Raw genomic sequence first — 50,197 nt, forward strand, 5'->3', positions numbered from 1 at the left:
GCCTCCAGTTCTTCATTGGACGCGATTTTCTCACCCTTCCATCCAACCACTTCCTGATTGGTAATCGTGATAAGTTCCGAAGGAATATGTATCTCATTAATCCATTCCTTGTAGGCATAATTGGTCAGCATACGGGTTTCTTGCTGCCGTTTGCGTTGGAATACGAATGAGACTTGTTCGTCTTTTCCGAGTGCCAGTGAATAGGAATAACCGAATATTGTATTTCCATCAAAATAATGGTATTCCATCTCTTTGCCATTGGCCATGATGGATGCTCCGCCTGTCAGTTTGATTTCTTTCAGGGGTACGTCTTTCTCTGGAGAGAAACGGGCGTAGGTCAGGGTAGGCTGTGAATCAGAAAAAGCTACCAGGTAGCTTTGATAAATAGCTACATTATCGGGTAGATTTTCTGAATTTTCTTCACTGCAAGATACAGTGAAGAAAATCAATAAGCCGTACATCATCCCATAAAGTAGTTGTTTCACTTTCATGAGTCGCGTATGTTTAAATAGATTTACGGCTGCAAAGGTAAAGTGAACAGATGGAAGTCAGGGAAAAATCTGATGTACACAAATAAAATTTAATCTATTGGGAATTAGATAGTTGATAATTTTTATGATGTACATAACACTTAAAATGCGGTGATAAACTCGTCAAAACTGCTGTTTTCGATGTGCATTTTCTCCTTCAGTCTCATTTTCCGGCGCGAGATACTTCCTTTGGCAATATGGTAAATTTCGGATAGTAACGACATGGGAAGATCCATCTTTACCAGACAGCAGAAACGAAGTTCCTCTTCCGTAAGTTGCGGGTAACACTCCTTCAGTCGTCTGGTAAATCCGTCGAAGCAAGTGTCTGTGTTTTGCTGAATAATGTCCCATTCCTCTTCCGTCAGGTGAAGTGCACCTTGCGAGTTCCTTTTCCGCAACAGAGAAGGAAGCGTGATGGCATTCAGTTGCCGGTAGTATGCTACGCTTTTATTCAGCCGGTCAATTTCCTGCTGTTTCAATTTTTCCTGTTCGTGGGCCAGTGCCACTTCCGCTTCTTTCCTTTTCAGTGTTTCTTCCATGCGCATCCACTGGGTAGCCTTTAGTTCTTCTGTCAGCTTTTGCTTGTGCACGCGGATGCGGTGAAGAAGTAAAAGCAGGATAAGAATCACCACGCCTAAGGTGACCGCAATCCGGTAGAAAACCAGCTTGTGGTGCGCTGCCTGCATCTCCGCTTTGTTGGCCCGTTCGCGTTGCAACTTGTATTCGTGCATATCTTGTATCTTTTCGATGACCATTTCCTTTCGTTCGGCACTCAGCGAGTCATGCGACAGAATGTATTTTCGCATGTAGATGTTTTCCTGTTTCTCATTCTGTTTCTTTCCGTACATTTCGAATAGACGACGGTAAGCTTCTGTGCGTTGTTTTAAGGAGGCATCAGGTAAAAAAGGCAGGATGTGATGCGTGGCCGAGTCAGCTTGCAGAAGAAAGGCAAAAATGTAGCCCTTCTGAAGGTGTAAGGCGGCAGTTTCCTTTCTCGGCAAATTTTGGCAGATGGCGTTGTTGATGTAATGGAAGGCACTGTCCGTCTGTCCTTGTTCCAAATAAATGCGGGAAAGGTAAAGTTCACTCTGTGCGATGGAGACCGGAGTGCCGGAAGGCATATAGGCAAGTGCTTTCTGAAAGAATTCTTTGGCTTTTTCCGGTTGATGCGGCAGGTAAAGCATGGCTTTCTCCTGCCATAAGTTTGCATATACGGACGAGTCGTTCAGACATTGAGCGATGTTTTCCGCAGCATCTAAGAAATGAGCTTCTTCCTGATTCTCTCCTTTAAAACGGCTGATGCGGGCCTGTTCAAGATAAATCCTGAACTGCAACAGGCTATCGGTATGAGTATTTATTTCTGTAGATTCAGGGGAAGGTGCTTCAGTTGGGGAGGTACACGAAAAAACGTATACTCCCACGGCAAGTATCCCTATAATGATGAAATATCGGAGTACAGACATAGGTTAGTCAGGTTAGTTTGGAGCGAAGATACTAAAAAACTGCCTTTAAATGTATATTTTCTGAATAAATAAAGAAAATTTGGGGCTTTTTAAGCACAGGGGAAAAACGTACTTACGTTTGATAGAAAACACAAGTGCGTTTGGATTCAAACGCAAGTACGTTTTACTTAAAACGCTTAGGCGTTTGAGTTGAAATGTACTTGCGTTTTTTGAGGTTTGAAGTGTACTGAAAATAGTTGTCAGTTTGAAGATTAATTCCTGACTAAGTTGACAAGTCAATATGTGAGGGATAGATTTAAATTTAGACAGAGTAAATTATATCATAATTTTATGCATTATCAGTAGATTTACACCCCCAATTATAAAACCAATAAATGCATAAAAAACTAATAATTGAAATGGTAATATATGGATGGTATTGTATATAGCCCAAATACAATATGGAAGACAGCATAAGGTTGTTACAATTGCAGGTATATATTTTTGCCAAATGATAAATTGCAATAAATGAATGAGGAGATGTAAGCTGAATGCCGCAAGACAACAATACCAGTAGATGATTTGCCCTGTATATATACTGATAGTACAACATGTGGACACAATGATAAATTCTTCAGCAACAATTATAGAAAATTTATGTGTATCAATCTTTGATGCTTTCTTTATTATTGGGTATAAATGGGGGAATCGTTGAGTTAATTTGATTTGATTATGATTTATCCATTTTTGTATCATGATTATTTCTTCAAACTCATGTATCATGAAAAAGATTGGAAAAAGGAATATTATAATTATGAAATCACTCATGTTGTCTGTTCTTATTAAATTCTATATTATTAATTCGTTTGCAAAAAGAAATCAAATATCTTTTTTAGCTAATCGTATATGATGGACATTTTTTATCGCAGCCAGTTATTAATTTTTTGTTTGTTTGCCTATGCAAGAAGTGAAAGTTATAGTATTAATAAAGTGTAATTTGTTTGATTCTCATGATGTTTAAAAGTTAGCTTGATAAAATACAAAAATATAAAAATATGGATAGGACTCATCATTAAAAGAATTCATTTTTCATTTGTTATTCTATTTCTTATTCTTTAGATTTGCCGTTATAGTGTAGAAACATAGTAAAACGAAATGGAACATTTGCAGGATAGGCTGTCCAAATGGCAGGTAATGGCTTTGTCTCGCGAGTTGCATCATGATGAGGCTGGCATCGGTAAGATGTGTGACCTTATGCTTTATGCGGAAGATGCACAGTCGGCATACAATGCGGCATGGATACTGTATTATTTATCAGCAGAAGACAAAAGACTTTATGTCTCTCCCTTTTATGATAAGATTGCAGACTGGGCAATGAAGCCTTGTTTGCATATACGTCGGGGACTTGTTCTATCTATTTTGATAGAGTTGTCTACGAAGCAGAACTTCAGGACAGGCTTGTTTGATTTTTGTCTTGCCCATGCTGTCGACAAAAAGGAATCGGACAGCAGCCGCTCGATGATGATAAAACTGGCTGCAAAGATGTGCCGGTTTGTTCCGGAGCTGGCAAATGAACTGGCGGCCTGTCTTGATATGCTGGAATACGAAATGACGCCAAGTATCGTAGCAGCCAGGAGAAATGCAATGAAAGTAGTCGAATCGCTGAGAAAGAAAAATGATGAAATGGAGTAAAGTAATAGGAGTATGGTGCTGTTTTATCCCACTGGCTATTTTAAATGGAGGACTTCGTGAATATGTATGGCATCGTTTCTTGTCTGAAAGCACAGCTTTGGCATTAAGCGGTGTATTACTTGCAGGATTAATTTATGTGGTAACATTTTTGCTTTTACCACCTATTAAAGACTTGACGAAAAAAGATTGTATTCTTGTAGGAGGATTATGGATGTGTCTTACGGTTTGTTTTGAATTTGGACTGGGATTGTCATCCGGTTCTTCTTGGAAAGAATTATGTCAAGCATATAATCCTATGACCGGAAATCTGTGGATATTGGTGCTATTGAGTACTTTGTGTTCACCGATGTTTGTATATAAGAACTTTAAAAAATAAGATATGACTGACAATCAAGAAAAATCATCTTTACGAAAAATCCCTAACGTAGGTTCACAGACTGAACAAGACCTGATAGCCATGGGGTATACCTCTATCGCATCACTGAAAGGAAAGAAAGCAGAGGATTTGTATGAGGAGGAATGCCGTTTGCGTGGGTGTACGATAGACCGATGCCAGCTTTATCTGTACCGGGCTTTAGAGTATTTTGTTCATACGGAAAACCCGGATAGAGAGAAATGTAAATGGTGGTATTGGAAAGATGATTATTTTTATCCCTCTCCGTGTGGAGCTAGGTGTGTGGACTGTGCGTCATTCCCAAAGGAATGCAATGGATGCAGAAAGATAAAAGGTAAGGTGTTCTGGCTTCAGTATACAGGCGATGCGGTATGTCCCATCTGGAAATGCTGTAAGGAACAAAAGCGGGAAAACTGTGGAGGATGTCCGGATTTACCTTGTGGTCGTTTTATGAAAGACCCTTCCATTTCGGATGAGGAAAATGAAGCTAATTTGAAAAAGATGATAGCTAATCTTGCAATGTATAAAAAATAAAATATACCGCACATAATTATGGAAACAGAAAGACTGATACTCAGACCGTGGCGTGAGGAAGATGCCCTTCCACTCTATAAATATGCCAAAAACCCGGCTGTAGGGCCGATTGCCGGTTGGCCACCGCACACGTCTGTAGAAAACAGCCGAGAGGTGATACGTGATATTCTTTCAGCACCGGAAACTTATGCGGTAGTGCTGAAAGAAACCAATGAACCTGTTGGCAGTGTGGGTATTATGTTTGGAGACAGCGTACACAGCGCCGACATGCAGGACGGAGATGCAGAAATTGGTTATTGGATTGGAGTTCCTTATTGGGGAAAGGGGCTGATTCCGGAAGCCGTCAATCGCCTGTTGAGGCGTTGTTTTGAGGAACTGGAAGTAAAACGAGTGTGGTGCGGTTATTATGACGGGAACACCAAATCCCGCCGAGTAATGGATAAATGTGGTTTCAAGTTTCATCATACGGAAGAGGGCAAACCTTCTCCATTGGGTGATGTGCGGACAGAACATTTTACTTTGTTGACAAAAGAAGAGTGGGAAAAAATGAATCATTGAAACTATGGATAGTGTGGTAGACTATATTATTCGTCCTTTGTATCCAGAGGAAATCCATTTGTTGAGGGATTTTCTTTATGAAGCGATTTTTATTCCTGAAGGAGTTGAACCTCTGCCAAGGGATGTGGTGGATTTGCCTGAGCTGAAGCTATATATTCAGGACTTTGGCAAGAAACAAGATGATTGCTGCTTGGTTGTCGAGTATGATGGTAAGGTGGTTGGGGCAGTGTGGACACGTATTATGAATGATTATGGTCATGTGGATGATGAAACTCCTTCACTTTCTATTTCTTTATATAAAGAATATCGGAATAAAGGGATGGGCAGACAGTTGATGAAGGAGATGATGAAACTGCTGGAAAGTAAAGGCTATCATCATGTTTCTCTTTCCGTTCAAAAGGCTAATTATGCTGTTCGTATGTATTTAAAACTTGGATTTACAATTATGAAGGAAACAGAGGAGGAATTTATTATGGTGAGAGATATAACGAAAGAAGCGAGTAATTATCAACGTTTTTTGTCTGGTGAGTATTGTAATAGATTGGATTCTGAGGTTTTGAATATGATTATACAGACAAGGTGATATTATCAATGCTTGATAATATCACCTTGTCAGAAGAAGAAAGAACTGCATTGTTTGTTCGCATGCTGGGCAAAGTCGGACAACATTCCAGTATTGGTCGAAATTTTACTTGTCAGTGTGGTAAACATATTTTTATTGGTGAAAAAACAATCATCAATGACAATTGTACGCTGATGGATGAAAACTATATTTACATTGGTAGTAAAGTTTTGATAGCTCCTCACGTACAGTTTTATACAGCCACTCATCCTGTGTGTTTTGAAGAGCGTTTTGTGGAGGACTGGAATGAAAACTCTGGAGAATTGTTTTTTAGAACGAAAGCCCTGCCTATTACGGTAGAAGATGAAGTATGGATTGGCGGTGGAAGTATTGTCCTTGCAGGAGTGACTATTGGTCGGGGAAGTGTAATAGGTGCGGGAAGTGTAGTTACAAAATCTATCCCAGCACATTGGGTTGCTGTGGGCAATCCGTGTAAAGTCATTAAATGGTTAAAGCCTAACTATAACATTCGTCCGCTTGAAGAAAAAGACATTCTGGAAATGCAGCACTTGTTCCGTTCTACTGTGCTTAATGTGAATTTAAGGGACTATACAAAAGAAGAGGTAGTAGACTGGGCTTCTTGTGGTGATGACGTATCCCACTGGAAGGACCTTTTGTCCCAAAATTATTATATTGGGGCCTTTGATGAACAAGGTAAGATGGCTGGTTTCTCTTCTATGAATAAAGAGGGGTATTTACATTCCATGTTTGTGCACAAGGATATGCAGGGCAGGGGAGTAGCTACCCTGTTGCTTTCGGAAGTGGAAAAGATGGGCAAAGCGTATGGAGTTGATGAAATTACCTCGGAGGTCAGTCTGACTGCAAAACCGTTCTTTGAACAAAAGGGCTACAAAGTAGTTAAGTCACAGAAGTGCAGAGCCAATCAGTTGGAACTGACAAATTTCGTCATGTGCAAGCAGATTCTTTGATTTATCAGACTACTTTTGTGGTTACAAGTGTGTTGAGCTTATTTCATGTTGAAGCTTTTCCAAGAACTGGGCAGCATGAGCTCCGTCCATTTGTGTATGATGAAACTGAAATGACACGGTCAGGTGTTTTCTGAAAAAACGTTTTTTGAATTTTCCCCATATCAGGAATGGATTATTGAAAATACCGCTGTACATGCCAACTGCACCGTCTATCTCGTAGTTCACGAGCGCAGAAGTACCAATAACCATGCTTTCCGTTAAATCGTGGTTCTGACAGGTTTCGGCCACTTGTTTGGTTAGCTGGAGGTAGTTGTGATTAAACTGATTCAGGTCTTCAGAAAAAGGTATGTCGCATGAGCTTACCTCTCCATTCTTGTTTGTTACAATTGTATTAACAGCGATTGTATCATATTGAATCAGCTTTTTGCCAACTGGAAGCATATAGAATTCCTTGATGCCGGAAGCTGCTTTACCAATGCACCAGCACATCAGCATGTTCAGTTTTAGTCCTTTCTTTTTACTGATTCTTACAAGATTAGTTACATCAAGTGTCTTGAAAAATGTGACCATTGGCATAGGGGCCTGCATCCACATTTTGTATGCGTATGCACGTGTCGTTAAGGCGGGGTTTATTTCTCTCATTTTTGTGTGTACTTTAAATTAGAGCACAAAAATAAAACAGGCCTTTGATTACGGATAGAATAAAAGAGACATTATATTGGAGTAGTAAATAAATCGGAATATGGCTCGCATATTTTTATCAGTGATAAGGGGGTATATCTGCTTAATTCCCTGAATTCTCTTATGAAATGCGATTGGTCTGAATAACCGCATTGATAGGCTATCTGGGTTTGACTGATATTTTCAGTCTGATTCTGCATAAGCTTAAGGGACTTCTGAAAACGTACGATTCGTGCATATTCTTTCGGATTCATCCCGACTGTCGTAAAAAATATGCGTTCAAATTGTTTCTTGCTCAGGCAGGCAATAGATGCCAGTTCTGAGATTGGAGTATTGGGAGTAGAATACATTTGATGAACGACTGCCGCAATCCGGTTTATATCCACTTCACGTTTTGTGGTAAAGTTGGTTCTTAGTTGTGAGAATAACCATTGTTCGATAAGACTTATACAGAGGTCATTATCGTCACAATCAAAAATTCTCGTCGCAAGACAATTTAATTTCTTGTTCTCCAGTCCATAACCGGAGACTTCCTGATTGTAGAATACAGAAATGGGAATATTAAGAAAAGCACTCATGGCATAAGGATGAAATACAACTACAATCATTTCGACACTATCTTCTGCACTGATATGGGATGAGAAATTCACCTGTCCACTAATAGTCAGTCGATCCTGCTTTGTGTTTAATTCCGGAATATATAAAGCTGATTTCTTATGAAATATGAGTTGGGGGCAACCGATTGGGAAGGTGTAAGTCTTTATCGGCTGATTACTTTCAAATATCCAATAATATCTGACGTAATCTTGTAATAATTGGCATGGCTTGTAAAATTTGAATCCCTCTGTCATTGCTTTTCGGTATTCAGTTAGACAATGTACAAAAATATTGAAGATATTTCGTTATTTTTGAATTTTGAAAATAATAATTAATCTTGAAAGATAATGAATTTGTAAGGTGCAAATTGAAACAACAAGAGATGGAAATACATAATTTACTGGATGCAAAATCAAGAGCCGAATTGCGTGAATGGCTCATGCAGAACCATAAAAAGGAAACGGAATGCTGGGTAGTGGTGAAGCGTGGAAGGCCTGTGGATGATGATACGTTCTGGTACATTGATGCTGTAGAAGAAGCGCTGTGCTTCGGCTGGATAGACAGCACTACAAAGAAAATGGCGGATGGCGTAACAGCCCAGAAGCTTTGCCCACGAAAGCCACGAAGTAATTGGTCGGAGCTCAACAAGGAAAGATGTCGCAGAATGGAACGGTTAGGGCTGATGAAAGATGCTGGAAGAGCCGTTCTGCCGGACATGTCACCGCAAGGTTTTACCATAGATAAGGATATATTGCAAAGATTACAATCCGATTCTGTAGTATGGAATAATTTCTGTCAGTTACCGGATTTATATAAACGGGTAAGAATTGATACCATTCAAATCAAGAGGAATCAGCCAAAACTTTTTGAAAGCCGCTTGAATAAGTTTATAGAGAATACACGAAAAGGGCTTCTCTATGGGGAATGGAATGATAATGGGAGATTATAAGAATACAGAAAGTATCAATCTGTCTCTATTTTCACTACCTTTGTGACATAGATACTAAAAATAAAGATTGTTCAACACTATGAAATGGTAAGTGTGCATAATAATAGTATTCTCAATAAAGGCTATTAATAATATATAGGCTTGTGATATTACTTGGACTACTTGCTGTTATCTATCTCAAAAACAAGAACTATTAAAAGTTTGAATTTTCTGACTTCGCGTCACCCTTTTAGAGTGATGCGAAGTCAGAAAACTATCTATCAACGTATTGTAAAATTAATGTTTTGATATGATGAGGTCAGGAATTGATTTTAGATTACATGGAATCCTTGTCGGAAAGTGTTGACGGATTAGATTTCATCTAATCCTCTTTAATACCGTATTGGGCACCGTAAAGCCGCAGTGCGTCATGAACCGCCTTTTCTCCGAATTGTTGTATCATATCTTCCAGGTCGTATTTCAGTGCTTTATCGTCATGAGGGGTGAGACACATGACGCGCGACTCCATGTCGCAGTAACCAGGCAGCCTGAGGAACATACCTTGCGTAGACTGGTTGTGCAGTGACCACGCCGTTATCGGATATCGGAACGAGGTCGCTTCGCAGAACATATAGGCCATATCCTTGACATTGGAGATGTCCCAGCGGTCGAGTGGCTGATTGAAGCTTTTCGCTTCGTTGAACATACAGTACATATTCTGTACGTTCGAGACATTCCAATCGTTCAGCGGCTGGTTGAAGCTCGAGGCTTTGGAGAACATCTCGCGCATATCTTGCACATTTGAGACGTCCCAGTCGTTCAGCGGCTGGTTGAAGCTCGACGCTTCGCAGAACATTTCACGCATGTTTTGTACGTTCGAGACATTCCAATCGCTCAGAGGTTGGTTAAATGCTGATGCGCGCACGAACATCTCTCTCATATTTGTGACGGCTGATACGTTCCATGCACCGACAGACTGGTTAAAGCTCTTTGCCATATCGAACATGTAGCACATGTCAGTAACGCTGGAGACATTCCACGAGTTCAGATTCTGATTGAAGGAGAAGGCACGGTAGAACATGTACTTCATACTGTGAACTTTTGAAACGTTCCAGCCATCGAGCGGCTGGTTGAAGTGCTCTGCGCAGGAGAACATGTTGCTCATGTCTGTTACGCTGACCACGTTCCATTTCCGTAAAGGCTGGTTAAAGCGTTCGGCTTCGTTGAACATGAAACTCATATCCGTAACAGATGACACGTCCCAGGCTTCAAGTGGCTTATTAAATCTGTGTGCTCCTTCGAACATGTGGGACATATCCCGTACGTTAGAGACATCCCAGCTGCTTATGTCGTGGTTGAAGTAGATTGCGCTGGCAAACATGTGCTTCATCGTTACTATATTTGATGTATCCCATGTCTCGATACCGGCGAAGTTACTGCGTTTAGACTTTCGGAAGAGGCCTTCCATGTCGGTTATCAGAGATGTGTCGATATTGGCGAGCGGCATTTTTGCACCCATGTCCAGAAGTTCTATCAGCTCGCGTTTGGAGCGGGGCTTGCACTTCACGTCTCCCACATTGGTGCGGACGGAACCTATCAGCTCCGGATGGGCCGCTTCAAGTTCGCGCATATATTCCGCGGTGTGTTCGCTGCCGTAGCGTGAGAGTTCCGTGTATACTTCCGCCGGGTGGAGCTTGTCCAGTTTTTCTTTCAGCCTTGCGCGGCAGTTCTTTTTGGTAGCAAGGTGGAAGCAAAGCGTCAACGTCTTGACGTCGGTGAATTTCGGAGCGTACAGGAACATATTGCTTATGTCGCAGAACCGCGGTATCAGCCACATATCGAGCGACTGGCTGAAACTGCGTGCGTTTTTAAACATACGTTCGGCATCTTCTACGCGGCTCACGTTCCAGCGGTCGAGCGGCTGATTGAAGCTTTTTGAACCGTCGAACATGCGTAACATATACCGCACGTTCGAGACGTCCCAATCATTCAGCGGCTGGTTGAAACAGACCGCCCCCTCAAACATCCCTTCCATCCTTATTACGTTCGATGTATCCCACATGCCGATATTCTGATTAAATTTGGTGCAGCCGGCGAACATCCACGCCATTTCACGGACTTCCGATGTATCCCATTTGTCGAGCGGCTGGTTAAACTTCTCGGCTTCGCAGAACATACATGAAATTTTTTGGACCTTTGAGACGTCCCAATCATTAAGCGGCTGATTAAAGCTGCTGCAGCAGCCGAACATCGACTCCATATTTGTTACGGACGATACGTCCCAATCCTCTAACGGCTGATTAAAATTGCTGCAGCCGCAAAAGATGCATTCCATGTTCGTTACGGACGAAACGTCCCAGTTTCCTATGGGATGGTTGAAATATTTCGCCCTGAGGAACATTCGCTCCATCGTAGTGACGTGCGATGTGTCCCACGTTTCCAGTCCGTCGAAGTCGGTACGTTTTGAATCGCAGAACAGCCAACTCATATCCGTTATTAGAGATGTATCGATGTCGCCGAGGCAAACAGTCTCATTGTTCACTAGCTCCCTCAGTTCTTTCAAACTGCCGGGTTTGTACAGTTTACTCATAATTATGTTCCATATATTTGTAAATACCAATAGAAAAGTACACCATTGGTTAACTGAACAGTGTACTCATAAAAAGATTTTTAAAGGAAGGAAAGAAAGCCGAATTAATCAACTGAATAAATTAAATTTGGGGTTTCTTAACTCAAAAGGATTGTCAGGCTATGATTGTGGAAAGATAAGCCTTTTCAGCTAACAATCCAAAAAGAAAACACAGAGGCCACGACCTTCACGGTCGCAGCCTCTTTCTCAAACAACCAATAAGAAATAAGAGATAATCCTTTAGGGGATGGATTATCTGATGAACAGCAGTTCTCTGTATTTGGGTAATGTCCACATCTGATCATCCACAATCAGTTCCAGCTTGTCGATGTGGTAGCGAATCTGTTCCAGCATCGGAGTAATCTTGTCGTGATATTCGATGGCTTTTGCACGTTCGTCTACAATCTTGTTGGCTACTTTTCGAGCTTCTACCATGGTATCTACGTGTTCCTTGATGTAAGAAGTGTGTTCTGCAATCTTACGGATGATGGCCATGTTTTCAGCAGACAGTTTTTCGGCCTCTTCTGTAGGGAAGATTTGCTTCATCTTGTAGACATTGTCAATCAGTTTGCTCTGGTATTCAATGGCTACCGGAACTACGTGGTTCATTACCAGGTCGCCCAAAACGCGGGCTTCAATCTGGATTTTCTTGGTATAGGTTTCCCATTTCACTTCGTTGCGTGCTTCGAGTTCCTTGCGGGTCATGACACCGGCAGATTCGAACATGCGTACGCTGTCTTCTGTCAGATACTGGTCGAAGATGACCGGACAGCTGGTTTCGCAATCCAGACCACGGCGTGCTGCTTCTTCTTTCCATTCGTCACTGTATCCGTTGCCGTCGAAGCGGATGGGTTTGCTAATCTTGATATATTTACGGATTACCTGAATGATGGCTGAAATCTTCGGTTCACCTTTCTCTATTAGTTCGTCTACTTCTTTCTTGAATTCGGTAAGCTGTTCAGCTACGGCTGTGTTCAGGGCAATCATGGCGCTGGCACAGTTGGCCTCAGAACCTACGGCACGGAATTCAAAACGGTTGCCGGTGAAGGCAAATGGTGAAGTACGGTTACGGTCGGTATTGTCAATCAACAGTTCCGGAATCTGAGGAATGTCGAGTTTCATACCGTGTTTACCTCCTAAGGCAATCAGTTCGTCGGTTGAACTGTCTTCCATGTGGTCAAGCACTTTGCTCAACTGGCTGCCTAAGAAGGAAGAGATGATGGCAGGAGGTGCTTCGTTGGCTCCCAGACGGTGTGCGTTGGTAGCGCTCATGATGGAAGCTTTCAGCAATCCGTTGTGGCGGTACACAGCCATCAGGGTGTTGACGATGAACGTGATGAAACGCAGGTTCTCTTCCGGAGTCTTTCCCGGAGCCATCAGCAGGGTACCGGTATCTGTACCAAGTGACCAGTTGTTGTGCTTACCGGAGCCATTGACACCCTTGAACGGTTTTTCGTGCAGCAGTACACGGAATCCGTGTGTGCGGGCTACTTTCCGCATCAATGACATGATGAGCATGTTATGGTCTACGGCCAGGTTACACTCCTCGAAAATCGGAGCCAATTCAAACTGGTTGGGAGCTACCTCGTTATGGCGTGTCTTCACCGGAATACCTAATTCGAGTGCCTGGATTTCAAGGTCTTTCATGAAAGCTGCCACACGGGTAGGAATAGCGCCGAAGTAATGGTCTTCCAACTGCTGGTTCTTAGAAGCTTCGTGTCCCATCAGCGTACGTCCTGTCAGCAACAGGTCCGGACGTGCGGCATACAAACCTTCGTCTACCAGGAAGTATTCCTGTTCCCATCCTAAGTAAGCCATCACTTTTTTCACACTCGGGTCGAAATAGTGGCAAACGTCTACTGCCGCTTTGTTGACTGCACGGAGGGCTTTCAGAAGCGGAGCCTTGTAGTCGAGTGATTCACCGGTATAAGCGATAAAGATGGTCGGAATGCACAAGGTGTCGTCTACTACGAACACAGGTGATGAAGGATCCCATGCGCTATATCCGCGAGCCTCGAAGGTGTTACGGATTCCGCCGTTCGGGAAAGATGAAGCATCCGGTTCCTGCTGTACAAGGAGTTTTCCGGAGAACTCTTCCATCATGCCACCTTTTCCGTCGTGTTCTACGAATGCATCGTGTTTCTCGGCTGTTCCTTCTGTCAGTGGCTGGAACCAGTGAGTATAATGGGTAGCACCCAGTTCGCTGGCCCATCGTTTCATACCTTCGGCTACGGCATCGGCTATCTGGCGGTCAAGAGCGGCGCCATTATCCATGGCATCAATCAATCGTGCAAATACCGTAGAAGGCAGGTATTTAAACATTTTTTCTCTGTTGAATACATATTTACCGAAGTATTCTCCCGGTCTTTTGTCAGGGGCAGGTACTTCCATGGGTTTAGCCTGGAAGGCCTTTTCTACTACTCTGAATCTTAATGTTGACATGTGACTGTAAATTTTTATTGGTTATTTAATAGTTAGTAGTGAATGTGCTATGTTAATGGTTGTAAGCCGATTCTCCATGTTCGTAAATATCCAGACCTTCTTCTTCAATTCTGGCAGGAACACGCAGGCCGTGAACTTTGTCGAGGACTTTGAAGATGATGTATCCCATCAATGCGGCCCATCCGCCGACGATGATTACACCAAAAATCTGTGCACCGAGGAATCCGAAGCCACCTCCGTAGAATGTGCCGCCTTCTACGGCAAACAGACCGGTAAGAATGGTTCCGAGGCTACCGCATACACCGTGTACGGAAGAGGCACCTACAGGGTCGTCAATTTTCAGGCGGTGTTCGATGAATTCTACAGCGAAAATCATGACGGTTCCGCAGATAGCTCCGATAAGAGCGGCTCCCATTGGTGATACCAGGTCGCATCCGGCTGTTACACCGACGAGTCCGGCAAGGATACCATTGAGTGTGAGAGAGAGTGACGGTTTACCATATTTAATCCAGCTTACAAGCAAGGCAAGGAATCCTCCGGTACAAGCTGCCAGGTTGGTGGTAAGGAACACGTGTGAGATGGCTGTCTGGTCACCGTATCCGGCTGCAGCAAGCTGTGAACCAGGGTTGAAACCGAACCATCCGAACCAAAGGATGAATACACCCAGGCAAGCCAGTGTCAGGTTGTGACCGGGGATGGCTTTTGATTTTCCGTCCTTTCCGTATTTGCCCAAACGCGGACCAAGAATGGCGGCGCCGACCAGTGCAATCCATCCACCTACAGAGTGAACTACAGTTGAACCGGCAAAGTCATGGAATGTATAACCGAACACAGACATCATGAATGAATCCGGATCTGCATTTGAAAGCCATCCTCCTCCCCAGGTCCAGTGACCGGAGACCGGATAGATCAATACACTGATGGCTATCGTGTAAGCCAGATACATGGAGAATTTGGTACGTTCGGCCATGGCACCTGACACAATAGTAGCAGAAGTGGCACAGAATACGGTCTGGAAGATTAGGAAGCCTTCAATAGGTAATCCGTTCTGAATGATATTGCTCATGGCATCCAAGTCAAAGAGATGTGGAGTACCGAATACATCTCCTATACCGAACATCAGTCCGAAACCGATAAACCAGAACAGAATGGAACCTACCATAAAGTCCACCAGGTTTTTCATCAGGATGTTGGCTGTGTTCTTGCTGCGGGTAAATCCGGCTTCTACCAGGGCAAAGCCCGGCTGCATGAAGAATACCAGCATGGCAGCCAGTAACATCCATACGGTGTTAAGTCCGGTAGATAATTCCGCTATCTTGTCAGCGTTGCTAACCTCTTCAGGTACAGAGGTCTGCGCTGTTGTAATCAATGGAAACAGAAGTAAGAATAAGGGTATGAGGATTTTGCGGTATGCTGCTGTGTGCACACCTTCTGTAAGTTGTTTCATAATTTTTACCTTTTAAGAATTAATACCTGAGTTGATTTTCCGGGATTATTTTTCCTGTTCCGCATTATAAAGCGAAATATCGCCACGTTCGCCTGTACGGATGCGAATGGAATCTTCTACGGGGATGATGAAAATGCGTCCGTCACCTATCTCACCGGTATAAGCGGCTTTCATGATGGCCTGTACGGTCTTTTCCACATTCTTTTCCCTCACTACGATGGAAATCAGGATTCGTTCGATGGAACTGGTATCATATACTACCCCACGATAAATACGACCTTCGCGGGTTTTTCCGACACCTCTTACTTCATAGTAGGAGAACCATTCGATGTCGGCGGCCAATAATGCCTCCTTTACTTCTTCGAATTTGGTTCTACGGATGATTGCCTCAATCTTTTTCATAATAAATTGTATTTGTATTTTGTATTGTTTGTTATCCTGTATAATCTTTTTTGCCTCTTGAAATCACTAATCCTATTGATGTTGTATTGTATTTGTATTGTAGTATATCTTTTGGGTTAGAAACTTATGCCAAACACAAAGTAGGCTCCTTCTGTAGCTGGATTCCAAATGGCCTGTGCAAATACGGGAAGCGAGTAGGAATCTGTGATTTTGATTTCCTTGCTGGCTCCGAGGCATATATTTGAAACTTCAAATCCGCTTGCCCCATTGTTGTAGAAACTGGTTTCCCATGGGGTAGCACCTATTTCTGCCGACCAGTCCAGACCACCTAACTTGAAGGGGGCTGCGATGCTGAAGTAGGAAGAATAAGCACGGTCACCGTTTGCTTTTACGCCATCAGCTCCTGCAAAGTTTGTATACCAGTTCACGGCTAAGGGACCGAAATCGTAACCTACTTGTGCTTCGAACACATGTGAAGTGTTGTGGGCACCATAGTGAAAATACTCAGGACCGCCATCAAACCAATAATCAGTGACAGATACGCTGAATCCTCCTGTACTGTATCCTAAAGTAAGGTCGAATTCCTTGGTATCTTCTTTATCCAGTCCTACAGAACCCCAGCCTGAAAGGGAGAAGCCTTTGTAGGATACGGAAGCAGAGGGTTGGATGCTCACATTTCCTAAATCCTGTCCACGCCAGATGTATCCGCTTACAAGGTCAGCTCCAATATCAGCTTCTACTTTGTCTTGTGCCATTGAAATGACTGGAATGCCTGTCATTAAAAGCAGTGCGATTCCGGTAAGTTGCATTCTTTTCATTGCTTTCGTGTTTTTAGTTAATGTTTAAAACTCTTTACTTTTAGTTGTAGTGTCTTTTTGTATTGTATTTAGTTGTATTGTCTTTCTTTTTGTTTTATCGATATGCAAATATACTTTCTTTTAGCTGTTCTTAAGCATAAAAAGGTGTGCTTTCTTCTTTTATATTTTCCGTAGTGCAAAATTACTTGTTTTTACCCTATTTTAGGTTTAAGTTTGAAATATTTTTCATTGATTTTTTGCGAATTTGTTTTTCCAGGAGAAAACTCTCAGAGAAAAAATATTCTTCTTTCGACGATGAAGAGGAGGAAGTTGGAAATACGGAGCTGTTTTTTCGTATTTTTGTAGGGTTTTAATTGAAAAAAGCATGTTTCCGAACGTATATTTGTTTAATCCGGATTATGATATGGCGATGGCCAATTTCACTCCTTATTATAAGTCTCCTGCAGAGATTATGCGTATGATTGCGGATTTATCTGTTCTTCCATGGTGGTTTGCTGAAGAAGGAAATTGTGTGAAGGTGGAGAATATGGCTCTTGTATCTCTTTTGCAGAAGCAGTTGAGAGAGGTGTGTGGAGGAAGCATGGAGGTTGAAAGAAGGCTCGATGAGTTATTGCCGCGTACTGCTTGGACGGCAGAATGGCCTTCAGGTCGTTATATCCCCTGGGGGTGGACACCTGCCTTGGTGCATCGGCTCAGACAAGAAGGAGTAGAAGAATGCTTTTTGCCTTCGGAGGAAACTGTCAGGCGTTTCCGTTTTCTCTCGTCTCGTCAGCGTTGTCTGGAGGTATTGCCTGAATTACTGAAGATAGACGGGACTTGCGGGGAGATGAAAGCCTGTGTATCTCTGTCTGAACTGGAAGCGTTTCTTCAGGAAAGAGGAGAATTGGTTTTGAAAGCTCCATGGTCGGGAAGTGGGAGAGGACTGCTGAAAGTATCTTCTGCCAGTTGGAATGCGCAACTGGCTGGGTGGGCCGCACGTATTCTGAGGGTACAGGGAGCTGTGATGGCGGAACCCATTTATGACAAAGTGGTTGATTTTGCGATGGAGTTTTATGTGGAGAAGCAGAATGGAGTCCGTTTTGCTGGTTATTCTTTGTTTGAAACAGATGCCCATGGAAATTACAAGCTTAATCTTTTGTTATCGAATACAGAAATTGAGAATCGGTTGGCAGCGTATGTATCTCGGGAGATTTTACATGAAGTAAGAACCTGTCTGCTTTCCGCACTTCAACAGCTGTTGAAGGATGATTATGAAGGGTATTTGGGAGTAGATATGATGATTTGTCGCGTTGCAGGAGGCTATGTGGTGCATCCGTGTGTGGAAATCAATCTTCGTTTGAATATGGGAGTGGTGTCTCGCCTGTTCTTTGATCGTTATGTCTCTCCTTCTTCTTCGGGGCAATATGTGGTGGAACATTATGCGGCTGAGGGGGAAGCTTTGAAAAATCATCACAGATGTTTATCTGCCTATCCGTTAAAGATTGCTCAAGATGGGCGTATCCTTCAAGGGTATTTGTCACTGACTCCGGTACAGGCAACCACGCATTATCAGGTGTATGTGGTGTTGAGTGATGCGGGGGTGTAAAGAGAATCATTCGCTTTTTAAAATAAAAAACAGACCGTTTTGATGCTTTCACATTCAAAACGGTCTGTTTTTATTTAGGATTCTTATTAATTCAACTAAGCATTAGAAGAAGAGGTAGCGCTGGTCTACAACTTTTGCTTTCTGATACAAGTCATTGATTAACTGGTTACCTGCAATACGTACAGCCATGTTAGTCAATGTAGTTTCTTCTTGTTTTGCATCAAACTTCTCGCTTCCTTTTTCTTTTGCGTATACCTGAATCATGTATACTCCACCATTACCCTTGATAGGTGCGCTTACCTTGTTGGCAGCTGTCTTAGCAGCTACAGCACCGATAACCGGTTCGCTGCTGCGTGTAACTGAAATGTAAGCAGGAGCACTGAATGTAACGTGTTTTACAGAATCACTTACAGCATCCTTCATTCCCTTCACCTGAGCAATGGAATTATACTTCTTCATTTCTTCCATAATCTTTTCAGCTTTCTTATCGCGGCGGATTTCAGCTCTCAGCATTTCAGCTACTGAGTTGATGTCGCGATAACCGGCTTCATGAATCTTGTCAAGAGCAACTACCATCAGATGGTCGTTTTCACCACATTCATACAGCGGAGAAACTTCACCTGGTTTCGCAGCAAAAATCCATTTCAGTGCTTCACGAGTAGAACGTACGCCACCTACATAGTGTTCTGCGCTTGAAAGGTCTGTGCGAGGCATCAGTGTATAACCGCTTTCTTCTGCATTCTTCACCATTGAGTCGATAGTAGTGTTCTGTGCTACAAACTGGCTGAATTTGTTGTATGCTGCATTGTAAGTTTCTTTGCTGAATTCTACTTCACGTTTAACGACAGCTACTTTGTATTTAGTCTGCATGCTTTTCTTGTTCATTACCTGCAGAATCAGGTTAGCTTGTCCCATGTTGAGGTTAGCCAGTTCGTTTACAGGCTGGTTCAGCAATGTGTTGATGAACTTGCTGTTGTCTGCATCCAGTTCAGAACCTTCCCAGCTCTGTGCGTTTACCCAAGTTGCTTCACCTGTCTGTCCGTAAATCTTAGCTACGGCTGCGAAGTCAGCACCACCTTTCAATGCATTGTAAATACTGTCGGCCAGTGTCTTTGTCTTTTCTTCAGTGTCAGCATATACCTGAATCTGACGGAACTGAATTGAGTCAGGAGAAGAAACTTTTGCAAGCAACTTGAATGCATTGAATGAATCGTCTGTCTGATTGTAGTAAGGACCGTATACTTCGTTTACATTTGTAGAGTCGAGGCGTGAAGCTACGTCTGCAGGAAATACGGATTTGCTTACCGGAACATCAGAGTAGTTTACTGAAGAACCTGTAGAACGAACGAAAGTTCCAAAATCAGCTGTTGTGCTAGCCAATTGGTTGCTGTACTCAGTTACTTCTTTTTCTACAGCCTTACGGTCTGCATCAGACGGAACTACTTTTACGTCGATGTAACGGATGTCGCGTGTTTCTACCAGCTGCTTGAACTGTTCTTTCTTTTCGTTGTAGCGGTCTTTGATTTCACTGTCAGAAACCTGAACTGTAGAATCATTGATAGAGCTGTAAGGAACACCAGCTAACAACAGGTCGCTCTGTTCTGTGCGTGAGTTGAATGCATCTTCAGCAGCTACAGGGTTAGAGATTAAAGATTTTGTTACCAGGTTCTGGTATTTTTCAGCCAAAGTGCTTTGTGCCAAAGTCTTTTCTACAAACTGCCAGAAAGCACCCATTTTCTGATAGTATTCTACATACTGTGCAGGCATTTGGCTTGCATTCAGGTTTGCATAATCTACCAGGAATTTCTTCAACATATCTTTATCGAACATACCAGTCTGGGGGTTGCGGAAAGGAGTCTGCATCAGCAGCGGGTGTGTGCCTTGGTCAATGATGCTCTGTATTTCAGCGTCTGTCACTTTCAAGCCTAATTTTTCTGCCTGTTCAGCAATCAGCTTGTTGTTGACATAACTTTGCCATACCTGATCTTTTACATTGTTCAACTGGTCTTCTGTCAGCGAATTCAATCCATTGGTCAGTTTGATGACTTCACTGAGTTCGTCCACCATTTTCTGATAATCTTGTGCACTGAGAACTTCCCCGTTCACTTCTCCTACGTCTTGTTTACCTTGGTGCGGCTGGAGTACTTTCCATGCGTCACCGGCAATAAATGCAAAAAGGGCAAGACCGATTACGATGACCAACAAAGGTCCTTTGCTTCGAATTTTTTGTAAAGTTGCCATTTAAAGTTATTATTTTTTTGTTTATTGTTTTTATAGTTCTGTTATTAGCGCACGAAGATACAAAAAATACTGTTTAGTCACTATTTTCTCTCAAAAAAATGCTTATTTCGTGGTAAACAGTTTGACCAATTCTATTTTATTGGCGCTTACTTTGATAATTTTGAAGGTAAAATTCTCAGTCTGAATGACGTCGTTTACTTTGGGTATGCTTTGACATTCATTCAGAATAAGTCCACCGATGGTCTGGTAGTTTTCGCTCTCAGGCAGATTCAGGCCAAAGGTTTCATTGGCTTTTTCTATATCTATTCTTCCGGAGAAGATGTATTCGTTTTCCGATATCTGCTTTGCGACGATGGATGTGGTATCATGTTCATCTTCAATGTCGCCTAAAATTTCTTCAATCAGATCTTCCAGTGCCACGATACCTGAAACGCCTCCAAACTCGTCTACTACTACAGCCAGTGATCGCTTTTGCTGTTTGAATATTCGCATCAGTTTGTGGGCAGCCATTGTTTCTGGCACAAAGGGAATGCTACGAATACCGTTTTGCCATTCGTTGTTGCTGCGGAACATTTCAGATGAATGAATGTATCCCACAATGTTGTCGATATTTTCTTTGTAAACGATTATCTTACTGATACCATTTTCAATAAATACCTTTTTAAGTTCAGTGAGCGGAGTATCAAAATCCACAGCTATGATTTCCGTTCGTGGAATCATGCAGTCACGTATTTTGACATTGGAGAAATCAAGTGCGTTGCGGAATATTTTGATTTCATTGTCAATTTCTTCTCCCTCTTTTCCTTCTTCGATACTACTTTGGATAAAGTAATCCAGATCGACTTTGGTAAATGCCTTTTCCCGGTCTTCTTTGTTTGTCTTTACCCCCACAAGATGAAGAATACCGCTTGAAAGCAGCGATGAAAAACGGCTGATGGGGTAGAGTATGATGTAGCATACAAATGTCGGTACGCTGAAAAATTTCAGAGTAGCGTTAGGATTAATCTTGAAGAGTGTTTTGGGAAGAAATTCTCCAGTGACAAGAATAATCAATGTGGAAATTACGGTTTCTATAGGAACAAGCAGTGCCTGATTTGAAATCACATCTGCAAGTATATAATGTTCAATAAGTTGAGCCATCAAGATACCATAGATGACCAATGCAATGTTGTTTCCTACCAACATGGTGGAAATGAAATTATTAGAGTGTCGGTAGAATACGGAAAGGATATAAGACGATACATTGTTCGTCTTTTCCATTTCAAAACGTAATTTGTTGGAAGATACAAAGGCGATTTCCATACCTGAAAAATAGGCTGAAAACACCATAGATATAAGTAGTTGGATGATAAGCTCCATACTAATAGTTTTATTTGGAAGTTTGTGTGCTGTCTGCCTGGACAGCATTGTCTTCAACGGTAAAGATTCCCGTGTTGTTATAGATTTGGTATTCGGTCATTTGCTGATTGGATTCGAAACCGTATCCAGTCAGTACCTTGTCAATTTGTTCGATACGGATAAATTTATCAGAATAGATTTTCTCTTTGTCCTGATCCCAGAACATTAGTTCCGTGTCGAATTTGTCGCCTCTTTGGCTTTGAATATGGACGTTTCCACGTAGCTCCCATAGTTTCTTGGGCTCGTAGTAATAAGCTGTGTCAGCTTTGATACTTGCATCTACATGGAAAAGACTGTCGAATTTCTCCAGATAGATTCCTTTTTCAAACGCCCAGAACGGAGGATTCCGGTGGCTGTAGATAAGCCATTCTGCTGTAATAATCTTGTATCTGATCATTCCTGAGTCAGATACGAGGGTAGTTACTCCTGTAGTACGCATGTCGGGAAGAGAGTCTCCTTCTTTTACGGCTGCAGCAGTAGGTTTTTCTTTGCTCCCGCATGCAGGAACAAAAAGAAACATAACAGTTGCCCATGTGGCAACTGTTATGTTGATAAATAATTTATATATGTGTTCTTTAAGTCTGATTGACATATACTTATCTGATGGTTGTTGTTTCACCAATCCATCCGCCGATTGTTACCGAGTTACCTTTCTTCAAACCAAGGAAGAAGAGGTCTTCATCTTTCGGAGTATGTCCGGCGTATGTATTGATCAGCTTCTGAGCTTCTTCTGCTACGCTAGGATCTACGCTCTTTGCACGCTGCAATTTATCGATGGCTGCAAAGTAAGTACATTTGTTCAAAGCTGCTTCGTCGCTCCAATTCGGGCTTGATGCATACATCTGTGCAATCAGGATATAAGCTTTTCCGTAGCTTCCGTTGAAAGAGATAGCTTTGTTTGCATATTGTTTAGCCTTGCTCAACTGTTTTTTGCTGAACAATACCACTGCTGCACTATATGCATAGTCTGCTTTCTTTTCTGCTTCCTGTTCCAGTTCGATAGCCTGGTCAAAGTACTGTACGCTCTTGTCCAAGTCACCTTTCTTGTAGTACATGTAAGCACATCCAGCGGCTGTTGCTGCTGTAGGTTCCATCGCATGTGCAGCTTCAGAAGCAACGAAATAAGCTTCTTCTTCTGTACATTTCAGCATCTGCATTACATTGATAACCTGCTTCAGGTAATCCAGATTTGTCTTGTTCTGGCTTACTTTCGGGCCATAGATAGCCTGCAAGTTTTCGCAGCTTGCAGCACCACTGTTGATGAAGTATGCATCTACGTTATCTTTTGCTGTTTTCAGCAGTTTTTTGTCTCTTTCTTTAGTAGCAGCTTTCAGAGCTTCATCTGCATAACCAGATGCTGTCAGGTAGTCTTGAATAAACTGTTCTTTATGAGTGTCATCACTCTTTAATTTACGAGCAGAGATATCCATCAAATCCTGGAACATGAAATAATCAGATGTAGCTTTTTCCAAATCAACGGCTTCTTTTACCATCTGGTATGCCTTGTTTACGTCAACATTAGCACCTGAGAAGATGATGTAATCGTGAGCTTTCATACCAAGGATAGAACCTTTTGTAGTAGGAGTTTTTACCAACTGGTTCAATCCGTCAAGGTATTTGATACGTTGGTCATGTACAGCCATCAATTCATCCAGATACTTTTTCTGCTGAGCAGCATCTTTAGAACTGGCAATTAAAGCACGCAAAATCTTAGCTCCGTTTGTATAAGTACTAACCTGAGCTAAAGGTGCTTCTGTAAATACAGCCATCCAAGGCTTGTATGCATCTGTAAAGTTGTCAGTCTTTACGTATTCACTGTAAATACTGATGTTCTGCAAACAACGGATACTGTCTTCTCCATGTCCGAAACGAGATCCGTCTTCTACACCTTTCTGAGCGAAAGCTGCTGTGGTACCCAAAGATAAAGCACACAGCATTGTAAACATTTTCATTTTCATCGTATGTAAGATTAGTTGTTCATTGTGTTTATTTTCATATTAATTTACTCTCCATTTCATGAACCAGTGTTCGTTGAATGTCAATCCAATTTTCAAGACAAATCGGTTTTCCGATAGCATGTCGCTTACAGAAGGATTGGCATGGATGTATTGTCCGGTAATACTTAATACGCTGTTTCGTTGGTATAGCTTTAACGGTAAACCTAATCCGACGCTGACACCATATTCTTTAGGACCGTCTATCATATTTTGTGACACTGGAATTTGGAGATTAGAGTTCGCATAATAGGCACCCGCTCTATAGCGTATACGGCTAAGATAGCTTCGTCCGAATTCTTTTGGTAAAAATTCAGCTCCGATGGCTACTTTAGAACGGTTTTGGTATAAATCTGTCCGATTGTTGTATTTTACTCCGCTCCATTTTTGCAGCGTATAATCCACTTCTACTGTCAGATTCTTTTTATGTTTCCAGGCTAAACCTCCTCCATATATATGAGGTATTCCGTAAGAGTCATCTATTTGTTGCTGGTTTACGACAGAATAATTAGTTCCGTTAGTAATCTGTGTCCCTTGGGTATCATGCCCGTTTAGGGTATGTCCTAAACTATAGGTAAGACCTAAAGTCAATTCATTTTGTTTGTTTATCGGCTGGGTATATTGAAGACCAAAGCTTGCATTATAACTGCTGATAGATACTGTATTGTAGGTTATGGTCTGGTCGCCACCGTTGCTGAGACTGGCTGTCGTCTGGTAATTGAGCTTACCATATAAATAACCGATATTAGCACCGATAGATAAATTATCCAGAATCTTGAATCCAACACCTCCAAAAATTTGCTGCAATCCTCCATCTCCGTAAAAATTATTGGATATGGTAACATCGCTGCTATTCTCTATTTCTTTTGAACGGGTAAAGTTATACCCCACTGTAGAAAAAGGAGTGTATCCAATCGTCATGCCCAGTCTAGGATGCAAGCGAAACTGCATTCCGATATAGTCGAAGCTGGAGTTCTTGGCATTGGCTTTGTATTTCCCTTCCTGAAAGTTGGAACTTTTTAAAGACATTCCGGCATCAAAAATAAAAGAAAGAGAATCGACAGCCGTATAAGAAGCTGGATTCATGGCATTTATATGCTCGGGTGTCCGGAGTGCATAACCTACTCCTCCCATTGCTGCATTGTTTGTAAAGCTCTGGTCGAACATGTCCCCAAGTCCATAACGTGTATAAGGTGAGTTAGTGCTTATTTGCGCACACACCACTGTAGAGCTAGCTAAAAGCCATGAACCAACAAGTATTTTCTTACTTAACATTATAATTCAATATTCTGTTTAAACCTTTCAATACTAAAAATCTATCTGCAAAGATGATACTTTTTAAATTTGTATCAAAAGAAAATTTATCTCCTCCAGTTAAAAAAACCAAAAGGTCGGGATATTTCTTTTGCAGCAGGGTGATGTAGCCAATGATTTCGAATTCTATTCCCCTGATGACTCCGGCACGGATTGCCGTCTCCGTGTCAAATCCAAATTCGGGTGTCTCGCCTTTTCTTTCAATTAAAGGAAGTTTATCGCAACAGGCGTTCAGTGTTTTAAAACGAGTGTATATTCCGGGTGAAATATTTCCTCCCCAGTAATTCCCTTCTGCATCTATAAACTCGTAGGTCAGTGCAGTTCCTGCATCTACTACCAGCAGATTTCTTCCGGGTGAAAGGTAGTTGGCACCCACTACGGCTGCCAGTCGGTCCATGCCCAAAGTTTCGGGCGTTTTGTATAAATTACGGATGGGAATAGGAGTCAGGTGGTTCAGCTCAATGATTTCAAATGGCACTCCCGCCAATTGGCGTCGTATGGTGTTACTGAGTGTGATAACCGATGCTATGATACCTCTTTCGATTGGATATTTGTTGCATAACATTGACAGCCAGTCCAGCGAATGATTGGACCCTCTTAAAACCTCCACCACTTTATCACCATCAAATACTGCCAGTTTTGCTACAGTATTACCAATATCAATTACTAGATTCACGTTTTCTTTCTTTGTTTCGCCTGCAAAGTAAGATAAAATTTTGGATATGCACATCAATAAAACTGATTATTTATTTCGCTCTTATGGTAGAATCCGTGTATTTTTGCATGCGAAAAAAAATATTATGAATTATTCAGATACTTCAGGATATACCGGTGTCTGGTGATATTTGTATTTGTTTATGAAAAAGAAGCTTGTTTTTCTGTGTTGGGTGGTCTTGATAAGTTGCCTTTTCTCTCCGGTAAGGGTTAGGGGAGAAATCTCGGATAATGTGGAAAAAATGCCGCAAACTGATAGCATTCAGTTCAGTTTGCTGACTTGTGCGCCGGGCAATGAAATCTATGCACTTTTTGGTCATACAGCTATTCGTTATCAGAATTTTTCCAGAGGCGTGGATTTGGTGTTTAATTATGGAATGTTTAGTTTCAATACGCCGCATTTTGTATATCGCTTTGTAAAAGGTGAAACAGACTACCAGTTAGGAATTACACCTTATCCTTATTTTGAATCGGAATATGCATTCAGGGGCTCTTCGGTTTATCAGCAGATCCTGAATTTGACATATTCGGAGAAAATGTCGTTGCTGAAATTGCTTCAGGACAATTATCTTCCGGAAAACAGAATTTATCGTTATAATTATTTCTATGATAATTGTACGACCCGTGCTCGTGATCAGATAGAAAAAAGCATTCAGGGACAAGTCGTGTATCCTTCCGTAAGTTGGCATAAAACTTTTAGAGGAATTGTGCATGAATTTACCAAAGGCTCTCCGTGGGATGAATTAGGTATAGATTTGTGTCTTGGAGCGGAAGCTGATAAGCCGATAGATATAAGGCAGCAAATGTTTGCTCCGTTTTATATGCGTTATTTTGCTCAGGATGCATACATTCAGACTCCAGACGGAGGCAGACGGCCTTTGGTCTTGCGTGAGGAAAAGATTGTGGATGCCGAATTGGAAGCAGAATCTTCCTGGGGAATAAGTCCGATGGTAACCGCTACTTTATTTTTGCTTTTGAATGTAATTATCGGATTCTTCCAGTGGAAGAAACAAACGATTTTCTGGGGATGGGATATCTTATTGTATGCAGCTCAAGGAATAGCTGGTTGTATTATTGCCTTCCTGTTTTTCGTCTCTTCTCATCCGACTGTAGGTTCAAACTGGTTGTTGGTTTTGTTTAATCCGTTGCCATTGTTTTACCTGCCTTTTATGATTTATCGTGAGTTAAAACATAAAAAAGACTTGTATCATACTTGTAATCTCGTGTATTTAACACTTTTTATAGTGCTATTCCCGTTTTTACCGCAAGATTTTAATTTAACAGTATTACCTTTGGCACTCGGTTTGCTGGTAAATGCTGCAAGCCATGTATTAGTATTGAATAAAAAGTAATGAAAGAACGTATACTGACATCTTTATTGACTGTATTTGTCATCTCTGGAATTCAGGCGCAGGCTCCTTCTCCAGTTCCAAAATTGGTGGTGGGGTTGACGATTGACCAGCTGAGGGCAGACTACATAGAAGCTTTTTCGGCATTGTATGGGGAGAGAGGATTTAAGCGCCTTTTAAAAGAAGGACGTATATATACCAATGCGGAATATGATTTTATCAATGTAGACCGTTCGTCTGCTACGGCTTCGATTTATACAGGTACTACACCTTATTATAATGGTATTCCTTCTAACCGCTGGATGGACCGTGGGTCTTTACGGATTATAAAATCGGTAGATGACCAGGATTTTATGGGGGTATATACATCGGAAAGCTCTTCTGCTAAGTTGTTGCGTTGTTCCACCTTGTCGGATGAATTGAAGGTAGCTACTCAGGGACGGGCTGAAGTTTATTCTATTGCACCGACTCGTGAAATGGCTATTTTGGCTGCCGGCCATGCAGCAAATGGTGCTTTCTGGTTGAATGATGAAACCGGGAAGTGGGCTGGTACGACTTATTATGGAGATTGCCCGTTGTGGGTAAGCAATTATAATGATAAGGAAGGACTTGATTTTCGTATCAATAATTTGGAGTGGCTTCCTTATTTGCCGGTAACTTCTTATCAGTATATCACTACTGAAACCAAGCAGCTTAGCTTTAAGCATAATTTCTCGGATGAACGTCTGGATAAATATAAAAAGTTTAAGACAAGTCCATATGTAAATGACGAGGTAAACCGTCTGGTAAATGCATGCTTAAGCAATACGCAAATCGGGCAGGATGCAGCTCCGGATTTGCTGACATTGTCTTATTATGCAGGAAATTATGATCACAAGCCCAATACGGAATATGCGATGGAAATACAGGACATGTATGTCCGTCTGGATAACAGCATTGGAGATTTGTTGGATTTGATAGACCGTAAGATCGGGCTTCGTAATATCTTATTCTTTATCACTTCTACGGGTTATACCGATCCGGAACCTGTGGATCCGGTTAAATACAAGATTCCAGGTGGAGAATTTCACATTAAACGTTGTGCAGCTTTACTGAACATGTATTTAATGGCTCTTTATGGACAAGGCCAATATGTGGAGACGTATTATGACCGACAAATTTATTTGAATCACAAACTGATAGAAGAGCGCAAGCTGAATTTGGTGGAAGTGATGACGCGTTCCTCTGAATTTGTGGTGCAAATGAGTGGGGTACAGAATGCTTATTCAGCACAGCGTTTGCTTTTGGGAGCTTGGACTCCGAAGATTGGAAAAATTCGAAATACATATAATCCAAATTGCTCGGGCGATATTTATGTAGAAGTAATGCCGGGATGGTCTGTGGTCAACGAATATTCTCAGAAGGTAGAAGTGGTTCGTGAAGCATATACTGCGGCTCCGCTTGTGTTTATGGGATTTGATGTTAAGCCTGAAAAGCTTTATTCTCCGGTAAAAATTACTTCAATTGTACCCACTTTAGCTCATTTCATGCGCATACGAGCGCCAAATGCTTGTTCGGAGGCTCCAATGATTAATATTCGTAAATAAATAGTATGCGAATAATTCACAATTTACCTATCTTTGTAGCGGTAGGATGAATAAAAAATTAATTAGTAAATAATAAAAAAGAAATATACAATGGGATTTAATGAATTTATAAGCAAGCTGTTCGGAAACAAGGCGTCTCGTGACATGAAGGAAATTCAGCCGTGGGTAGAAAAGGTAAAAGCCGTTTATCCGGAAATTTCCAAGTTGACGAACGATGAACTACGTGCGAAAACAGAAGAACTGAAGAAGTTTATCAAGGATTCAGCCGCAGAGGAAAATAAAAAGATTGAAGAGCTGAAAGCTACGATTGAATCTACTGACCTTGAAAAACGTGAGGCTATTTTCTCTCAAATTGATAAGTTGGAGAAAGAAGTCCTGGAAAAATACGAGAAAGCACTTAGTGAAGTGTTACCGACTGCTTTTTCTATTGTAAAAGATACGGCTCGCCGTTTGTCAGAAAATGAAGAATTGGAAGTAACTGCCAGCGATTTTGATCGTGAACTTGCTGCACAGGGACGTGACTTTGTTCGTATTGAAGGTGACAAGGCTATTTGGAAGAATCATTGGAATGCGGGTGGAAACGAAATGACCTGGAACATGGTACATTACGATGTGCAGTTGTTTGGTGGCGTGGTATTGCATCAAGGTAAGATTGCGGAAATGGCAACCGGTGAAGGTAAAACCTTGGTAGCAACACTTCCGGTGTTCCTGAATGCTTTAACTGGTAATGGCGTACACGTAGTAACTGTCAACGATTATTTGGCAAAGCGTGACTCTGAGTGGATGGGCCCGCTCTATATGTTCCATGGACTGAGTGTAGATTGTATTGACAAGCATCAGCCTAACTCTGAAGCTCGTCGTCGTGCGTATATGGCAGATATTACTTTTGGTACCAACAATGAATTCGGTTTCGATTATTTGCGTGATAATATGGCCGTTTCTCCGAAGGATTTGGTACAGCGTAAGCATAATTATGCCATTGTCGATGAGGTGGACTCTGTATTGATTGATGATGCACGTACTCCGTTGATTATTTCTGGTCCGGTGCCTAAAGGCGACCAGCAATTATTTGAAGTACTTCGTCCGTTGGTAGAACGTCTGGTAGAAGCACAGCGTAAACTGGCTACCCAGTATCTGGCCGATGCCAAACGTTTGATTGCTTCAGATAAGAAGGAAGATCAGGAAGCTGGTTTCCTTGCTCTTTTCCGTAGCCACAAAGCATTGCCTAAAAACAAACCGTTGATTAAGTTCCTGAGCGAACCGGGTATCAAGGCTGGTATGCTGAAGACGGAAGAAATCTATATGGAACAGAATAACAAGCGTATGCCGGAAGCGGTAGAACCTTTGTATTTTGTGATTGATGAAAAACTGAAGAGCGTAGATTTGACAGATAAAGGAGTAGACCTGATTACCGGTAACTCACAGGATCCTACCTTGTTCGTACTTCCTGATATTGCAGCTCAGTTGTCTGAACTTGAAAATCAGAAAGGGCTGTCTGATGAAGAACGTCTGGCTAAGAAAGATGAGTTGATGACCAATTACGCCATTAAAGCAGAACGCGTACACACCATTAATCAGCTGTTGAAGGCATACACCATGTTCGAAAAAGATACGGACTATGTGGTTATGGATGGTCAGGTAAAGATTGTCGACGAACAGACAGGACGTATCATGGATGGCCGTCGTTGGAGCGATGGTTTGCACCAGGCTGTAGAAGCCAAGGAAGGTGTGAAGGTAGAAGCTGCTACACAGACCTTTGCAACTATCACCTTACAGAACTACTTCCGTATGTACCATAAGTTGTCAGGTATGACCGGTACTGCAGAAACAGAAGCTGGAGAGTTCTGGGATATCTATAAGCTGGATGTAGTGGTGATTCCGACAAATCGTCCGATTGCCCGTATCGATATGAACGACCGCGTTTATAAAACGAAACGTGAGAAATATAAAGCTGTAATCGAAGAAATTGAGAAGATGGTACAGGCTGGTCGTCCGGTGCTGGTAGGTACTACTTCAGTAGAAATTTCAGAAATGTTGAGCAAGATGCTTACCTTGCGTAAGATCGAACATAATGTATTGAATGCAAAGTTACACCAGAAGGAAGCTGAAATTGTAGCGAAAGCAGGTCAGAGTTCTACGGTAACTATTGCTACGAACATGGCTGGTCGTGGTACCGATATTAAGCTGAGCGCAGAAGTGAAAGCTGCCGGTGGTTTGGCCATTATTGGTACAGAACGTCACGAATCACGTCGTGTAGACCGTCAGTTGCGTGGTCGTGCCGGACGTCAGGGAGACCCGGGTTCTTCTGTATTCTTCGTATCGTTGGAAGACGATTTGATGCGTCTGTTCTCATCCGACCGTATTGCTACTGTGATGGATAAGTTAGGATTCAAGGAGGGAGAAATGATTGAGCACAAGATGATTTCTAACTCCATTGAACGTGCGCAGAAGAAGGTGGAAGAAAACAACTTCGGTATCCGTAAACGTCTGTTGGAATACGATGACGTGATGAACAAGCAGCGTACAGTGGTTTACACCAAACGTCGTCATGCACTTATGGGAGAACGTATCGGAATGGATATTGTGGATATGATTTGGGAACGTTGTTACAATGCCGTACAGCAGCCGACTTATGATGATGCCAAGATGGAAATTCTTCAGGTACTGGCTATGGAAGCTCCGTTTACTGAAGAAGATTTCCGTTCCAAGAAGAAAGACGATCTGGCAGAGCAGACTTTTCAGGAAGCTATGGCATTGTTCAAACATAAGACTGAACGTATGGCTCAGATTGCTAATCCGGTTATCAAGCAGGTATATGAGGCTCAGGGACACATGTATGAGAATATCATGATACCTATTACCGATGGCAAGCGTATGTACAACATTTCAGTAAATTTGAAAGCTGCATACGAAAGCGAATCAAAAGAAATTGTGAAGTCGTTCGAAAAAGCTATCTTGTTGCATACAATTGACGATGCATGGAAAGAAAACTTGCGTGAACTGGATGAACTGAAACATTCTGTACAGAACGCAAGCTATGAGCAGAAAGATCCGCTGTTGATTTTCAAACTGGAATCTGTGAATCTGTTTGATAACATGGTCAACAAGATAAATAATAATACCATTTCTGTATTGATGCGTGGTCAGATACCGGTACAGGAACCGGAACAGGTGCGTGAAGCAGCTCCTGAACCTCAGGCTCCTCGTCAGCAGTATCGTGAAGAAAAGCAGGATTTGACTGACCCAGATCAGCGTGAAGCTGCAGGTCGCGATACTCGTGAACAGAAGCAAGAGCCTTATCGCGCAGAAAAGACAGTCGGTCGCAATGACCCATGTCCTTGTGGCAGCGGATTGAAATATAAGAACTGTCACGGTAAGAATGCTTGATTAGGCATTTGATTGAGATATTTGAGACACGGTTTTCACCGTTTGCAGATTTTTATTTCTTAATTTAGAATAATCTGTGAAAACGATGGAATCCGTGTCTTTTTTATTTATTATTTTTGTTTGCGAACAAAAAAGTAGTGAATTATGAAGAAATACATCGTGGCCGGAATCCTTTTTGCAGCTACCATGCTGGTTTCATGCGGAGGACTTCAGTCTTTTACATTTGATCAGTTATATCCTGCAGAAGTCACTTTTCCAGAACAAGTCCGCACGGTGGCAGTAGTAAATCATGCGCCTGCCATTCCTTCCCCTAAAAAGAATTTGCTGACATTGGGAAAATTAGATGGAGATGGAAAAGTGTTGTCAGAAACTCTGGCCGGAGGCCTGGCGGATAGTCGTTATTTTCAGCAGGTAGTTATTTCTGATTCAGCGATTACACAGGAGCTGACAGAAGGAGAAATTCTTCCTCAACCGGTAGTAGACAGCCTGGCTCAGGTACTTGGAGTAGACATGATTCTTTCCGTAGACAGAATCCAATTGCTGACTGGTAAGAAAGAGATTTATTATCCGGGCTTGATGGTTCCTTTTGCTGCTTTTGATTTGAAAATGCGTCCTGTGCTGCGTGCATATATTCCTTCTCGGGTAATGCCAGTCGTGACTATCAGCAAGGTAGATAGCTTGTTGTGGGATTTGAATCCCACATTGTCTGATCATGACGTGGTGAACGAAGCCTCTCAGCACACAGGTTTTACACTCGTAAATCAACTGGTGCCTCATTGGAAGAGTGTGGATCGCATTTATTTTGATGGAGGAAATCCGGATATGCGTGATGCGGCTGTTTCGTTGCGTGAAGGAGACTGGCAGGAAGCCGGTCGCTTGTGGAAGAACTTATACGACTCATTGAAGAAGGGAAAGTTAAAATCGCGTGCCGCCTTCAATATGGCTTTGGCTTGTGAGGTACAGGGAATGATGAGCGAAGCTGTTGACTGGATTGAGAAGTCAAAAAGCTGTGCTGCTAAAGGTTCGGAAGAAGAACGTGCTGCTCTCTTTTATTCTACAATTTTACAGGAGCGGGCTAAGGATTTTCAGTTGCTGAACCTCCAAATGGCGCGTTTTGGCAACAAATTCAATTAATAATATCTTGTTCGATTCATTTTTTTTGTACATTTGAGTACATAAAAAGAATATAGCCTATGAAAATGAGTGAACAATCACGTGCTTCAATAGTCTCGGCTCTGAAAACAGCCCTTTGCCGGTATACATCAGAAGGAGATGAAACGGTCGTTACAGATATTCATTTGCAACCCAACTCAGAAAGTGGTGAGCTGATTATTTTCGACGATGACGATCAGGAATTGTCGCGTACGATTATCAATGAGTGGGTAGAATATGAGAGTGATGACTTCTATACTGTAGTAGAACCGATTCTTCGTGCTGAGGTTGAGGCGCTGAAAGAGAGCGGAAAACTGGAGAAGCTTTGTCTGATGAAGCCTTACTCTTTTGTACTGGTAGACGAAGACAAAGAAACGGTAGCCGAATTGCTTCTTGTGGACGAAGATGATACCTTGCTACTGAATGATGAGCTGCTAAAAGGGCTGGATGAAGAACTGGATGCCTTTTTGAAGGATTTGCTGGAACGTTAAATTCCGATAGAATGGGAGAGCGAATCACATTCCGCCGCAATGAGGGGTTGCGAAGCATACATCCTCATTGGAGAGGGAATCCGACGGTGAATGGTAAGTTTTTTAACCGTCAGCATCGTTGGAAGCCAGGTGTAGGGAGTGTCCTGAAATGGCGTTTCTCTCCTAATCCTCAGCGGAAAGAAAAGCGTACAATCAAGTGGAATCCCAAAGTACATTATCTCACTTCCTTGGAGAAAGTGGTGGGTAATTCATTGATTTGGCTGGGGCATAACTCTTTTTTTCTTCAACTGGGTGGAAAGCGTTTGATGATTGATCCTGTATATGGAAGCATTCCGTTTGTCAAACGCCGAAGTCAATTTCCTGCCGATCCGTCTATCTTTCGTCAGATAGATTATCTGCTTATTAGTCATGATCATTTTGACCATCTGGATAAACCGAGTGTGGCACGTCTGGTAGCAGACAATCCTCAACTTAAACTTTTTTGTGGTTTGAACACGGGGGCTTTGATTAAAAGCTGGTTTCCTAATCTGAAAGTGATAGAGGCCGCATGGTATGAACAGTATGTCGACGGTGATTTCCGCTTGACTTTTTTACCTGCACAGCACTGGAGCAAGCGTGGTGTGAGCGATGGAGGAGAGCGCTTGTGGGGTTCCTTTATGATTCAGGGAGATGGGATTACCATTTACAATAGTGGAGATACCGGATATGCCCGGCATTTTGAAGAAATAGCCGGATTTTTCTTTCACATAGATTATTGCATGGTAGGAATCGGAGCTTACAAACCTCGCTGGTTTATGAAGCCGAATCATATATCTCCATATGATGCATTAACTGCTTCGGCCGATTTGCATGCAAAGGTTACAATTCCGATGCATTATGGCACTTTTGACCTTTCAGATGAACCCTTGTTCGATCCTCCTCATGTGTTTGCGGCAGAAGCCAAGAAGCGCGGTATGCCGGTCATTATTCCTGAGTTAGGAGAAATTATCAAGTTGCAGCCGATTCGATAGAGATTATATCGTCAAAAAAATAAAAAAGTCCGGAAATCTCATCTTCTGCATGTTGTCAGAAAATAGATTTCCGGACTTTCTATTGTCAATTGTTTTGTTTTCGAATTATAATAAATCCGCCGGTCATCGGCAGCGGGTTACTTCGTGTGAGCGTTTTCACTCAACATGACGTACCCCCAGATCATAGGATCTGCATTTGCAATCTTCTTGAAAATCTTTGTTACCTTTTTCATAACTGTTATCCTTTCATTTGCTTTTTGTTAGTACCTATTGTATCTTAATCTCTAGTTTAGTTATTGTTTTTCGAGGTGCTCTTCGCAGAGGACCTTTCAAATCTTTGTTACCTATTGTTGTTATCCTTAATCTTTTTATCCTTTCCTCCAGAACCCTTTCAGGTTCCTTCGTTCGTTTTATTACACTGCAAAGGTAATGCCTTTTTTTTGAAAAACATGTTTTAAAGCATATAATTTTATTTTTTCCTCTTTTTATTGACATAAATCAATGTATGAGGATAAGCTGACAATAGGCCTTGTCCCCTTGTCAGTAGTATCTGACAATTTGTCTTCTTTGGTATAAAATAAGGGCTGCCACAGTGTCATGTGACAGCCCTTGTGAATAAATATTTCTCGGCTAAAAACTTAACGCTTCAATGCCGCAATGCTTTCTTTCAATGCCGCAATTTTTGTTTCGGCATCAGCCTGTTTCTTGCGTTCCATTTCAATGACATTGGCCGGAGCCTTGCTGACAAACTTTTCGTTGCTCAGCTTTTTCATTACGCTTTGCAAGAATCCTTCCTGATATTTCAGGTCAGCTTCCAGTTTCTTCAGCTCTTCTTCTACGTTAATCAGGTTACCCAATGGTACGGCATATTCTGTAGTACCCACCATGAAGGCAGCAGCTCCTTCCGACTTGGTTTCTACCTGCTTGATTTCTGACAAGTTGCAGAGTTTGGCAATTACAGAACCAAAGCCGGCTACCGGATTTTCTCCAGTTACTTCAAGTGCCAAAGCTTCTTTCTGTGCAATGTTCTTCTGCAGGCGGATGGTACGGATGCCACTGATTACTTCTTTCACAGCTTCAAACTGTGCAATCAGTGTTTCGTTGTAAGGCATGTCTTTTACGAGTGTCTGTGTCATGATGCTTTCGCCCGGCTGACGGTCGTAAATGTGCTGCCACAACTCTTCTGTGATGAACGGCATGAACGGATGGAGCAGTTTCAGCAAGGTTTCAAAGAATGCTAATGTCTTTTCGTAGGTTACCTTGTCGATAGGCTGTCCGTATGCAGGTTTCACCATTTCCAGGTACCAGCTTGAGAATTCATCCCAGAACAACTTATACACAGCCATCAATGCTTCGCTCAGACGGTATTTACCGAAGAGGTCGTTTACTTCTTCTGCGGTCTTAGCCAGCATAGAGTCAAACCATTCAGTGGCCAGTTTGGCGTATTCCGGCTGTTTGATGTCGGCTACCTGCCAGCCTTTTACCAGACGGAAGGCATTCCATATCTTGTTGTTGAAGTTACGTCCTTGTTCGCAAAGTGCTTCATCGAAGAGAATATCGTTTCCGGCAGGAGCAGCCAGCATCATACCCATACGCACTCCGTCGGCACCGAACTGTTCAATCAGTTCCAGCGGGTCGGGTGAGTTACCGAGTGATTTTGACATCTTACGGCCAATCTTGTCGCGTACGATACCGGTGAAGTATACGTTGCGGAACGGCATGTCGCCCATGTATTCGTAGCCAGCCATAATCATACGTGCTACCCAGAAGAAAATGATGTCCGGTCCGGTTACCAGGTCGGCAGTCGGGTAGTAGTACTTGATTTCTTCGTTGCTCGGGTTATTGATACCGTCGAACAATGAAATCGGCCACAACCATGAAGAGAACCAGGTGTCGAGACAGTCATCCTCCTGACGCAAATCTTCCATCTTCAGGTTTGCATCTCCGGTTTTTTCCTTAGCCAGTTCCAATGCCTGTTCCGGAGTTTCAGCTACTACGAAACCACCTTTCGGCAAGTAGTAAGCCGGAATACGGTGTCCCCACCACAGCTGACGGCTGATACACCAGTCTTTAATGTTTTCCAGCCAGTTGCGGTATGTATTCTTATATTTGGCAGGGTAGAACTTCAACTCGTCGTTCATTACCGGCGGCAATGCCATATCAGCGAAATGCTGCATCTTGAGGAACCACTGCATAGACAGTTTCGGTTCGATGGCTACGTTGGTACGTTCAGAGAAACCTACCTTATTTGTATAAGCTTCTACCTTTTCCAGCAATCCTGCTGCATCCAGGTCTTTTTCAATCTGCGCACGTACGTCGAAACGATCCATACCTACATACAGTCCTGCAGCTTCACTCAGTGTACCGTTGTCATTGAAAATATCAATAGAAGGAAGGTTGTATTTTTCTCCCAGCATGTAGTCGTTCACGTCGTGTGCCGGAGTAACTTTCAAACAACCAGTACCGAATTCAATGTCTACATAGCTGTCTTCAATAACCGGAATCACACGTCCTACCAGCGGAACGATAACTTTCTTACCTTTCAGCCACTGGTTCTTCGGGTCTGCCGGGTTGATGCACATAGCTGTATCACCCATGATGGTTTCCGGACGAGTTGTAGCTACTACGGCATAACGGCGACCCTGTGCGTCGCGGTGTACGATTTCACCTTCAGCTCCGGTTTCACCGCTCATGTCGTCATCAGCTACGTAATAACGCAGGTAATACAGTTTGCTATGCTCTTCTTTGTAGATTACTTCTTCGTCAGACAGGGCAGTCAGTGCTTTCGGGTCCCAGTTTACCATACGTACGCCACGGTAAATCAGCCCCTTGTTATAAAGGTCCACGAATACCTTGATTACGCTCTTGCTACGGGTTTCGTCCATGGTGAAAGCCGTACGGTCCCAGTCGCATGATGCGCCCAGTTTGCGGAGCTGCTTCAGAATGATGCCTCCGTGTTCTTCTGTCCACGCCCATGCATGTTTCAAGAACTCTTCACGCGTAAGGTCTGTTTTCTTGATGCCTTGTTGAGCCAGACGGTTTACCACCTTTGCTTCAGTAGCGATGGATGCATGGTCTGTACCCGGTACCCAGCACGCATTCTTTCCCATCATGCGGGCACGTCTTACAAGAATATCCTGGATGGTATTGTTCAGCATGTGTCCCATGTGGAGCACTCCCGTCACGTTAGGGGGAGGAATGACGACGGTGTAAGGTTCACGTCCGTCGGGTTTAGAACTGAAAAGTTTGTGGTCCAGCCAATACTGGTACCATTTTCCCTCCACGTCAGCGGGATTGTACTTACTTGCTAATTCCATGGTTATAATATCTTTATTATTATGTTTATCGTATAATCGGCTGCAAAAATAATAAAACTACTTGGATTTTAGGGGGCTTTGCCCGAAAACTTCATTTGTTCTGGCCCGATAGTGTAAGTACAGGTATTTTTTCTTTACCTTTGCGCCAATAAATTATCAAATAATGCGCGTATGAAAAAGATAGCTTTACCTACAAGAAACGGTCTGATAGACGATCATTTCGGTCATTGTGAGTTTTACACCATTTTCACTGTCGATGAAGAAAACCGCATTGTACGCACACAAGTGCTTCCTTCTCCACAATGCTGTGGATGTAAGTCGGACATTGCTTCCAAATTGCAGGCAGACGGGGTGACTGTAATGCTGGCCGGAAATATGGGCGCAGGTGCGCTGGCAAAACTTTCAGCTTGTGGCATAGAAGTAATCAGAGGATGCCATGGCTCTGTGATGGAGGTGGCTGAGGCCTATCTGGCTGGAAAGATACAGGATTCTGGCGTAGGCTGCGATCATCATCATGAGGGCGGAGAACATCAATGCCCTAACCATTAAAGAGTATCTCCTTTATATATAAAGGGAAATGGAGCACAGTGTTTTATGTTTTCCTTACGCAAACCGTACGTTTCTCGTGGCGGAGCTATACGTTTCCCGTCCGGAAAACATAAGGTTTTGCGCAGGGAAACATAGAAAGTGTATAGTGACTTTAAAAACATTTTATGGGCGTATAAAAGATGAAAATACTGTGTTGAAGAAAGCGGGTAACGTGCATTCTTTCTTGTAAAATCTTTATATTTGCAAGAGATTATCAACTGCTTCTTTATGAATAAAATAATGAAAATATGTCTTGCAATCTGTCTGTGGGGAATGATTTTGCAAGGCAGTGCACAAACGCAGATTGCATTTATTTCAGATGCACATATTCAGGATGTGGACGGCCATGCCGAACGGGTGCGTTCTATGGAGGCACAGGTACAGTCCACCCGCTTGTTCAATGAAAATTATTATGTATTTTTAGCTGCTCTTGACGATGTAGCTCGCAGAGATATACGCTGGGTAGTGTTGCCGGGCGATTTGACGGATGACGGGCAATTTTTCAATCAGCAAAAAATAAAGGAACTGCTGAATTCGTATGCTGCAGCGAAGGGAATGCGTTTTTTTGTGACTACGGGTAATCACGATCCGGCTCTTCCGTTAGGGCTCGTGAAAAAGAATACACATTTTTTAGCCGCTGACGGAAGCCGTGTGACGCGTGAGGATTCGTGTGCCGGATATGTGTCACAGATGGAATGTTATGCCGATTTTGGCTTTTTCCCTCGGAAGGACGACTGTTATTGGGAAAGTCCTTTTACTTCTTATACGTATGACAAGTATGCTTACGAGGATGCTTGCCGTGAAAGTGTATTGGGCAAGCGGACCTACACATTGTGCGATTCGCTGACGGCTACGGATGCCAGCTACTTGGTAGAACCGGTAGACGGACTCTGGCTGCTGGCTATTGACGGGGGAGTTTATCTTCCAAAAGAAATGAAGGATGGAAAGTGGACCTATCAAGGTTCCAGTGCCGGATATAATCTTGTACTGAAACACAAACCGTTCCTGTTGCCTTGGGTGCGGAAGGTAGTAGAAGAAGCACGGAAACGCCATAAGACGTTGGTAGCATTTTCACATTATCCGTTGGTCGATTTCAATGACGGAGTGTCGGAATCTGTACGTCGGATGTGGGGAGACCGCTGCTTCGATTTGCACCGTGTGCCGGAGGCCGAAGTGAGTGAGGCTTTTCTGCAAGTTGGACTTCGTTTGCATTTTGCCGGACACATGCACGTGAATGATACTGGTATCTGGGAAGGAAAAGACGGGAAACACCTATATAATATACAGGTTCCTTCAATTGCAACCTATGTGCCGGCCTATAAGATTCTGACCATTGAAAGCGATGAGGTATTTCGGGTAGAAACGGTGATGCTGGACACGGTGCCAGGATTCGATAGCTTGTTTCCTTTGTATCGGGCGGAATACCAGTCGGACAGTTTGAGAGGACATTCACCTGTATGGAATAAGGAAATTCTTTCTGCCCGTACGTATGGAGAATTCTGTGATTATCAGTTTCGTGATTTGGTTCGCTTGCGATTCATACCGCGCGACCTTCCAGAATCTTGGCAGGCCTGCCTGGATTTTACTGGTGCCCGGATGCTAAAAGCCGTGTCGGGAGAAGATAAGTCGGATGATGCTGACTGGACTGACTGGTGTATGAAAGATTTGGTTCTGGATTTATATCGTCTGCGTTATGCAGAACGCCTGGCGTTGAAAGATATTCCGGAAACTCGTTTGGCGGCTTATCGTTATCTGTTTGACCGTGCGCGTATTTCTCCACTTCGTTCGGCAGAAGTGGAGATTGTGAACGGGCTGGGTACGCTTTTCCTTGCTTTTCTGAATGGAGAACCTTGTCAGAATTTTGTGATTGACCTGGAAAAAGATGCAATCACAGGCGATTAACTCCGTGAAGTGTACTATTTCCCTCTTAGTTTGCATTATTTTCCTCTTTAGGCTGGGTGTTTCTCCTTACTTTTGCCTAAAATGAGAATTAAATGTTTGCTTAAACTTTTGTTGAAACTATATTACTTATGTGGAACACAAAATCAATATGCTTGTTTCTACTGGGGTTCATTGGAGTAGGAACAGTGGAAGGACAAACTTCCGTAGATTCTTATGAGTATTCTTCTTATGTCGACCCTCGTATCGGTTCCGAGGGACTGGGACGTGTATTTATCGGACCGTCGTGCCCGTATGGCATGGTAAAGCCTTCGCCCGACTGTACGCCTTCGCCCAATAGCGGATGGTTGCCTATGCCGGAACGGGTGGATGGATTTGCTCAGGTGCATGTCAGTGGTACGGGGGGAGGTCCCAAGTATGGTAATGTGCTGGTCACTCCATTTGGAGATGGAATGGACTGGGTCAACCATTATGATTACCGTGAGTATGAAACCATTCGTTTGGGATATTATGACACGCAGTTTAAGCAGAACGGCATTCGTACGGAAATCACTACTGCCAATCGTGCTTCTTTCTATCGTTTTACTTATCCGGAAGATTCTTTGAAATCGCTGGCAGTGGATGCGGGTTTCTTCTTGGGAGAAAATCCGGTGCCGGATGCACGCGAGGCGCAGCAGTTTGTCGGTTCTGAAATTCAGATACTTTCCGACCATGAAGTAGCAGGCTATACACGTATTCGTGGCGGATGGAACAACGGAAAGGCTTATACGGTATATTTCTATGCGGAAACAGACCGCCCGTTTGTGCAGTCACTTACCTGGAAAGGTAACCGTATTACGGAGGCACAGTCGCAGTATGACTCTGCAGAAAAGACCGGTGCCTTGTTGCGTTTTGCGAAGAACGATAAAGTGGTGCAGTTGAAAGTGGGCATTTCTTTTTTGAGCATGCAGAAGGCAAAATTCAATGCACATTCCGAAATTCCTCACTGGTCATTTGAAAAGGTACATCAGGATTTGTTAGGACAGTGGGAGCAATTGTTTCAAAAGATAGAAATCGATCCGTCTACTCCGCTTGCAAAGAAACGCATGTTCTATACCGGACTGTATCATACCATGCTGATGCCGGTAGACCGTACGGGCGAGAATCCGCTGTGGAGTGATCCGGAACCTTATTATGACGATTTTTATGCCATTTGGGATACGTATCGCAGTTCTTCTCCGTTGATAACTTTGATTGACCCGAAACGGGAAGCTGACATTGTGCGTTCGCTGGTAAACATTTACAAACGTGACGGTTATATGCCCGATGCACGTAGCGGTAACAGTAACGGCCGTACGCAGGGTGGTTCGAATGCGGAGATTGTGATTGCCGATGCCTTTGTGAAAGGATTAAAAGGAATTGATTATGAACTGGCATTGGAAGCCATGCTGAAGGATGCTACGGTACCTCCCGGTGGAAATGAAGAGGCAGAAGGCCGGGGTGGACTGATTCCTTATCTGGAGTTAGGATACATACCTCATGGTATTGACCGTGCAGGTAACCGTACGGTAGAATATTCTTATTGTGATTATGCCATTGCGTTGGTAGCTAAAGGCTTGGGTAAAGAAGACCTGTATCAGCGTTATTTGAAGCAGTCGGAAAACTGGAAAAACTTGTGGCGTAGTGATTATGAGCATGAAGGGGCGAAAGGCTTTATCATGCCGCGCGACAAGGAAGGAAACTGGTTGGACTCTATTCCTTTCGGTCATTCTACTCGCATGCAGCCGAAGTTTAAATATACACCGGTCACCTTCGAAGGACCGTGGTACACTCCCTGGTGGGGCATGTTTTTCTATGAGGCCAGCTCTTGGGAATACTCGCTGAGCATTCCGCACGATGTGCCGGGGCTGATAGAGAAATGTGGCGGGGCGGCCGATTTTGAGAAACGACTGGATATTTTCTTTGACAAAGGTTTCTTCAATGTCAATAACGAACCGTCTTTCCTGACACCTTGTCTGTATCACTGGCTGGGTAAACCCTGGCGCTCAAGCGACCGTATCCGTGAGATTATTGCAAAGAACTACAACGACGGTCCGGTAGGTTTGCCGGGTAATGATGACTCAGGTGCCATGTCTTCCTGGCTGGCTTTCCACATGATAGGTTTGTATCCGAATGCCGGACAGGATTATTACCTGATTCATACACCGCTACTGGAGTCTACAACTTTCCATCTGGAAGGAGGAAAGGAATTTAAGGTAGTGGCCAAAGGACTTTCGGATAAAAACTGTTATATCCAGGGTGTGACATTGAATGGAAAAGACTATCCATATTCTGTTTTGCGTCACAAGGATATAATGGCCGGAGGTGAGCTGGTATTGAAAATGGGAAAGAAACCCGGAAACTGGGGAAAGGAACTGGGATTGGATAAATAAGATGCGTATGAAAAAAAGATATTTACTTGGATTTTTAACGGCATGCCTGTGGTGCACGGGCATGCTGTCCGCACAGACTGCCGTATCGGATACATTGAAGTTTGTGTTCAAGTTGCATGGCCAGACCCGCCGTTATCAGGTAGTTTTCTGTCAGCAAGGAGAGAATATACAGATGAATTGGGGGATTGAACGCAACCTGCGCTGGCAGTCGGGCAGTTACACCATGACACCGGAGGCCTTGAAAAACGGAAAACAGTTGTGCTTCCTGCAACCGGAGGACGGAAATCACTTGACGCTCTCATCTTTGGAAACAGCGTATGTGTTACCTCAGAATGCATTGCAGCAGTTGAAAGAAAAGGGAAGTATGGAGTTTAACCGGACGATGTATGACCGGGTAGCCGATGAATCGGAAAAGAATACCGGACGTCCGTTATTACATGTAGTGGACCGCCATGAAGGGGGTGAGATGTGGATATGGGACAATCCGTCTCTGCCCGTGGTGTGGCGTATGAAAAACAACCCGCTGGAAATAAACTGGCAGGTGGAAGTGAAATAGGATTTGCTTTTTTGTCGTACCTTTGCAGGGTAAAACAGAAAAATAGAAAATCATGCATACAAGAGAAGAAAAGATGGAAGCGTTCGGACGCCTGCTCGACGTGCTGGACGAGTTACGGGTGAAATGTCCGTGGGACCGTAAACAGACTAATGAAAGTTTGCGTCCGAACACGATTGAAGAAGTGTATGAACTCTGTGATGCCCTGATGAAGGACGACAAGAAAAATATTTGCAAGGAATTAGGCGACGTATTGCTACACGTGGTATTCTATGCCAAGATTGGCAGTGAAACGGGCGATTTCGACATCAAGGATGTGTGCGACAAGTTGTGCGACAAACTGATTTTCCGCCATCCGCATGTATTTGGCGAAGTGAAGGCGGATACGGCAGAAAAAGTTTCTGAAAACTGGGAGCAGATTAAGTTGAAGGAAAAAGACGGCAACAAGTCTGTATTAAGCGGGGTACCCGATGCCCTTCCTTCATTGATTAAAGCGTATCGCATTCAGGAAAAGGCCCGCAATGTAGGGTTTGACTGGGAAGAGCGTGAGCAAGTATGGAGCAAGGTAAAGGAAGAGATAGGCGAGTTTGAAGCTGAGGTCGGTCATATGGACAAAGAAAAGGCAGAGGCCGAATTTGGTGATGTAATGTTCAGCCTGATTAATGCGGCCCGCTTGTATAAAATCAATCCGGACAATGCACTGGAGCGAACAAACCAGAAGTTTATCCGTCGTTTTAATTACTTGGAAGCGCATACCATTAAGGAGGGGAAGAATCTGAAGGATATGTCGCTGGAAGAGATGGATGCCATCTGGAACGAAGCAAAGGCAAAAGGCTTGTAAAGAAATCGAGATAGCGCCTACAAAGTGTCATGTTTTTTGTGGAAACACAACTTTCTTGAAAATAATTCTCATGAAAAGGTAACACATGGGAAGAAATGTCTACCTTTGTGGGGCATAAACAACAATTTATTTTAGAAACAATGGTGAACAAAGCTATTATTACAGTGGTGGGTAAGGATACGGTAGGTATCATTGCTCAGGTGTGTACCTATCTGGCAGAAAATAAAGTGAATATTCTGGATATTTCGCAGACCATCGTGCAGGAGTATTTCACAATGATGATGATTGTGGATATGACCAAGCTGGAAAAACCTTTTGAACAGGTGGTGAGCGAACTGACGAATATCGGTTCAGGCATTGGGGTACAGATCAAATGCCAGCGTGAAGAAATCTTTGACAAAATGCATCGTATCTAATAAAAACGGGAAACGGTATGATTAATATAACTGAGGTTCTTGAAACCAACAAGATGATAGAACAGGAGAACCTGGATGTGCGTACCATTACCATGGGGATCAACCTGCTGGATTGTGCGGACAGTAACCTGGAGGTGCTTTGTCAGAATATATATAACAAGATTACCGGTCTGGCAAAGAATCTGGTGCAGACGGGTGAGGACATTTCCAAGGAATTTGGAATTCCTATCGTAAACAAGCGTATCTCGATTACGCCTATTGCATTGGTGGGAGGAACGGCTTGTAAGACTCCGGATGATTACGTGCTGATTGCCAAGACGCTGGATAAGGCTGCAGGAGAATTGGGCGTAAACTTTATCGGAGGATATTCGGCTATTGTGTCGAAAGGTATGAGCCGTAGCGATGAGTTACTGATTCGTTCTATTCCGAAGGCTTTGGCTTGTACGGAACGTATCTGTAGTTCAATAAATGTAGGCTCTACCAAGACCGGCATCAACATGGATGCAGTGAAATTGATGGGTGAAATCATTAAGGAAACGGCGGAAATGACGAAAGAACGTGACTCATTAGGTTGTGCCAAATTGGTGGTGCTTTGTAATGCTCCGGATGACAATCCGTTTATGGCCGGTGCTTTCCATGGCGTTTCAGAACCGGATGCCGTTATCAACGTGGGTGTCAGCGGTCCGGGTGTGGTGAAATATGCCCTGGAACAGATTCGTGGCAAAAGCTTTGAAGTGCTTTGTGAAACCATCAAGCGCACGGCGTTCAAGATTACGCGTGTGGGGCAGCTGGTGGCACAGGAAGCTTCTCGCCGTTTGAATGTGCCGTTTGGTATCATCGACCTTTCGTTGGCTCCAACTCCGGCAGTAGGTGACAGTGTGGCAGAGATTCTTCAGGAAATCGGATTGGAATATCCGGGTGCACCGGGAACAACGGCTGCCTTAGCCCTGTTGAACGACCAGGTGAAGAAGGGTGGTGTAATGGCTTCTTCTTACGTGGGCGGACTGAGTGGTGCGTTTATTCCGGTCAGTGAAGACCAGGGAATGATTGATGCGGTTGTGGCTGGGGCCTTGACCATTGAAAAACTGGAAGCCATGACGTGTGTATGCTCTGTAGGGCTGGATATGATTGCCATTCCGGGTAGTACTTCAGCAGCAACCATTTCAGGAATGATTGCCGATGAATCGGCCATTGGTATGGTTAACCAGAAAACGACGGCAGTGAGAATCATTCCGGTAGTAGGAAAGGAAGTGGGCGATACGGTAGAGTTTGGTGGATTGCTGGGCTATGCACCGGTAATGCCGGTCAACCGTTTCAGCTGTGAAGCTTTTGTGAACCGTGGTGGACGAATTCCTGCTCCGATTCACAGTTTCAAGAACTGATTTTACGGATACATAAATAAAAAAAGAGGGAGGCTTTGCCGGATTTGACAGTCGGTAAGCCTCCCTTTCTTTATAACCTTAATACGATGGTAATTGTTTTACTGTACCAACTACTATAACACCTCAAAGGGGAAAATTGTTTAAGGGGAGAGTCGAAAAAAGTGTTAGGACACTGACGGATTTGTGCTATCTTTGTGGCGGATTTATTTTGACCTGTATGACAGACTATTTGAATGAACTGAATGAAAGTCAGCGCGAGGCGGTATTGTACAACGAAGGTCCTTCGCTGGTGATTGCCGGAGCCGGTTCCGGAAAGACCCGCGTGCTGACATACAAGATAGCCTATTTGCTGGACAACGGTTATGAGCCGTGGTCCATTCTGGCCTTGACCTTTACCAATAAGGCCGCTCGTGAAATGAAGGAGCGTATTGCCCGTCAGGTAGGGCAGGAACGTGCCCGTTATCTTTGGATGGGGACTTTCCATTCTATTTTTTCACGGATATTGCGGGCCGAGGCTGAGGCGCTGGGTTTTACTCCTAATTTTACAATTTACGATGCGACGGATTCCAAAAGTCTGGTGAAAACTATCATAAAAGAAATGAACCTGGACGATAAGGTTTACAAGCCGGGGATGGTGCAGGGCCGCATCAGCAATGCCAAGAATCACCTGGTGTTGCCGGAGGCATACGCGGCAAATGCCGAACTCATAGAAGCTGACCGGGCTGCGAAGGTGCCTCTGTTGCATGAAATCTACCTGCGTTACTGGAACCGCTGCCGGCAGAGTGACGCGATGGACTTTGACGACCTGCTGCTGTACACCTATTTGTTGTTCCGCACTCGTCCGGATATATGTGATAAATATGCGGCGCGTTTCCGTTACATCTTAGTAGATGAGTATCAGGATACGAATTTTGCACAGCACAGCATCGTACTCCAGCTTACGCAGAAACACCAGTTTGTGTGTGTGGTAGGTGATGATGCCCAGAGTATCTATTCTTTCCGTGGAGCCAACATTGATAATATCCTGAATTTTACCCGTACATACAAAGATGCACGGTTGTTTAAGTTGGAGCAGAATTACCGCTCCACGCAGACCATCGTGAATGCGGCGAACAGCCTGATTGCGAAAAACCGCGACCAGATTCAGAAGGAGGTGTTCTCCGAGAAAGACAAGGGGGAACCTATCGGCGTGTTTGCAGCTTATAGCGACGTGGAAGAAGGAGAAATCGTGACCAACAAGATTGCGCAGCTGCATGCCAAGTCGGGATATGCCTATCATGATTTTGCCATCCTTTACCGTACGAATGCACAGAGCCGTATTTTTGAGGAGGCATTGCGCAAGCGCAGCATACCTTACCGTATTTATGGAGGACTCTCGTTTTATCAGCGGAAAGAAGTGAAGGATGTGGTGGCCTATTTCCGCCTGGCGGTGAATCCGCACGATGAAGAGGCTTTCAAGCGTGTCATCAACTATCCGGCACGAGGAATTGGGAATACCACATTGGGTAAGTTGACCGAAGCAGCCGGACGTTGTGAGGTGAGTTTGTGGAAAGTGCTTTGCGAACCGCTGAGCTACGGAGTGGAACTGAATAAAGGAACCTATACCAAGTTGCAGGGATTCCGCGACCTGATTTCGGAATTCGTTACTTTGGCTCGTGAGCAGGATGCCTATACGTTGGGTATGGAACTGGTGAAACGTTCGGGAATCATGGCTGAGATTTATCAGGACCGTTCGCCGGAGAACATGAGCCGTCAGGAAAATATAGAGGAACTGGTGAACGGTATGCGCGATTTCTGCGACGGCCGTCAGGAAGAAGGAAGCCCACATGTGCTTTTGTCGGATTATCTTTCAGAGATTGCCTTGCTGACCGATCAGGATGAAGAGCAGGGAGAAGCACAGCCGAAGGTGACACTGATGACCATTCACTCCGCCAAGGGGCTGGAGTTTCCGAATGTGTTTGTGGTGGGACTGGAAGAAAATCTGTTCCCGAGTCCGCTGTCATCTGCTTCCTATCGGGCACTCGAGGAAGAGCGCCGTCTGTTTTATGTGGCAGTGACACGGGCTGAAGACCACTGCTATTTGTCATACGCCAAGAGCCGTTTCAAATACGGAAAGATGGAGTTCTGTAATCCAAGCCGTTTCTTGAAAGATATTGACGTGCGTTACCTGCAGGTGCCGCAGGAGGAACTGATGGGTACGCGCATCGAAGAAAAGGCCAGCCGCTTCCGGAAAGAAGCCAGCCGTGCATCTTACGAACGCGAACCCCGCGAAACGGGGCCGTCTATGTTTGATGGCGGACCGATGCCGGAAGAACCTCATCGTTTTGTACCTCCTCGTACGCTTCGCCGTATACCTGATGCGAGTCCTTCGGCAGCTCCGGCCGGTCCGTCGGCAGGGGGACTTTCTGCCGGCATGTGGATAGAGCATGAACGCTTCGGCAAAGGGGAAGTGACTCGGGTGGAAGGCAACGGAGACAACTGCAAAGCCACCGTACAGTTCCAGCACGCCGGCGTGAAACAGTTGCTGCTGAAATTTGCCCGTTTTAAGATAATTGATTCAAACACTAAATAACAGAGAAAAAGAATGATAAAAGACTGGGATAAGATACCTTCTCCATGCTATGTCATGGAAGAAGATTTATTGAGAAAGAACCTGACGCTGATTAAGCATGTGGCCGATACGGCGGGAGTGGAAATTATTCTGGCATTTAAAGCCTTTGCCATGTGGAAGTCGTTCCCTATTTTTCGGGAATACATCCGTTACACCACGGCCAGTTCGGAATACGAAGCACGGTTGGCTTTCGAAGAGTTCGGCAGCAAGGCGCATACTTATTCGCCGGCCTATACCGCGCAGAACTTTCCTGCATTCCTGAAGTACAGCAGTCACATCACATTCAACTCCTTGTCGCAGTTTGAGCGTTTTTATCCGATGGCAAAGGCTTATCCGGAGCATGTGTCATGCGGCATCCGTGTCAATCCCGAATATTCGGAGGTGGAAGTAGAGCTCTATAACCCTTGTGCGCCGGGTACACGTTTCGGTGTAACGGCCGACCTGCTTCCGGAGCAGTTGCCCGAAGGTATTGAAGGTTTCCACTGTCATTGTCATTGTGAGTCGAATTCCTACGAGCTGGAACGCACGCTCCAGCATATCGAGGAAAAATTCAGTCGCTGGTTTCCTCAGTTGAAATGGTTGAATCTGGGTGGAGGTCACCTGATGACACGTGCCGATTATGACGTAGACTATTTGATTCGCTTGTTGCAGGGATTGAAATCACGCTATCCGCATCTGCAGATTATTCTGGAACCCGGTTCGGCTTTCACCTGGCAGACTGGTCCGCTGGTGGCATCGGTGGTAGATGTAGTAGAAAGCCGGGGGATACGGACAGCCATTCTGGATGTGAGCTTTACCTGCCACATGCCCGACTGTCTGGAGATGCCTTATCAGCCGCGGGTGCGTAATGCCGAATCTCTTCCGGCTGAGGCGGTGAAAACGGCGACTCGGGAAGACCATGTCTACCGCTTGGGAGGAAACAGTTGCCTGAGTGGCGATTATATGGGCAGCTGGAAGTTTGACCACGAACTGCAGGTAGGAGAGCGGATCGTATTTGAAGACATGATTCATTATACGATGGTCAAGACAAATATGTTCAACGGCATTCATCACCCTTCGATAGCCCTGCTCCATGCTGGTGGAGAACTGGAAGTATATCGCACCTTCCATTACGAGGATTATCGCGACCGGATGTGCTAATAAGTATAGTAAAAAATAGCCTTTAGAAAAACGCTTAGGCATTAGTGAAAAAACGCCTAAGCATTTTGATTCAAACGCAAGTGCGTTTGAGTTAAAACACAAGGACGTTTGGTTTGAAACTGAAGTGTACTGAAAATAGTTGTCAGTTTGAAGATTAATTCCTGACAAAGTTG

The 50,197-nt window shown here is 43.5% G+C and carries 39 protein-coding genes and 2 pseudogenes (1 of these 41 only partly in view); 24 read left to right on the forward strand and 17 right to left on the reverse strand.

Going from position 1 to position 50,197, the window contains the following annotated elements:
* The 3 genes from DXD04_RS03430 to DXD04_RS17085 all read right to left on the reverse strand — a co-directional run.
* Positions 1-491, reverse strand: partial view of a hypothetical protein gene (locus DXD04_RS03430; RefSeq protein WP_117670900.1) — the 5' portion only. Its footprint begins 217 nt before the window's first position; 491 of the gene's 708 nt are visible here — the first part of the coding sequence; its start codon is at positions 489-491; the stop codon falls past the left edge of the window.
* Between the two features lie 140 nt (positions 492-631).
* On the reverse strand, positions 632-1,993 hold the full coding sequence (locus DXD04_RS03435) for a tetratricopeptide repeat protein (protein WP_117670902.1): 1,362 nt from the start codon (positions 1,991-1,993) through the stop codon (positions 632-634).
* Positions 1,994-2,308: 315 nt separating this feature from the next.
* Positions 2,309-2,800 carry an HXXEE domain-containing protein gene (locus tag DXD04_RS17085; protein WP_117670904.1) on the reverse strand — a complete coding sequence of 164 codons (492 nt, stop codon included), beginning with the start codon at positions 2,798-2,800 and terminating at the stop codon, positions 2,309-2,311.
* A 327-nt stretch (positions 2,801-3,127) separates the two neighbouring features.
* Here DXD04_RS17085 and DXD04_RS03445 point away from each other — a divergent pair, with 327 nt between their 5' ends.
* The 7 genes and pseudogenes from DXD04_RS03445 to DXD04_RS17145 all read left to right on the forward strand — a co-directional run bounded on the left by DXD04_RS03445 (position 3,128) and on the right by DXD04_RS17145 (position 6,701).
* Positions 3,128-3,664 (forward strand): hypothetical protein, encoded by a 537-nt coding sequence (locus DXD04_RS03445; RefSeq protein ID WP_117670906.1) that lies wholly within the window; start codon positions 3,128-3,130, stop codon positions 3,662-3,664.
* The gene (locus DXD04_RS03450) at positions 3,648-4,040 is read left to right on the forward strand and encodes a hypothetical protein (protein WP_022054494.1); all 393 of its coding nucleotides are present in this window, start codon (positions 3,648-3,650) and stop codon (positions 4,038-4,040) included. Before DXD04_RS03445 ends, DXD04_RS03450 begins: the two co-directional genes overlap by 17 nt.
* Before the next feature lie 3 nt (positions 4,041-4,043).
* Positions 4,044-4,592 (forward strand): helix-hairpin-helix domain-containing protein, encoded by a 549-nt coding sequence (locus tag DXD04_RS03455; protein WP_117670908.1) that lies wholly within the window; start codon positions 4,044-4,046, stop codon positions 4,590-4,592.
* Positions 4,593-4,610: 18 nt separating this feature from the next.
* Positions 4,611-5,150: a GNAT family N-acetyltransferase gene (locus DXD04_RS03460; protein ID WP_229035210.1), complete on the forward strand. Its 540-nt coding sequence runs from the start codon at positions 4,611-4,613 to the stop codon at positions 5,148-5,150.
* Positions 5,151-5,154: 4 nt separating this feature from the next.
* Positions 5,155-5,598, forward strand: a pseudogene (locus DXD04_RS03465) (N-acetyltransferase family protein); the annotation flags it as partial.
* A 24-nt stretch (positions 5,599-5,622) separates the two neighbouring features.
* A pseudogene (locus tag DXD04_RS17140) lies at positions 5,623-6,218 on the forward strand (sugar O-acetyltransferase); the annotation flags it as partial.
* 54 nt (positions 6,219-6,272) lie between these two features.
* Entirely contained in the window at positions 6,273-6,701 is a 429-nt protein-coding gene (locus tag DXD04_RS17145; protein WP_195204170.1) for a GNAT family N-acetyltransferase, read from the forward strand.
* A 21-nt stretch (positions 6,702-6,722) separates the two neighbouring features.
* On the opposite strand, the gene DXD04_RS03475 is transcribed toward DXD04_RS17145, so the two are convergent.
* Together DXD04_RS03475 and DXD04_RS03480 are read right to left on the reverse strand one after the other, a co-directional pair.
* Complete coding sequence (locus DXD04_RS03475) at positions 6,723-7,343, reverse strand: CatA-like O-acetyltransferase, family 2 (protein ID WP_117670917.1); 621 nt, start codon at positions 7,341-7,343, stop codon at positions 6,723-6,725.
* Between the two features lie 71 nt (positions 7,344-7,414).
* Positions 7,415-8,233 carry a helix-turn-helix transcriptional regulator gene (locus DXD04_RS03480; protein ID WP_117670919.1) on the reverse strand — a complete coding sequence of 273 codons (819 nt, stop codon included), beginning with the start codon at positions 8,231-8,233 and terminating at the stop codon, positions 7,415-7,417.
* A gap of 128 nt (positions 8,234-8,361) precedes the next feature.
* Between DXD04_RS03480 and DXD04_RS03485 the strand changes: the two genes are divergently transcribed.
* Positions 8,362-8,928, forward strand: coding sequence for a YdeI/OmpD-associated family protein (locus tag DXD04_RS03485; RefSeq protein ID WP_117670921.1), 567 nt, complete (start codon positions 8,362-8,364; stop codon positions 8,926-8,928).
* 361 nt (positions 8,929-9,289) lie between these two features.
* Here DXD04_RS03485 and DXD04_RS16850 read toward each other — a convergent pair whose 3' ends face one another.
* The 5 genes from DXD04_RS16850 to DXD04_RS03515 all read right to left on the reverse strand — a co-directional run bounded on the left by DXD04_RS16850 (position 9,290) and on the right by DXD04_RS03515 (position 16,645).
* Positions 9,290-11,497 (reverse strand): BspA family leucine-rich repeat surface protein, encoded by a 2,208-nt coding sequence (locus tag DXD04_RS16850; RefSeq protein WP_259296098.1) that lies wholly within the window; start codon positions 11,495-11,497, stop codon positions 9,290-9,292.
* A gap of 291 nt (positions 11,498-11,788) precedes the next feature.
* A complete protein-coding gene (locus DXD04_RS03500; protein ID WP_117670923.1) occupies positions 11,789-13,978 on the reverse strand; it encodes a glutamine synthetase III family protein in 2,190 nt (729 codons plus the stop codon).
* A gap of 52 nt (positions 13,979-14,030) precedes the next feature.
* On the reverse strand, positions 14,031-15,425 hold the full coding sequence (locus DXD04_RS03505) for an ammonium transporter (RefSeq protein WP_117670925.1): 1,395 nt from the start codon (positions 15,423-15,425) through the stop codon (positions 14,031-14,033).
* A 45-nt stretch (positions 15,426-15,470) separates the two neighbouring features.
* On the reverse strand, positions 15,471-15,827 hold the full coding sequence (locus tag DXD04_RS03510; RefSeq protein WP_117670927.1) for a P-II family nitrogen regulator: 357 nt from the start codon (positions 15,825-15,827) through the stop codon (positions 15,471-15,473).
* Between the two features lie 116 nt (positions 15,828-15,943).
* Positions 15,944-16,645: a hypothetical protein gene (locus tag DXD04_RS03515; protein WP_117670929.1), complete on the reverse strand. Its 702-nt coding sequence runs from the start codon at positions 16,643-16,645 to the stop codon at positions 15,944-15,946.
* Positions 16,646-17,009: 364 nt separating this feature from the next.
* Here DXD04_RS03515 and DXD04_RS03520 point away from each other — a divergent pair, with 364 nt between their 5' ends.
* The gene (locus tag DXD04_RS03520) at positions 17,010-18,230 is read left to right on the forward strand and encodes a hypothetical protein (protein ID WP_117670931.1); all 1,221 of its coding nucleotides are present in this window, start codon (positions 17,010-17,012) and stop codon (positions 18,228-18,230) included.
* Between the two features lie 102 nt (positions 18,231-18,332).
* Here the strand turns inward: DXD04_RS03520 and DXD04_RS03525 are convergent, their stop codons facing one another.
* The 6 genes from DXD04_RS03525 to DXD04_RS03550 all read right to left on the reverse strand — a co-directional run bounded on the left by DXD04_RS03525 (position 18,333) and on the right by DXD04_RS03550 (position 25,853).
* Positions 18,333-20,471 carry a peptidylprolyl isomerase gene (locus DXD04_RS03525; RefSeq protein ID WP_022053866.1) on the reverse strand — a complete coding sequence of 713 codons (2,139 nt, stop codon included), beginning with the start codon at positions 20,469-20,471 and terminating at the stop codon, positions 18,333-18,335.
* A gap of 102 nt (positions 20,472-20,573) precedes the next feature.
* Positions 20,574-21,830: a hemolysin family protein gene (locus DXD04_RS03530; RefSeq protein WP_117670979.1), complete on the reverse strand. Its 1,257-nt coding sequence runs from the start codon at positions 21,828-21,830 to the stop codon at positions 20,574-20,576.
* Between the two features lie 10 nt (positions 21,831-21,840).
* A complete protein-coding gene (gene lptC / locus DXD04_RS03535; RefSeq protein WP_117670933.1) occupies positions 21,841-22,461 on the reverse strand; it encodes an LPS export ABC transporter periplasmic protein LptC in 621 nt (206 codons plus the stop codon).
* Positions 22,462-22,465: 4 nt separating this feature from the next.
* Positions 22,466-23,827, reverse strand: a complete 1,362-nt coding sequence (locus tag DXD04_RS03540) for a tetratricopeptide repeat protein (protein ID WP_117670935.1) — start codon at positions 23,825-23,827, stop codon at positions 22,466-22,468.
* 39 nt (positions 23,828-23,866) lie between these two features.
* Positions 23,867-25,138 (reverse strand): BamG family beta-barrel-assembly machinery protein, encoded by a 1,272-nt coding sequence (bamG, locus tag DXD04_RS03545; RefSeq protein WP_117670937.1) that lies wholly within the window; start codon positions 25,136-25,138, stop codon positions 23,867-23,869.
* Positions 25,128-25,853 carry a type III pantothenate kinase gene (locus DXD04_RS03550; RefSeq protein WP_117670939.1) on the reverse strand — a complete coding sequence of 242 codons (726 nt, stop codon included), beginning with the start codon at positions 25,851-25,853 and terminating at the stop codon, positions 25,128-25,130. Before DXD04_RS03550 ends, bamG begins: the two co-directional genes overlap by 11 nt.
* A gap of 280 nt (positions 25,854-26,133) precedes the next feature.
* Here DXD04_RS03550 and lnb point away from each other — a divergent pair, with 280 nt between their 5' ends.
* The 6 genes from lnb to DXD04_RS03580 all read left to right on the forward strand — a co-directional run bounded on the left by lnb (position 26,134) and on the right by DXD04_RS03580 (position 34,866).
* On the forward strand, positions 26,134-27,243 hold the full coding sequence (gene lnb / locus DXD04_RS03555) for a lipoprotein N-acyltransferase Lnb (protein ID WP_229035312.1): 1,110 nt from the start codon (positions 26,134-26,136) through the stop codon (positions 27,241-27,243).
* Entirely contained in the window at positions 27,243-28,826 is a 1,584-nt protein-coding gene (locus DXD04_RS03560; RefSeq protein WP_117670943.1) for an alkaline phosphatase family protein, read from the forward strand. Before lnb ends, DXD04_RS03560 begins: the two co-directional genes overlap by 1 nt.
* A 90-nt stretch (positions 28,827-28,916) precedes the next feature.
* On the forward strand, positions 28,917-32,213 hold the full coding sequence (secA, locus tag DXD04_RS03565) for a preprotein translocase subunit SecA (protein WP_117670945.1): 3,297 nt from the start codon (positions 28,917-28,919) through the stop codon (positions 32,211-32,213).
* 144 nt (positions 32,214-32,357) lie between these two features.
* Entirely contained in the window at positions 32,358-33,347 is a 990-nt protein-coding gene (locus tag DXD04_RS03570; RefSeq protein ID WP_117670947.1) for a DUF6340 family protein, read from the forward strand.
* Between the two features lie 59 nt (positions 33,348-33,406).
* Positions 33,407-33,856: a hypothetical protein gene (locus tag DXD04_RS03575; RefSeq protein ID WP_022053855.1), complete on the forward strand. Its 450-nt coding sequence runs from the start codon at positions 33,407-33,409 to the stop codon at positions 33,854-33,856.
* 11 nt (positions 33,857-33,867) lie between these two features.
* Complete coding sequence (locus tag DXD04_RS03580) at positions 33,868-34,866, forward strand: MBL fold metallo-hydrolase (RefSeq protein WP_117670949.1); 999 nt, start codon at positions 33,868-33,870, stop codon at positions 34,864-34,866.
* A 638-nt stretch (positions 34,867-35,504) separates the two neighbouring features.
* Here DXD04_RS03580 and DXD04_RS03585 read toward each other — a convergent pair.
* Positions 35,505-38,183: a valine--tRNA ligase gene (locus tag DXD04_RS03585; RefSeq protein WP_117670951.1), complete on the reverse strand. Its 2,679-nt coding sequence runs from the start codon at positions 38,181-38,183 to the stop codon at positions 35,505-35,507.
* 171 nt (positions 38,184-38,354) lie between these two features.
* On the opposite strand from DXD04_RS03585, the gene DXD04_RS03590 reads away from it, so the two are divergent.
* From DXD04_RS03590 to nspC, 9 genes are all read left to right on the forward strand, one after another.
* Positions 38,355-38,732, forward strand: a complete 378-nt coding sequence (locus DXD04_RS03590; protein WP_117670953.1) for a NifB/NifX family molybdenum-iron cluster-binding protein — start codon at positions 38,355-38,357, stop codon at positions 38,730-38,732.
* A gap of 267 nt (positions 38,733-38,999) precedes the next feature.
* Positions 39,000-40,673, forward strand: coding sequence for a metallophosphoesterase family protein (locus DXD04_RS03595; protein ID WP_117670955.1), 1,674 nt, complete (start codon positions 39,000-39,002; stop codon positions 40,671-40,673).
* A 128-nt stretch (positions 40,674-40,801) separates the two neighbouring features.
* On the forward strand, positions 40,802-43,081 hold the full coding sequence (locus DXD04_RS03600; RefSeq protein ID WP_259296094.1) for a GH92 family glycosyl hydrolase: 2,280 nt from the start codon (positions 40,802-40,804) through the stop codon (positions 43,079-43,081).
* 7 nt (positions 43,082-43,088) lie between these two features.
* Positions 43,089-43,637 carry a hypothetical protein gene (locus DXD04_RS03605; protein ID WP_259296093.1) on the forward strand — a complete coding sequence of 183 codons (549 nt, stop codon included), beginning with the start codon at positions 43,089-43,091 and terminating at the stop codon, positions 43,635-43,637.
* Between the two features lie 52 nt (positions 43,638-43,689).
* A complete protein-coding gene (gene mazG / locus DXD04_RS03610) occupies positions 43,690-44,475 on the forward strand; it encodes a nucleoside triphosphate pyrophosphohydrolase (protein WP_178269760.1) in 786 nt (261 codons plus the stop codon).
* A 143-nt stretch (positions 44,476-44,618) separates the two neighbouring features.
* Positions 44,619-44,891 carry an ACT domain-containing protein gene (locus tag DXD04_RS03615; RefSeq protein ID WP_117670981.1) on the forward strand — a complete coding sequence of 91 codons (273 nt, stop codon included), beginning with the start codon at positions 44,619-44,621 and terminating at the stop codon, positions 44,889-44,891.
* 17 nt (positions 44,892-44,908) lie between these two features.
* The gene (locus DXD04_RS03620; protein WP_117670961.1) at positions 44,909-46,273 is read left to right on the forward strand and encodes a PFL family protein; all 1,365 of its coding nucleotides are present in this window, start codon (positions 44,909-44,911) and stop codon (positions 46,271-46,273) included.
* Between the two features lie 217 nt (positions 46,274-46,490).
* On the forward strand, positions 46,491-48,845 hold the full coding sequence (locus DXD04_RS03625; protein WP_117670963.1) for an ATP-dependent helicase: 2,355 nt from the start codon (positions 46,491-46,493) through the stop codon (positions 48,843-48,845).
* Positions 48,846-48,857: 12 nt separating this feature from the next.
* A complete protein-coding gene (gene nspC / locus DXD04_RS03630; RefSeq protein WP_229035315.1) occupies positions 48,858-50,024 on the forward strand; it encodes a carboxynorspermidine decarboxylase in 1,167 nt (388 codons plus the stop codon).
* Positions 50,025-50,197 lie beyond the last annotated feature (173 nt).

Origin of the sequence: Phocaeicola plebeius (assembly GCF_003437535.1) — a bacterium.
Classification (GTDB): domain Bacteria; phylum Bacteroidota; class Bacteroidia; order Bacteroidales; family Bacteroidaceae; genus Phocaeicola; species Phocaeicola plebeius_A.

Bases quoted from the DNA above. Each gene is read 5' to 3' on its own strand.
- DXD04_RS03435 (WP_117670902.1), bottom strand. From the start codon at position 1,993: ATGTCTGTACTCCGATATTTCATCATTATAGGGATACTTGCCGTGGGA.
- DXD04_RS17085 (WP_117670904.1), bottom strand. From the start codon at position 2,800: ATGAGTGATTTCATAATTATAATATTCCTTTTTCCAATCTTTTTCATG.
- DXD04_RS03445 (WP_117670906.1), top strand. From the start codon at position 3,128: ATGGAACATTTGCAGGATAGGCTGTCCAAATGGCAGGTAATGGCTTTG.
- DXD04_RS03450 (WP_022054494.1), top strand. From the start codon at position 3,648: ATGATGAAATGGAGTAAAGTAATAGGAGTATGGTGCTGTTTTATCCCA.
- DXD04_RS03455 (WP_117670908.1), top strand. From the start codon at position 4,044: ATGACTGACAATCAAGAAAAATCATCTTTACGAAAAATCCCTAACGTA.
- DXD04_RS03460 (WP_229035210.1), top strand. From the start codon at position 4,611: ATGGAAACAGAAAGACTGATACTCAGACCGTGGCGTGAGGAAGATGCC.
- DXD04_RS17145 (WP_195204170.1), top strand. From the start codon at position 6,273: ATGCAGCACTTGTTCCGTTCTACTGTGCTTAATGTGAATTTAAGGGAC.
- DXD04_RS03475 (WP_117670917.1), bottom strand. From the start codon at position 7,343: ATGAGAGAAATAAACCCCGCCTTAACGACACGTGCATACGCATACAAA.
- DXD04_RS03480 (WP_117670919.1), bottom strand. From the start codon at position 8,233: ATGACAGAGGGATTCAAATTTTACAAGCCATGCCAATTATTACAAGAT.
- DXD04_RS03485 (WP_117670921.1), top strand. From the start codon at position 8,362: ATGGAAATACATAATTTACTGGATGCAAAATCAAGAGCCGAATTGCGT.
- DXD04_RS16850 (WP_259296098.1), bottom strand. From the start codon at position 11,497: ATGAGTAAACTGTACAAACCCGGCAGTTTGAAAGAACTGAGGGAGCTA.
- DXD04_RS03500 (WP_117670923.1), bottom strand. From the start codon at position 13,978: ATGTCAACATTAAGATTCAGAGTAGTAGAAAAGGCCTTCCAGGCTAAA.
- DXD04_RS03505 (WP_117670925.1), bottom strand. From the start codon at position 15,425: ATGAAACAACTTACAGAAGGTGTGCACACAGCAGCATACCGCAAAATC.
- DXD04_RS03510 (WP_117670927.1), bottom strand. From the start codon at position 15,827: ATGAAAAAGATTGAGGCAATCATCCGTAGAACCAAATTCGAAGAAGTA.
- DXD04_RS03515 (WP_117670929.1), bottom strand. From the start codon at position 16,645: ATGAAAAGAATGCAACTTACCGGAATCGCACTGCTTTTAATGACAGGC.
- DXD04_RS03520 (WP_117670931.1), top strand. From the start codon at position 17,010: ATGTTTCCGAACGTATATTTGTTTAATCCGGATTATGATATGGCGATG.
- DXD04_RS03525 (WP_022053866.1), bottom strand. From the start codon at position 20,471: ATGGCAACTTTACAAAAAATTCGAAGCAAAGGACCTTTGTTGGTCATC.
- DXD04_RS03530 (WP_117670979.1), bottom strand. From the start codon at position 21,830: ATGGAGCTTATCATCCAACTACTTATATCTATGGTGTTTTCAGCCTAT.
- lptC (WP_117670933.1), bottom strand. From the start codon at position 22,461: ATGTCAATCAGACTTAAAGAACACATATATAAATTATTTATCAACATA.
- DXD04_RS03540 (WP_117670935.1), bottom strand. From the start codon at position 23,827: ATGAAAATGAAAATGTTTACAATGCTGTGTGCTTTATCTTTGGGTACC.
- bamG (WP_117670937.1), bottom strand. From the start codon at position 25,138: ATGTTAAGTAAGAAAATACTTGTTGGTTCATGGCTTTTAGCTAGCTCT.
- lnb (WP_229035312.1), top strand. From the start codon at position 26,134: ATGCCGCAAACTGATAGCATTCAGTTCAGTTTGCTGACTTGTGCGCCG.
- DXD04_RS03560 (WP_117670943.1), top strand. From the start codon at position 27,243: ATGAAAGAACGTATACTGACATCTTTATTGACTGTATTTGTCATCTCT.
- secA (WP_117670945.1), top strand. From the start codon at position 28,917: ATGGGATTTAATGAATTTATAAGCAAGCTGTTCGGAAACAAGGCGTCT.
- DXD04_RS03570 (WP_117670947.1), top strand. From the start codon at position 32,358: ATGAAGAAATACATCGTGGCCGGAATCCTTTTTGCAGCTACCATGCTG.
- DXD04_RS03575 (WP_022053855.1), top strand. From the start codon at position 33,407: ATGAAAATGAGTGAACAATCACGTGCTTCAATAGTCTCGGCTCTGAAA.
- DXD04_RS03580 (WP_117670949.1), top strand. From the start codon at position 33,868: ATGGGAGAGCGAATCACATTCCGCCGCAATGAGGGGTTGCGAAGCATA.
- DXD04_RS03585 (WP_117670951.1), bottom strand. From the start codon at position 38,183: ATGGAATTAGCAAGTAAGTACAATCCCGCTGACGTGGAGGGAAAATGG.
- DXD04_RS03590 (WP_117670953.1), top strand. From the start codon at position 38,355: ATGAAAAAGATAGCTTTACCTACAAGAAACGGTCTGATAGACGATCAT.
- DXD04_RS03595 (WP_117670955.1), top strand. From the start codon at position 39,000: ATGAATAAAATAATGAAAATATGTCTTGCAATCTGTCTGTGGGGAATG.
- DXD04_RS03600 (WP_259296094.1), top strand. From the start codon at position 40,802: ATGTGGAACACAAAATCAATATGCTTGTTTCTACTGGGGTTCATTGGA.
- DXD04_RS03605 (WP_259296093.1), top strand. From the start codon at position 43,089: ATGAAAAAAAGATATTTACTTGGATTTTTAACGGCATGCCTGTGGTGC.
- mazG (WP_178269760.1), top strand. From the start codon at position 43,690: ATGCATACAAGAGAAGAAAAGATGGAAGCGTTCGGACGCCTGCTCGAC.
- DXD04_RS03620 (WP_117670961.1), top strand. From the start codon at position 44,909: ATGATTAATATAACTGAGGTTCTTGAAACCAACAAGATGATAGAACAG.
- DXD04_RS03625 (WP_117670963.1), top strand. From the start codon at position 46,491: ATGACAGACTATTTGAATGAACTGAATGAAAGTCAGCGCGAGGCGGTA.
- nspC (WP_229035315.1), top strand. From the start codon at position 48,858: ATGATAAAAGACTGGGATAAGATACCTTCTCCATGCTATGTCATGGAA.